Annotated in this window: 42 protein-coding genes, 1 tRNA gene and 1 other RNA gene (2 of these 44 only partly in view); 34 read left to right on the top strand and 10 right to left on the bottom strand. The window is 71.8% G+C overall.

Translation table 11 applies throughout. The annotated features are described in order from the left end of the window. The 5 genes from DEJ06_RS00805 to DEJ06_RS00785 form a co-directional block, all read left to right on the top strand. Positions 1–701 carry the 3' portion of a Gfo/Idh/MocA family protein gene (locus DEJ06_RS00805; protein ID WP_111038093.1) on the top strand. It extends 451 nt beyond the left edge of the window, so the window shows 701 of its 1,152 coding nt (coding positions 452–1,152); its start codon lies off the left edge, out of view; its stop codon occupies positions 699–701. 114 nt (positions 702–815) lie between these two features. Further along, the gene (locus DEJ06_RS00800) at positions 816–2,117 is read left to right on the top strand and encodes a sugar ABC transporter substrate-binding protein (RefSeq protein WP_111038092.1); all 1,302 of its coding nucleotides are present in this window, start codon (positions 816–818) and stop codon (positions 2,115–2,117) included. 216 nt (positions 2,118–2,333) lie between these two features. Continuing rightward, positions 2,334–3,329 (top strand): carbohydrate ABC transporter permease, encoded by a 996-nt coding sequence (locus DEJ06_RS00795; RefSeq protein WP_017888646.1) that lies wholly within the window; start codon positions 2,334–2,336, stop codon positions 3,327–3,329. Further along, on the top strand, positions 3,322–4,161 hold the full coding sequence (locus DEJ06_RS00790; protein WP_017888647.1) for a carbohydrate ABC transporter permease: 840 nt from the start codon (positions 3,322–3,324) through the stop codon (positions 4,159–4,161). The genes DEJ06_RS00795 and DEJ06_RS00790 overlap by 8 nt, the downstream gene beginning before the upstream one ends. Positions 4,162–4,318: 157 nt before the next feature. Then, positions 4,319–5,272, top strand: coding sequence for a biopolymer transporter Tol (locus DEJ06_RS00785; protein ID WP_111038091.1), 954 nt, complete (start codon positions 4,319–4,321; stop codon positions 5,270–5,272). Positions 5,273–5,401: 129 nt separating this feature from the next. Here the strand turns inward: DEJ06_RS00785 and DEJ06_RS00780 are convergent, their stop codons facing one another. Together DEJ06_RS00780 and DEJ06_RS00775 are read right to left on the bottom strand one after the other, a co-directional pair. Continuing rightward, positions 5,402–6,079: an ABC transporter ATP-binding protein gene (locus DEJ06_RS00780; protein ID WP_071406345.1), complete on the bottom strand. Its 678-nt coding sequence runs from the start codon at positions 6,077–6,079 to the stop codon at positions 5,402–5,404. 101 nt (positions 6,080–6,180) lie between these two features. Continuing rightward, complete coding sequence (locus DEJ06_RS00775; RefSeq protein ID WP_111038090.1) at positions 6,181–7,728, bottom strand: ABC transporter permease; 1,548 nt, start codon at positions 7,726–7,728, stop codon at positions 6,181–6,183. Positions 7,729–7,897: 169 nt separating this feature from the next. Here DEJ06_RS00775 and DEJ06_RS00770 point away from each other — a divergent pair, with 169 nt between their 5' ends. From DEJ06_RS00770 to DEJ06_RS00745, 6 genes are read left to right on the top strand one after another with little or no spacing between them, the layout of a single operon-like run. Further along, the gene (locus DEJ06_RS00770; protein WP_258372424.1) at positions 7,898–9,346 is read left to right on the top strand and encodes an oligosaccharide flippase family protein; all 1,449 of its coding nucleotides are present in this window, start codon (positions 7,898–7,900) and stop codon (positions 9,344–9,346) included. Further along, positions 9,330–10,115, top strand: coding sequence for a sugar phosphate nucleotidyltransferase (locus DEJ06_RS18140; RefSeq protein ID WP_181436747.1), 786 nt, complete (start codon positions 9,330–9,332; stop codon positions 10,113–10,115). Before DEJ06_RS00770 ends, DEJ06_RS18140 begins: the two co-directional genes overlap by 17 nt. A 54-nt stretch (positions 10,116–10,169) precedes the next feature. Beyond that, complete coding sequence (locus DEJ06_RS00760) at positions 10,170–10,805, top strand: SIS domain-containing protein (RefSeq protein WP_181436748.1); 636 nt, start codon at positions 10,170–10,172, stop codon at positions 10,803–10,805. Continuing rightward, complete coding sequence (locus DEJ06_RS00755) at positions 10,802–11,776, top strand: hypothetical protein (RefSeq protein ID WP_181436749.1); 975 nt, start codon at positions 10,802–10,804, stop codon at positions 11,774–11,776. The genes DEJ06_RS00760 and DEJ06_RS00755 overlap by 4 nt, the downstream gene beginning before the upstream one ends. After that, a complete protein-coding gene (locus tag DEJ06_RS00750) occupies positions 11,760–12,353 on the top strand; it encodes an HAD-IIIA family hydrolase (RefSeq protein ID WP_181436750.1) in 594 nt (197 codons plus the stop codon). The genes DEJ06_RS00755 and DEJ06_RS00750 overlap by 17 nt, the downstream gene beginning before the upstream one ends. Then, entirely contained in the window at positions 12,350–13,228 is an 879-nt protein-coding gene (locus tag DEJ06_RS00745) for a glycosyltransferase family 2 protein (protein ID WP_111038084.1), read from the top strand. Before DEJ06_RS00750 ends, DEJ06_RS00745 begins: the two co-directional genes overlap by 4 nt. Before the next feature lie 5 nt (positions 13,229–13,233). Here the strand turns inward: DEJ06_RS00745 and DEJ06_RS00740 are convergent, their stop codons facing one another. The 3 genes from DEJ06_RS00740 to DEJ06_RS00730 are packed head-to-tail and all read right to left on the bottom strand — an operon-like array spanning position 13,234 to position 16,327. Next, entirely contained in the window at positions 13,234–13,944 is a 711-nt protein-coding gene (locus DEJ06_RS00740; protein WP_181436751.1) for a glycosyltransferase family 2 protein, read from the bottom strand. Then, positions 13,941–15,296 (bottom strand): PIG-L family deacetylase, encoded by a 1,356-nt coding sequence (locus DEJ06_RS00735; RefSeq protein WP_258372423.1) that lies wholly within the window; start codon positions 15,294–15,296, stop codon positions 13,941–13,943. The genes DEJ06_RS00740 and DEJ06_RS00735 overlap by 4 nt, the downstream gene beginning before the upstream one ends. Beyond that, on the bottom strand, positions 15,293–16,327 hold the full coding sequence (locus tag DEJ06_RS00730; protein WP_111038081.1) for an acyl-CoA/acyl-ACP dehydrogenase: 1,035 nt from the start codon (positions 16,325–16,327) through the stop codon (positions 15,293–15,295). The genes DEJ06_RS00735 and DEJ06_RS00730 overlap by 4 nt, the downstream gene beginning before the upstream one ends. A gap of 103 nt (positions 16,328–16,430) precedes the next feature. On the opposite strand from DEJ06_RS00730, the gene DEJ06_RS00725 reads away from it, so the two are divergent. The 5 genes from DEJ06_RS00725 (at position 16,431) to DEJ06_RS00705 (ending at position 21,097) form a co-directional block, all read left to right on the top strand. Then, positions 16,431–17,171, top strand: coding sequence for a response regulator transcription factor (locus DEJ06_RS00725; RefSeq protein WP_017888661.1), 741 nt, complete (start codon positions 16,431–16,433; stop codon positions 17,169–17,171). After that, positions 17,168–18,688 (top strand): cell wall metabolism sensor histidine kinase WalK, encoded by a 1,521-nt coding sequence (locus tag DEJ06_RS00720; RefSeq protein ID WP_111038079.1) that lies wholly within the window; start codon positions 17,168–17,170, stop codon positions 18,686–18,688. The genes DEJ06_RS00725 and DEJ06_RS00720 overlap by 4 nt, the downstream gene beginning before the upstream one ends. Positions 18,689–18,967: 279 nt before the next feature. Next, positions 18,968–19,483, top strand: a complete 516-nt coding sequence (gene rplJ / locus DEJ06_RS00715) for a 50S ribosomal protein L10 (RefSeq protein ID WP_017888663.1) — start codon at positions 18,968–18,970, stop codon at positions 19,481–19,483. Between the two features lie 51 nt (positions 19,484–19,534). Further along, positions 19,535–19,918, top strand: a complete 384-nt coding sequence (rplL, locus tag DEJ06_RS00710; RefSeq protein WP_027466380.1) for a 50S ribosomal protein L7/L12 — start codon at positions 19,535–19,537, stop codon at positions 19,916–19,918. Positions 19,919–20,179: 261 nt separating this feature from the next. Continuing rightward, the gene (locus tag DEJ06_RS00705; protein WP_111038078.1) at positions 20,180–21,097 is read left to right on the top strand and encodes a hypothetical protein; all 918 of its coding nucleotides are present in this window, start codon (positions 20,180–20,182) and stop codon (positions 21,095–21,097) included. Between the two features lie 186 nt (positions 21,098–21,283). Here the strand turns inward: DEJ06_RS00705 and DEJ06_RS00700 are convergent, their stop codons facing one another. After that, complete coding sequence (locus DEJ06_RS00700) at positions 21,284–22,708, bottom strand: amino acid permease (protein ID WP_111038077.1); 1,425 nt, start codon at positions 22,706–22,708, stop codon at positions 21,284–21,286. Between the two features lie 126 nt (positions 22,709–22,834). On the opposite strand from DEJ06_RS00700, the gene DEJ06_RS00695 reads away from it, so the two are divergent. The 5 genes from DEJ06_RS00695 to DEJ06_RS00675 all read left to right on the top strand — a co-directional run bounded on the left by DEJ06_RS00695 (position 22,835) and on the right by DEJ06_RS00675 (position 29,585). Further along, a complete protein-coding gene (locus DEJ06_RS00695) occupies positions 22,835–24,709 on the top strand; it encodes an ABC transporter ATP-binding protein (RefSeq protein WP_071405027.1) in 1,875 nt (624 codons plus the stop codon). A 173-nt stretch (positions 24,710–24,882) separates the two neighbouring features. After that, positions 24,883–26,247, top strand: coding sequence for a cystathionine beta-synthase (locus DEJ06_RS00690; RefSeq protein WP_111038076.1), 1,365 nt, complete (start codon positions 24,883–24,885; stop codon positions 26,245–26,247). A gap of 13 nt (positions 26,248–26,260) precedes the next feature. Further along, entirely contained in the window at positions 26,261–27,406 is a 1,146-nt protein-coding gene (locus DEJ06_RS00685; protein WP_056070707.1) for a cystathionine gamma-synthase, read from the top strand. Positions 27,407–27,538: 132 nt separating this feature from the next. After that, on the top strand, positions 27,539–28,981 hold the full coding sequence (locus DEJ06_RS00680; protein WP_111029406.1) for an MFS transporter: 1,443 nt from the start codon (positions 27,539–27,541) through the stop codon (positions 28,979–28,981). 1 nt (position 28,982) lies between these two features. Further along, positions 28,983–29,585 (top strand): substrate-binding domain-containing protein, encoded by a 603-nt coding sequence (locus DEJ06_RS00675; RefSeq protein WP_071405024.1) that lies wholly within the window; start codon positions 28,983–28,985, stop codon positions 29,583–29,585. An 11-nt stretch (positions 29,586–29,596) separates the two neighbouring features. Here the strand turns inward: DEJ06_RS00675 and DEJ06_RS00670 are convergent, their stop codons facing one another. Beyond that, complete coding sequence (locus DEJ06_RS00670; protein ID WP_138803833.1) at positions 29,597–30,178, bottom strand: TetR/AcrR family transcriptional regulator; 582 nt, start codon at positions 30,176–30,178, stop codon at positions 29,597–29,599. A gap of 229 nt (positions 30,179–30,407) precedes the next feature. Between DEJ06_RS00670 and DEJ06_RS00665 the strand changes: the two genes are divergently transcribed. Then, positions 30,408–31,664, top strand: coding sequence for a multidrug effflux MFS transporter (locus DEJ06_RS00665; RefSeq protein WP_051596893.1), 1,257 nt, complete (start codon positions 30,408–30,410; stop codon positions 31,662–31,664). 41 nt (positions 31,665–31,705) lie between these two features. Then, the gene (locus tag DEJ06_RS00660; protein ID WP_111038347.1) at positions 31,706–33,739 is read left to right on the top strand and encodes a helicase HerA-like domain-containing protein; all 2,034 of its coding nucleotides are present in this window, start codon (positions 31,706–31,708) and stop codon (positions 33,737–33,739) included. 70 nt (positions 33,740–33,809) lie between these two features. Here DEJ06_RS00660 and DEJ06_RS00655 read toward each other — a convergent pair whose 3' ends face one another. After that, positions 33,810–34,451 (bottom strand): hypothetical protein, encoded by a 642-nt coding sequence (locus tag DEJ06_RS00655; protein ID WP_111038074.1) that lies wholly within the window; start codon positions 34,449–34,451, stop codon positions 33,810–33,812. Between the two features lie 300 nt (positions 34,452–34,751). Beyond that, positions 34,752–34,836, bottom strand: a tRNA-Ser gene (locus tag DEJ06_RS00650). Positions 34,837–34,957: 121 nt separating this feature from the next. Between DEJ06_RS00650 and pta the strand changes: the two genes are divergently transcribed. Both pta and DEJ06_RS00640 read left to right on the top strand, forming a co-directional pair. Beyond that, the gene (pta, locus tag DEJ06_RS00645) at positions 34,958–37,066 is read left to right on the top strand and encodes a phosphate acetyltransferase (RefSeq protein WP_111038073.1); all 2,109 of its coding nucleotides are present in this window, start codon (positions 34,958–34,960) and stop codon (positions 37,064–37,066) included. A 49-nt stretch (positions 37,067–37,115) separates the two neighbouring features. Beyond that, positions 37,116–38,312, top strand: coding sequence for an acetate/propionate family kinase (locus DEJ06_RS00640; protein WP_027466390.1), 1,197 nt, complete (start codon positions 37,116–37,118; stop codon positions 38,310–38,312). 530 nt (positions 38,313–38,842) lie between these two features. Here the strand turns inward: DEJ06_RS00640 and DEJ06_RS00635 are convergent. Next, the gene (locus DEJ06_RS00635; RefSeq protein WP_071405018.1) at positions 38,843–39,517 is read right to left on the bottom strand and encodes an SDR family oxidoreductase; all 675 of its coding nucleotides are present in this window, start codon (positions 39,515–39,517) and stop codon (positions 38,843–38,845) included. Between the two features lie 37 nt (positions 39,518–39,554). Between DEJ06_RS00635 and ffs the strand changes: the two genes are divergently transcribed. The 9 genes from ffs to DEJ06_RS00560 all read left to right on the top strand — a co-directional run. Continuing rightward, positions 39,555–39,651: signal recognition particle sRNA small type (ffs, locus tag DEJ06_RS00630), an RNA gene on the top strand. A gap of 233 nt (positions 39,652–39,884) precedes the next feature. After that, positions 39,885–47,522, top strand: a complete 7,638-nt coding sequence (locus DEJ06_RS18135; protein ID WP_181436752.1) for a choice-of-anchor G family protein — start codon at positions 39,885–39,887, stop codon at positions 47,520–47,522. 164 nt (positions 47,523–47,686) lie between these two features. Further along, positions 47,687–50,464 carry a DNA polymerase III subunit gamma and tau gene (locus DEJ06_RS00590; protein ID WP_111038346.1) on the top strand — a complete coding sequence of 926 codons (2,778 nt, stop codon included), beginning with the start codon at positions 47,687–47,689 and terminating at the stop codon, positions 50,462–50,464. After that, positions 50,464–51,063, top strand: a complete 600-nt coding sequence (recR, locus tag DEJ06_RS00585; RefSeq protein ID WP_111038072.1) for a recombination mediator RecR — start codon at positions 50,464–50,466, stop codon at positions 51,061–51,063. Before DEJ06_RS00590 ends, recR begins: the two co-directional genes overlap by 1 nt. Before the next feature lie 116 nt (positions 51,064–51,179). Continuing rightward, on the top strand, positions 51,180–52,445 hold the full coding sequence (locus tag DEJ06_RS00580) for an aspartate kinase (protein WP_017888681.1): 1,266 nt from the start codon (positions 51,180–51,182) through the stop codon (positions 52,443–52,445). A gap of 43 nt (positions 52,446–52,488) precedes the next feature. Continuing rightward, entirely contained in the window at positions 52,489–53,541 is a 1,053-nt protein-coding gene (locus tag DEJ06_RS00575; protein ID WP_071405015.1) for an aspartate-semialdehyde dehydrogenase, read from the top strand. A gap of 98 nt (positions 53,542–53,639) precedes the next feature. Next, positions 53,640–55,127 (top strand): malate:quinone oxidoreductase, encoded by a 1,488-nt coding sequence (locus DEJ06_RS00570; RefSeq protein ID WP_111038071.1) that lies wholly within the window; start codon positions 53,640–53,642, stop codon positions 55,125–55,127. Between the two features lie 57 nt (positions 55,128–55,184). Further along, positions 55,185–56,339 (top strand): Rv2578c family radical SAM protein, encoded by a 1,155-nt coding sequence (locus DEJ06_RS00565; protein WP_111038070.1) that lies wholly within the window; start codon positions 55,185–55,187, stop codon positions 56,337–56,339. Between the two features lie 170 nt (positions 56,340–56,509). Beyond that, positions 56,510–57,671, top strand: partial view of a sensor histidine kinase gene (locus DEJ06_RS00560; protein WP_071405013.1) — the 5' portion only. It continues 59 nt past the right edge of the window; 1,162 of the gene's 1,221 nt are visible here — the first part of the coding sequence; the start codon lies at positions 56,510–56,512; the stop codon falls past the right edge of the window.

Raw genomic sequence — 57,671 nt, 5'->3', positions numbered from 1 at the left:
TCCGCACCATCCGCGACGGCCGCATCGGGACGCCCCTGAACGGCCTGACGCTCTTCCAGAGCCCCGGACCCGAGTCGTGGCACCCGAGCCCCGAGTTCCTCTTCGCGTACGGTGCCGGTCCGCTGTTCGACATCGGCCCGTACTACATCACCACCCTCGTCCAGACGTTCGGACCGGTGAAGAAGGTCACGGCGACGGCGTCGAAGTCCCGCGCCACGCGCACCATCGGCTCCGGGCCGAAGGCCGGCACCGAGTTCCCGGTGGACGTCCCCACGAACCACTCCGCGCTGATCGAGTTCGAGAACGGCGGGAGTGCGCAGAGTGTGTTCTCGTTCGAGTCCGACCGCGGCCGCACCGGCTTCGTCGAGATCGCGGGGGAGACCGGCACCGTCGTGTTCCCCGACCCGAACAACTTCGACGGCGACACCGAGCTGTACGCCCTCGGTTCCGAGGAGCCCGAGACGATCCCCGCGGTCGGCTCCACCTACTCACGCGGCACCGGCGTGGTCGACCTGGCCCGCTCGCTGCGGGCCGGCGACGAGAACCGCGTCCCCGGTGCGCTCGCCTTCCACGTCCTCGACGTGATGGTCTCCATCGCCGAGGCGGCAGAACGTGGCGAGGCGGTGCTCGTCGAGAGCACCGTGTCGCCCTCCCCGACCCTCCCCGAGGGCTGGGACCCCGCGGAACGCACCCTGGCCTGACCGCCGGGGCGCTGCCCGCAACCCACAGCAGCACCCGACCAGCACCATCCGCAGCACCAGCTCCACCTCTGCACCATCCCCTGCACCATCTCAACGACGAGAAAGTAGAGAGTCATGCGCACTGCCATCCGCGCACTGGCCATCACCGCGGCCGCCGCACTCACCGTGTCCGGCCTCGCAGCCTGCTCCTCCGGATCGTCCGGCGACTCCGGCGACTCCAAGACGCTCACCTACTGGGCGTCCAACCAGGGCACGTCCCTGCAGAACGACAAGGAGGTGCTGACCCCCGTCCTCAAGAAGTTCACCAAGGAGACCGGGATCAAGGTCGACCTCCAGGTCATCGGCTGGAACGACCTGCAGAACAAGATCCAGACCGCCGTCACCTCGGGCCAGGGCCCGGACGTCGTCAACATCGGCAACACCTGGGCGACCTCGCTCCAGGCCACCGGCGCCTTCCAGGAGTTCGGTGACGCCGAGATGAAGGCGATCGGCGGCGAGGACAAGTTCGGCAAGGTCGCCCTGTCCACCGGTGGCGCGCCCGACAAGACGGTCACGAGCGTCCCGCTCTACGGCCTCGCCTACGGCCTGTACTACAACAAGAAGATGCTGTCGGACGCCGGCATCACCCCGCCCACCACGTGGGAGGAGATGGTCTCGGCCGCCGAGAAGCTGACCAAGGGTGACACCTACGGCTTCAGCCTCGCGGGCGGTTCGTACACCGAGAACTCGCACTTCGCGTTCATCAACTCGGCGCAGAACGGTGGCGAGTGGTTCGACAAGGACGGCAAGCCGACCTTCACCTCGAAGGCCAACGTCGACGGCATCAAGCGCTACCTCGACCTCATGCAGGACGCGAAGGTCGCCAACCCGTCGAACGCGCAGTACGACAACGCGACGCAGTCGACCACGGACTTCGCGAAGAAGAAGGCCGCGTTCATCCTCAACCAGAACAACGCGAACGCGACCATCGAATCGCTCGGCATGAAGTCGTCCGAGTACGGCGTCGTGGCGCTGCCCGCCCCGAGCGGTGGCGAGCAGATCGCTTCGTTCCCGGCCGGCATCAACCTGTCGGTGTTCAAGAACACGAAGAACAAGGACGGCGCGCTCAAGTTCGTCAAGTACATGACGAGCATGGACACGCAGACGACGCTGGACAAGCCGTACTCGGCTCTGCCGGTGCTCGCCGAGGCTGCTGACTCCGTCACGGACGAGCAGACGAAGACGTTCCTCGACATCTACAACAACAAGGCGAAGCCGCTCCCGCTGGTGCCCGCCGAGGACCAGTTCGAGTCCACGGTCGGCAAGGCGATGAACGACATGTTCGCCAAGATCGCGACCGGTTCCAAGGTCTCCGAGGCCGACATCAAGTCGGCCCTGCAGACCGCCCAGGACCAGGTGTCCCAGGCCGCCGGTTGATCCACCCTGGAGGCCCGGGTCGCGTCCGACGGACGCGCCCGGGCCTCCGCCCCTGACGTTCCAGGGCCGACCACCCGTCGGCCGTGAGGCACACGCCCCGGAGCCGACCACCCGTCGGCCGTGAGGCACACGCCCCACGCACCCCGCGCCTCCCGGCCGCTGCCACGGCCGCGCGGACCGCACCTGCACGCCCCTCCTGCCGAAAGGCCCCACCAGATGTCCACGACGGTCCTGCCCGACTCGGAGCGCATCGACCTGACGCACACGAAGGCCCCGACGATGTCGGGCCGTCCGCCAGGTCGCAAGCGCAAGACCCACTGGCTGCCCTACGCGCTCGTCGCGCCGGCCATCCTGTTCGAGCTGCTCATCCACATCGTCCCGATGCTCACCGGCATCTGGATCTCGTTCATCCAGCTCACCAAGTACTTCATCGCGAACTGGGGTGCCGCGCCCTTCGCCGGGTTCCGGAACTACCAGGTCGTCGTCGACTTCGACCAGGCGATCGGCCGCGGGGTCCTCAACTCGTTCCTCATCACGTGCGCCTTCACGGTCCTCGTGGTCGGGCTGTCCTGGACCTTCGGCATGGCCGCAGCCGTCGCGCTGCAGAAGCCGTTCGCCGGACGCGGGCTCTTCCGCACCCTGTTCCTCGTGCCCTACGCGCTGCCGATGTACGCCGGCGTCATCACCTGGAAGTTCATGTTCCAGCGGGACTCGGGGGCCCTGAACCACCTGCTCGTCGACCAACTCGGGCTGTTCGGCGGCAACGCCCCGTTCTGGCTCATCGGCAACAACGCGTTCGTGGCCGTCGTCGTCGTGGCGATCTGGAAGACCTGGCCGTTCGCGTTCCTGATGCTCATGGCCGGCCTGCAGTCGGTGCCGAACGACGTGTACGAGGCCGCCTCGGTCGACGGCGCCAAGCCGTTCCGCCAGTGGCGCTCGATCACGCTGCCGATGGTCCGCCCCGTCAACGTGACGCTCGTGCTCGTGATGTTCCTGTGGACGTTCAACGACTTCAACACGCCGTTCGTGCTGTTCGGCTCGACCGCGCAGCCACCCGCCGCGGACCTGCTGAGCTTCCACATCTACAACGCGTCGTTCATCACCTGGAACTTCGGTTCCGGTGCCGCGATGAGCGTCCTGCTCCTGCTCTTCCTGCTCGTCGTCACCGGCATCTACCTCGCCGTGACCAACCGGAGGTCCGTCCGTGCGTGAGACAACTGGCGCCAAGTCCTTCAAGATCATCACCCTGGTCGTCCTGACGCTGTTCACGGTCGTGCCGCTCTACGTGATGATCACCACGGCCATCAAGCCCCTCGGCGACGTGCAGGACAACTTCACGTGGATCCCGTCGCGGATCACCTTCCAGCCGTTCATCGACATGTGGTCGACGGTGCCGCTCGGTCGGTACTTCATCAACTCGCTCGTGGTCTGCACGGTGGCGACGGTGTTCTCGCTGATCATCGCGACGTTCGCCGCCTACGGTGTCTCGCGCTGGAACTTCAAGGGCAAGAGCACCTTCACCACCGCGGTGCTCTCCACGCAGATGTTCCCCGGCGTGCTGTTCCTGCTGCCGCTGTTCCTGATCTTCACGAACCTCGGCAACACCCTGGGCATCCAGCTCGTCGGGTCGTGGCTCGGTCTGATCATCACGTACCTGACGTTCACGCTCCCGTTCTCGATCTGGATGCTGGCCGGGTACTTCGAGACCATCCCGCGCGAACTCGACGAGGCCGCGATGGTCGACGGTTCGGGCCCGATGGGCGCGCTGTTCCGGGTCATCCTGCCGTCGGCCCGTCCGGGTCTGGTGGCGGTCGGGATCTACTCGTTCATGACGGCCTGGGGTGAGGTCCTCTTCGCCTCGGTCATGACGAACGGCCTCGGCTCGACCCTGGCGGTCGGTCTGCAGCAGTACTCGACGCAGACGAACGTGTACTGGAACCAGGTCATGGCGGCGTCGCTCGTCGTGTCGATCCCGGTCGTGGCCGCGTTCCTCGTGGTCCAGCGCCAGTTCGTCGCCGGCCTGACCGCCGGTGCCGTGAAGTAGGCGGAGGCCCCCTTCCGCAGGACCCCTTCCGCAAGACACCGGTGTTCACGCTCGACGCCCCGCATGACGGGGTGCGCAGCGTGGACACCGGTGTTTTGCCGTTCCCCACCCGACGACCCACCGACCCCGACCACCCGACGACCGACAGGATGGAACCATGAGCGACGAGACCCGCGGGCGGCAGCTGCTGCCCGGACAGACCAGCCGCGTGCACGTGTACGACGTCGAGTCCCGCACCTCGCGGCTCGTGTTCGAGTCGGCCACGGTGCTCGTCGAGGCGCCGAACGTCCTGGACGCCGAGACCCTGGTGCTCAACGGCGACGGAGGCCTCTGGCTGCTGCGGCTGCCGTCGGGCGACAGTGGCACCGACACCGTGCTCGACGAGACGGCGCTCGTGCCGGTGCCGATGGACGGCGTCGACGAGATCAACAACGACCACGTGCTCGACCCGTCCGGCAGCTCCATCGTGGTGAGTGCCCGTGACGGCGAGCTGTACCGCGTCCCGCTGCCCGAGGGCGGCCCCGCGACCCGGATCACCGACGTCGCAGCGGCCCTGCCCACCAAGCGCAAGTTCTACCTGCACGGCATCGCCCACGACGGCAGCGCCCTCGCCGCCATCGTGGGGGAACTGTCCGAGGACGGCGTCTGGACGACCGACGTCGCGATGGTCGACCCGGAGACCGGCGAGCCGACGTTCGTCACCCGGGACGAACACCCCGACGACGGCTGCACCATCAGTCCGGCCGGCGGGATCCTGCTCTGGAACACCGAGCGGTTCACCCCCGGCACCGCGCAGCTGGCCGTGCGCTGGCCCGGGCACGACAGCCCCGTCCGCCTGACGAACGACGACCGGGTGAACTGGTTCCCGCACCTGTCCCCGGATGCCGCACACCTGCTCTACCTGTCGTACGAACCTGGCGTGCAGGGCCACCCGGCCGACCACCGCGTCGAGCTCCGGCTGCTGCCGGGGTCGCTCGTCCGCGGCGCTAGGATCGCGGTCCAGCCGGAGACCCTGGTGGCACTCGACGGCGGCCAGGGGACGGTCAACGTGCCCCCGTGGGCCCCGGACTCGACGTGGTTCGCGTACTGCGACTACCCGGTGGCGGGGTAGCGGCAGCGGCGGCGTCTTCACGCGCTGCGCGACAGTCCACGCGCTCCTGGACGCGTGGACTGTCGCTCAGCGCGAAACGCGATCGGACGCCCCGCGCCTGCCCGCACGCCTGCGCCTGCGCCCGCCCCGCTAGACCTCGCGCACCTGCCCCTGCTTGATGTGCAGGCGCCGCTCGGCACGCTTCGCGACCCACGAGTCGTGCGTGACGATGACGACGGTCAGCCCGCGCTCCCGCCACTGCTTCTCGATGAGCGCCATGATCTCGTCGCGGGTCGACTCGTCGAGCGCACCCGTCGGCTCGTCGGCGAGCAGCACGCTCGGGTTCTTCACCAGCGCCCGGGCGATCGCCACGCGCTGCTGCTGGCCGCCGGACAGCTCGGCCGGCAGGTGCTCCATCCGCTCACCCAGACCGACCTCGCGGAGCGCGGCGACCGCACGCTCGCGGACCTCGCTCCGCGACCGGTTCGCGAGCGACCCCGCGAACGCCGTCTCGACGTTCTCGAGCGCCGTCAGCGTCGGGATCAGGTTGAAGCTCTGGAACACGAAGCCGATCTCGGTCGCCCGCAGGTCGGTCAGCGCGCCGTCGCCGAGCTTCGCCACGTCGCGGTCGCCACCGAGGTGGATCGACCCGGCACTCGGCCGGTCGAGCGCTCCGAGCATCTGCAGCAGGGTCGACTTCCCGCCGCCGGTCGGCCCCTGGACGGCCACGAGTTGCCCCTGCGGGATCGTCAGGTGGACGTTCGTCAGGGCGGTGACGGTCCGGTTCTTCTGCTGGTAGGTCTTGCTGACGTTCGTCAGCCGGTACATCGGACTGGAGGCACGGCTCGCCTCCGCCTCGCCGGTCGCGGTGTCGGTGCTGGTCACGGTTGCTCCTGTCGTCGGTTCGGTCGTGTCGGTGCGGCCGGGCATCAGGCCACGCTCCGGAGCGCCTCGGCCGGACGGAGCCGGCTCGCACGCCAGCCGCCGAGCGCGCCGGCGATGAGGCCGCCGAGGATCGCGAGGCCGATCGCCAGCAGGATGATCTCGACGGTCACCGGGGCGTGCAGGACCACGTCGGTCGTCGACGCGGTGCTCGCGCCGCCGCCGAAGCCCCTGGCCGGCGCACCGCCCGTCGTGCCGCTGCCCGCGGCCGCGGTCGCTGCGCCGCCGGGCATGCCACCACCGCCACCGGCACCCCCGCCGGTCGTGCTCGAGGCGCTCGCCGAGATCGTCGGACTGATGACGTTCACGACGAGGATGCCGATCAGGCCGGCCGCGGCGCCGAGCACGCCGCCGATCAGGCCCTGCACCAGGGACTCACCGGCCACCTGTCGGGTGATGCGGCCGTTCGACCAGCCGATCGCCTTGAGGGTCCCGAACTCGCGGGTGCGGCGGGTCACGCCGGAGATCGTGAAGAGGATCGCGATGAGGAACGCCGCGGCGAGCACCACGATCGACAGCCACTTGCCGAGGTTCGAGACCAGGCTCGACGCGGTGCTGAGCGACCCGGACACGCTCGAGGCCAGGTCGGCCTCGGTGGAGACGGTGGCGCTCGTCAGCTTCGCCTGCAGAGCGGACTTGATCGTGCTGACGTCGGACGAGGACTCGGCGGAGACGTAGATCGAGGTGACCTTGCCGTCGAGGTCGGCCAGCGCTTGCGCGGTGTCGAGCGGGATGTAGGTGTTCGAGCCCGTGGTCGAGGCCGAGCCGGTGGAGCTGACGATGCCGATGACGGTGAAGTCGGTGCCGCCGATGTCGACGGTGTCGCCGACCGCCTTGGACTCGCTCTTCGCGTACGACGCATCGAGCACGACGACGTCCTTGCCCGTGTCCTTCGCGGCGAAGGTGCGCCCCTTCGTGAGCTCGGTGCTCGTGAGCGGACCGACCGTCGCGCCGGACACCGGGATGCCGGTCACCGTGAACGAGTCGACGCTGAACGACCCACCGCCGAACCCGCCGCCACCGCCGGTGTCCCCGCTCGGCGGGCCCTGCTGGGTGGTGCTGTCGCTGCTGGAGTCGCTGCTGCTGTCCGTGCTGCTGTCGTCGGTCGACTGCTGCTGGACCTGGCCGGAGAACGTGCTGTTCTCGAGGGTCAGCACACCGGTCGCGGCCTTGACGCCGTCGGTGCTCGTGATCGTGGACAGGTTCGCGGCGTTCAGGGTGCTCGTGCCGCGCGCGACCGCGAGCCGCGACTGCGCCAGGTTGGTCGAACCGCTCTCGTCGTCGCTGTCGCCCTGGCTGCCGAAGTCGAAGCTCGGACGCCCGCCGTTCGTCGACGCCGTCGCGGTCTTGGTGACGGTGATGTCGGTGCCGACGCCGTAGACGGACTGCAGGACGCTCGACTGCGCTGCCTGCACGCCACCCGAGATCGACGACACGATCACCACGAGGGCGATGGCCAGGGCCATCCCGATCGCGATGATGACCGTCTGCTTCTTGCGGTTCGTGAGTTCGCGCCTGAGGTAGGTCAGGAACATGGTTCTCCTCGGTGGTGGCCGGCTGGGGTCACCGGCCGCGCAGAGCACGCGGCGGGGCCGACGGAGGAGAAGCTAGGCAGCGTTGTTGTGGCGAGCACTGTTGCTTCCGATGAACCGTGTAAGCGAATCGATGTCGTTTGCCGACACGTGATATTCTGCATATGTGACGATGGTTCGGAGTGGGGTGTTCAGCATCGCCGGAACCACGTTCCGGGCTTCCGTGCAGATCGTCTCGAACGTGGTCGTGGCCCGCGTGTTGGGGCCGGACGCCTACGGTCTCGCCGCAGCCGTCCTCGCGCTCGGTGTCGTCCTCGAGCTGGTACGGAACAGTGGGTTCGCCGCGGTCGTCCTCCGCTCCGGTGTCCATCCGGCGGACGTCCACGTCGCGCTCCACCGCGCCAGTGCCGCGACGGGGCTCCTGCTGGGGGGTCTCGTCGCCGTCGCTGGACTCCTGGTCCGCGGGGCGTTGCCGTCCTCGCTCTCCGGTGGGCTGCTTTTCGCGGTCGCGGTGGCCTTCCCACTCGCCGGCTTCGTCGCCGTCCCGATCGCTGCGATGGTGCGCGACCACGAGATGGGGCGGGTCGCACTCGTCGAGTCGATCGCCGTGGTGCTCGGTTCCGTCGTGTCGATCGGTCTCGCACTCGCCGGCGCCGGGCCCGTCGCGATGGTGGCGCAGGTGGTGGCCGTGTGGGCCGTCATCACGGTCGGCGTCGTCGTCCTGCGTCGGGTTCCCCGCGGCGCTGCGGCATCGTGGCGATCGGTCCGGACCATGGCCGCGCTCGCGCGGGACGTGTCGTTGGTCCAGGTGGTCTCGCTCGTCGCGCGGGCGGGTGACCGCGTGCTGGTGGCCGTGCTCTTCGGCCCGGCGGCATCCGGCCTGTACGTCCAGGCCATGCAGTTGATGACCCTGCCACTGGACCAGATCGGGGCGGCTGTCCAGCGCATCGCGATCCCGGCGATGGTCGGCGTCGACGCCGTCGTGCTCCGCAACCGGTTCCGACGACTCGTCGGCACGGTGACGCTCCTGGCCTGGCCGGTCCTCGCCGTACTCGGAGTGCTCGCCGACCCGATCGTCCGCCTGCTGTTCGGGGTCGAGTGGCTCGGCTCGGCCGCGCTCTTGCCGTTCCTCGTCGTCGCGGGCGGAGCGCAGGCGCTCGGGTTCGCTGCCGTCTGGTACTTCATCGCCAGCGGCCGTTCCGGGCGACAGGTCCGCTGGGCACTGGTCACCCAGCCGGCCGTCGTCGGTGCCCTCGTGCTCGGCACCGTCTGGGGGCCGACGGGCATGGCCGCGGCGTACGCGATCGCCTGTACCTGTCTCGTGGTGCCGGCCTTCCTGGTGGCGACGCGGGGCTCCGGACTGCGGGTGCGCGACCTCGGCCTCCCCGTCCTCCCCGCAGCTGCGGCCACGAGCGCCGCGGTCCTCGTCTCGGCCGCGGTCCGGGGCAGCGTCGGTGCTGATCCCATCGGCTCCGTGCTCCTGCCCGGCCTCCTCGGAGCGCTGGCGGCGCTGCTCGTCGCCCTCGTGTTCCCCGACGTCCGCTCGGCCCTGCCCCGTCGGCGCCGTCGACCTCCCCGTTCCCGTCCCAGGAAGGCGCTCGCTCGTGGCCCGGTTCCCTGATCCCGTCACCCCGGTCCCACCCGTACGGACGGCCGTCATCCCCGCTGCCGGCCGGGGTACCCGACTCGGTCGCCTGACGCGTGCGATCCCGAAGGAGCTGCTGCCACTCGGCGACCGGCCGACCCTGGACATCGTGGTCGACGAACTGATCGACGCCGGGATCGACCGCATCGTCCTCGTCACGCGGTCGGACAAGACGGGGCTGAACGACTACGTCACGGACGTCCTCCGGCCGGAAGCCCGAGCTCGTGGCATCGAGCTGGAGACCTGTCTCCAGACCGCCCGGCCGGGCAACGGGGGAGCGATCCTGTCGGCTGCGACACGGGTGCACGACGAGTCCTTCCTCGTGCTCTGGGGTGACGAGGTCGTCTTCGGCGAGAACCGCAGCGCCGTCGTCCTCGACCGTCACCGCAGCACCGGACTCCCCGTCATCGCAGTCGTGCGGGCGCCTCGTGCGGCACTCCGGCGCTGCGGCGTCGCCCGCGTGGACCCCGGCGGGAGGGTCGTGGAACTCGTCGAGAAGCCGGTCGACCCACCCGTCGACGGGCTCGCTTCGGTCGGCGGGTACGTGGTCACGCCAGCGGTGCTCGGTGCGCTCCGCGAGGTCGCCCCCGCGGCCGACGGGGAGCTCTACCTCAGTGCTGCGCTCGGGGCGCTCGCACTCGGCGGCGGCGTGCAGGCCGCGGAGATCCACGGCGACTGGCACGAGACCGGGTCGATCGACGGCTACACGGCCGCGTTCGCCGCAGCGGTTGCCATCACACGTTGATATTTTGCATGTGCAATAGGTATGCTGGTCGTCGTCATCGAACGAAGGACAGCCATGCTCACCACCACAGCCCCTGACCTGCGGGCCGCCGCGCAGATCGTCGAGGCGTACTCCGTCCAGATCGACCGGTTCGCCCGTCGGTTCCCCGTCGACGAGATCGCGCGCATCGCGGCCGTGCTCGTCAACGCGCACCGCGGCGGACGCTCGGTCTACGTCTTCGGCAACGGGGCCTGCGCGGCGTTGGCGAGCCACATGGCGGCCGACCTCGCGAAGAGCCTGGCTCCGACCCGGCAGGCCGACCCACTCGCTGCGGTCGCCGAGCGGCTCCGGATCCTCGCACTGACCGACAACGCAGCCATGATGACCGCCGTCGGCAACGACTTCGACTACGACGACGTCTTCCTCGAGCAGCTGCGGGTCCTCATGCGCACCGGGGACGTCGTGTTCGGCCTCAGCGCCTCCGGGGGGTCCACCAACGTGCTGCGCGCGCTCGACTTCGCCCGCGACCGCGGTGCCGTCACACTCGCCTTCACCGGGGCGATGCAGGCACTCCCACCGATCCTCGACGTCGTCGACGTCGCCGCCGTGGTGCCGTCCTGCGACATCGACGTCATCGAGGACTTCCACGTCGCGTACCACCACGCGCTCACCAGGGCCTTCGTCGCCGGCGTCCAGGTCGCTCGCTCGTGATCATCGCTCGTTCACCGCTCCGCGTCTCCTTCTTCGGTGGGGGCAGCGACCTCCCCGCGTACTTCTCCGAGCAGCCCGGGTGTGTGGTCAGCACCACGATCGACCTCGCCGTCGAGACCGTCATCCGGCCCCGTGCACGTGGCGGGATCCGCGTCGCGACCGACGGTGTGCAGACGGTGGACACCCCGGCAGCCATCGAGCACGACTTCGTGCGCGAAGCCCTGCTGCACGACACCCCGGCGGTCCCGGTCGACGTCTCGATCCACTCCGACGTCCGGAGCTCCGGTACCGGCCTCGGGACATCGGGCGCGGTCGTCACCAGCCTGGTCGCGGGGTTGGCGGCACTCCGCGGTGTCGACCTCGAGCCGAGCGCGCTCGCCGCCACGGCCAGTGAGATCGAGATGATCCGGTGCGCGCGTCCGGTGGGGCTGCAGGACCAGACCGCGTCCGCCCACGGGGGACTCCGTCGGTACGACTTCGACACCGACGGTTCGACGATCGCGACGTCGATCGACATGCCGGCCAAGGCCCGACACGAACTCGAGTCGTCGCTCGTGCTGGTCGACACCCTCATCGGGCGGGATGCCGGGAAGCAACTCGGCCGCCAGGCCCGCACGATGTCGCAGCCGGGCGGAACGCGGGACCGCGTGACGCGGATGGTGGAGCTCGCCCGGGTGATGGGCGACGAGCTCGCCACCGGCCGCACGGACTCCTTCGGCCCCGCACTGCACGAGGCATGGATGCTCAAGGCCGAGGTGCTCGGAACGACGGCGAGCCCCGTCATCGACCTGTACGAGCACGGTCGCACGCTCGGGGCCACCGGCGGGAAGCTGCTCGGTGCCGGCGGTGGCGGACACATGCTGTTCGTGGTGCCCCCGTCCGAGCGTGCTGCGTTCGTCCGTGCCCTCGGTCCCGAACGGGTCGTCCCCTTCGCCTTCTCGGAGACCGGGACCCGTGTCCGTCTCGCGTGACCGCCACCGGTCGCTGGAACGGCACTCCGAACGGCCGCTCGACGGCGTCGACGCACTCTTCCTCGACCGGGACGGCGTGCTCGTCGTCGACCACGGGCACGTCGGGTCGCTCGATCGCACCGAGCTCGTCCCCGACGCGATCGAAGCGGCCGCGAGGGCCTGGCGCGACGGTGTCCCGGTGGTCGTCGTGACGAACCAGAGCGGCATCGCCCGAGGCTGGTACGACTGGTCCGGTTTCGACACCGTGAACGGGCACATCCGCCGAGCCATGCAGTCCCACGGCGCGGACGTCGACGTGATCGTCGGGAGTGCTCGACTGCCCGGCGACCCGGACCCCTGGCGGAAGCCCGGACCCGGGATGGTCCTGGCGGCAGCAGCGGCGTTCGGCATCCGGCTCGCCGGATCGTGGATCGTCGGCGACCGGCCGTCCGACCTCGCCTGCGGTCGGGCCGCCGGGCTCGCCGGCGGTGTCCTCGTCGGTGACCTCCACGCCACGGGCGTGCCCCCTGCCGCCGGGATCACCACGGCGGCCACGATGATCGGCGCGACGGCCGGTCGACGGGACCCCGCACGATGAGCGGCGTCGCACCGCAGCCCACGGTCGGCGTCGTCATCCCGGTCGGGCAGCGCACCACCGTCGAGCTCGGCCCGCAGTTCGCGGCACTCGCCCGGCAGACGTGGACCGGACCCGTCGAGATCGTGGTCAGCTGCAACGGTGAACCCCGCCACCTGGTCGACGCGCGCATCGCGGCCGTGACGTGGCCGAGCGGCTGGACGGTCCGTTCCATCGACTCGTCCGCGATCCGAGGCGCTGCCCCGGCACGGAACGCCGGCTGGCGGTCGCTCCGTGCCGACCTCGTGCTGTTCTGCGACGCTGACGACGTCGTCGCTGACTCCTGGATCGAGGGGATGGTCCGGGGGTTGGCTGACGCCGGTGTCTGCACGGGGCCGCTGCTGCACGACGCACTGAACGAGCCGTGGATGTGGGAAGCGCCCGAGCAGGCATGGCCGATCGTGCGGTTCGGACACCTCCCGCACACGTCCGCGGCCAACCTCGGCATGCGGCGCACCGTCCTCGAGGCCACCGGTGGGTTCGACACGTCGCTCGGTGCAGCCGAGGACATCGACCTGGCATGGCGTGCGACGTACCTCGGGTTCCCGACGCACTTCGAGCCGTCCGCGTCGGTGCAGTACCGGCTCCGCCGAGGCACCCGGGAGCTGTTCCGGAACAACCGGCACTACGCGCGCTGGGACCGTGTCCTCGTCGACAAGCACCGAGCGCACGGTGCCGCCTGGCGCCCGCGCGAGGTCCTCCGTCACCTCGTCGCCACCGGGTGGGCGCTCGTCCGGGCTCCGTTCGGCCGGCGGCGACGACGTGCTGCGGCGATCCGCCTCGGGACGGTCGCCGGCTGGGTGGAGCGTTGGGCCGGTCGGCGACCGACCTCCACCTAGGGCGGTCAGCCGACGTCGCCGTACCGCTGGCGCAGGTGCTCCGCGTACCCGCCGGGGGTCCGGCCGGCGAAGCGCCCGCTCGTCACCACCGGCAGGTCGACGGTGGCGTCCACCCGGAAGCCGAGCGCCCGCGCCCGGGCCACCAGCCGCGCGTCCTCGTGCTCGGGCACGGGGTCGAACCCGCCGAGGCTGACGTACGCCGCGGCGAGCACGCCGAGGTTCGCGCCGTGCACGTGGCCGAGGGCGGCACCGGGCGGGTGCGCCCGCGTCCAGCGGTCGAGCACCGCGGGCGCCAGGTCGTCCGGGTCGGGGACGACGGCACCGACGAGCACCTGCGCACCGGAGGTGAAGGCGTCGGACTGCTGGACGAGCCACCGTTCGTGCACGCGCGAATCGGCGTCGGTGTGGGCGAGCCACCGGGCAGACGGATCGCCGTCGTGGGCACGGAGCGCGTGCGTCGCCCCGATCGTGCGTGCCCGACCGACCCCGACACGGTCCGTGGTCAGGACGTCGACGGGGTACCGATCAACCACCGAAGCGGTGCCGTCCGTGCAGCCGTCGAGCACCACCGTGACGGCGGCGTCGAATCCGGGTCGCTCCGCGGCGAGCCGGTCGACGGCCACCAGGAGCGCGTCGAGGCACGCGGCGATCCGGTCCGCCTCGTCGTGCGCGGGGACGACGACGTCGATGCGTGCACGCGGTTCCGGTCCGGTCACCGGATGATCCCCTCGGCCCGGGCCACCGAGGTGGCCGCCGGGCCGGGCAGGACGCTCAGGACGAAGTCCTCCTCCACGTGTCGGAGCAGGGCGGGACGCGGCCACCGTTCGGTCAGCCGTGCGTCCACCGCGTCACCGCTCGACACGGCTTCGTCGTCGGGGTGCCGCCAGTGACAGGCAACGAGCACGCCGTCGTCGTCGAGTGACCCGAGCACACGGTCGATCGTCGCGTCGAGGTCGGCTGGTGACAGGTAGTACCCGACCTCGGACATCACCACCAGGTCCCAGCGCCCGTCCGGCCACTCCGCCGGCAGGGCAGCCTGCACGAACCGCGCGGTCGGGGCGCGGCGGGCAGCACGCTCCAGCGGCGCCGCCGAGATGTCGGTGCCGAGGACGTCGTCCGCGCGGTCGGCCAGGGCGGCTGTCAGGACCCCGGTGGCGCAGCCGAGCTCGAGCGCCGACCGGTAGCGCGGGCGGGGAAGCGCCGCCAGCGTCACGGCACGCTTGCGCTGCTCGTACCAGGACCCGTCGAAGTCCCACCCCTCGGGCTTCCGGTCGTAGTGGGCGTCGAACGACTCGCGCGACCGCGACGCGGCGGACCCCGGCGCGAAGAACCACTCCGTCGCCCGCAGGTGATGGGCGGCGTGCCGGTCGTCGACGATCGCCTCGTCTCCCGGTGCAGGCGACAGGGGCCAGGTCTGCGACGGGTAGGCATCGAGGGCGGCACGCTTCCGGGCGACGAGGTCCTCGGGCAGCGCGAGGGCCCGGACGTCGGCCCACGGGGCGACGGAGTGGTCCGGGTCGTCCCAGTGCCAGGCCCAGACCGGGTACGCGAGCAGGTCGACGTCGGGGGCGCTCGCCGCGGCGGCCTCGGCGACCTCGCCCGCGATGCGGTGGTCACGGTGCCCGTCCCCGCGCCACGGCGCGACGAGCAGCACGGGGCGGGCGGCGTCGGCGAGCACCGTGTCGAGGCTGTCGACGACACGGTTCCGGTGTTCGCGGGTCGCGCCGTCCGGGATCCCCACCGAGGTCGACGTCACGTCGGGGTGCAGGGTGCGCAGGGCCGCCACGAACTCGTCGTCACGGGCGGTGGCGAGCGCTTCCGGGGTCGTCGTGGGGGAGTCCGGGTGGGAGCGCTCGCCGCGGGTGAGGAGCAGCACGTGCACGGGGACGCCGACCGCTGCAGCGGCCGCGATCAGCCCACCGGCGCCGAGGGTCTCGTCGTCGGGGTGGGGCGCGACGACCACCACCGACCCGATGCCGGACAGTTCGATCGCCGGTGCGTCCAGGCCGTCGAGGAACCCCGTCCACGCCGCCGGGTCGGTGCCCGGCTCGCGGTGGTCGAAGCTCACCACGCGACACCGCCCCGCTCGAGCACCATCCGGCCGAGGCGGGCGAGGTCCCGCGCGCCGTGGTCCTGCAGGACGTAGAGCTCGAGGTCGGCGACCCGCGCGGCGACTGCGGGGTCGGCGGTCAGTGGAGCCGGGCCGATCGTCGAGACCACCCGCTCGCGCACGGCGTCGACCGAACGGCGCACCCGCGACCGGACGGTCTGGGCGAGCAACCGCCAGTCGGTGTCGTCGGAGGCCGGGTCGGAGTCGTCGATCCGGGCGGCGGCGTCGGCGAGGGCGTCCTCCGCGTCGGCGAGGTCGGCCACGGTGGCGCCGAGGGCGGCCTGCAGCAGCTCGGACTCCGGGTGCGCCGACGCGGTGTCACGGAGCACCCGGGCGAGCCCGACTGCACCGCCCCACCAGCAGGCCGCGACGCCGATGCCGCCCCAGGCGAAGCCCGGGCGTCGCAGGTACCAGCCGGGCGCCCCGACGGGTCGTGCCCGGACGCCGTCGAAGTCGACCGGACCGCTCGGCACGTCCGGCATGCCTCGTGCGGCCCAGGCCTCGTCGTGCGCGGTGACCCCGGGCTGTCGCAGGTCCACGGCGACGAGGACCCGCTCGTCGCCCAGGTGCGCGGTGACCAGGGCGTGCGAGAGCGTCGAGGCGAGCGAGCACCACGGCTTCGTGCCGCGCAGCAGGACCGTGCCGTCGTGCTGTGGTGCGGCGTCGAGTCGGAGGCCCGGCCCCTCGGCCGCGAAGACGCCCCAGGTCGAGCCGTCCGGGGCGTCGACCCCGGCCTGCGCGAGGATCCCGAGCGCGTCCAGGTGCGGTTCGACGGTGCGGGCGGTGGCGACGTCCGCCGCGGCGACCGCGGCGAGCGTGCCGAAGAACCCGCCGGCCGTGCCGGCGGACAGGGGTGGGGTGGTGGCGGCGACCGCCCGCGCGACCGTCAGGCGGTCCGTCGGTGGCGAGCCGGGCCTCCCGGTCGTCCGTTCGATCCGCGCGGTGTCCAGGTGCCGGGCCGACGGGGGCCAGGCTGCAGATCGCAACATGCTCCCAACGTACGGAGCGGTCGACGTGGACGTGTCCTCGATCCACAGAACGCACTGGGCCGCGCCACAGACGACTCATAGGAACTTCTCGATACTCGAAGACGTGACCATCTCCCAGCCCGCAGCAGCCCCGCGCCTCACGCGTGCCGACGGAACCCCGTTGCGCATCCTGGTCGTCGACGACGAAGCCAGCCTCACCGACCTGTTGTCCATGGCGCTCCGCTACGAGGGCTGGGACGTCAAGAGCGCGAACGGCGGGCAGGACGCCCTGACGACCGCGCGGGAGTTCAAGCCCGACGCGATGGTGCTCGACGTGATGATGCCGGACCTCGACGGGTTGCAGGTGCTGAGCCGGCTGCGGCAGAACAACGACGACACCCCGGTGCTGTTCCTCACCGCGAAGGACTCGGTCGAGGACCGCGTGACCGGGCTCACCGCGGGCGGCGACGACTACGTCACCAAGCCGTTCTCCCTCGAGGAGGTCGTGGCGCGGCTGCGTGGGCTCATCCGCCGCTCGCAGATCTCGATCTCCGAGGCCGGGGACTCCCGCATCGTCGTCGGCGACCTGGTGCTCGACGAGGAGTCGTACGAGGTGCACCGCGCCGGCCGCCCGATCGAACTGACCGCCACCGAGTTCGAGCTGCTCCGCTTCCTGATGCGGAACCCCCGGCGCGTGCTCTCGAAGGCGCAGATCCTGGACCGCGTGTGGTCGTACGACTTCGGCGGCAAGTCGTCGGTCGTCGAGATCTACATCTCCTACCTGCGCAAGAAGATCGACGCCGGTGAGACCCCGATGATCCACACGGTGCGCGGCGTCGGGTACGTCATCAAGCCGACCTCGTGACCCTGCGGCGCCGGCTCGTCCTGAGCATCGTCGCCCTCGTCGTCGCCGTCAGCGCGGTGATCGGCGGGGCGAGCCTCATCGCGCTCTTCTCGATCCAGACCAGCGCGATCGACAAGCAGATCACGAGCGCCACCCACCGGGCGCAGCGGTACCTGCAGCAGAACCAGTCGGGGCAGCCGAGCATCGACCTGTCCCGGCCGTCCGGGCAAGCTGCCGGCACCCTGACGGCGTACTTCGTCGACGGGCAGGTCGTCATCGCGAACGTGCTCGACGACTACGGCCGTCCGAGCGGGATCCCGCAGGCCAGCGCCGAGGCACTGGGGTCCGTCCGCGTGGACGCCGACCCGGAAACGATCGACCTCGGCTCGGACGTCGGGCGGTACCGCCTCGCCGCCGTCAACGTCGGCCCGGCCGTCCTGGTCGTGGGGCTCCCGATGGCCCCCGTCTACGACAGCGTCTGGAAGCTGTTCGCCGGGGTCCTCTCCGTCCTGGCAGCCGCACTGGTCGCCGGTTCGATCGTCGCGGCGTTCGTGGTCCGGCAGTCGCTCCGGCCGCTCGAGCGCGTCGCTGAGACCGCGTCCACCGTCGCGCGCATGCCCCTCGACCGCAGTGACGCCCTCGACGGCGTCCGCGTGCCCGACACCGACCCCCGCACCGAGGTCGGCCGGGTCGGCAGCGCGTTCAACCGCATGCTCGGGCACATCGGCAGTGCGATGCAGGCGCGGGAACGCTCGGAGCAGAAGGTGCGGCAGTTCGTCGCCGACGCCTCGCACGAGCTCCGGACCCCGCTCGCCTCGGTGCGCGGGTACGCCGAACTCACCCGGCGCATGGGCGGCGACCTGCCGAAGGACGTCGTCTACGCCATGAGCCGCATCGAGTCCGAGTCCATCCGCATGACCTCGATGGTGGAGGACCTGCTGCTCCTCGCCCGGCTCGACGAAGGCCGCGAGATCCAGTTCGCCGAGGTCGACCTGACCGGACTGGTGCTCGACGCCGTGAACGACGCCCACGCCGCCTCGCCCGAACACCCCATCGAGGTCGACGTCCCGCCGGAGCCGGTCACCATCACGGGCGACGCCGCACGCCTGCACCAGGTCATCGTCAACCTCGTCACGAACGCCCGGACCCACACGCCCGAGGGCACCCGCATCACGGTGGGCCTCGCCCCGGTCGACGGCGGCGTTGACCTGACCGTGCGCGACACCGGCCAGGGCATCGACCCGGAGTTCCTGCCGAAGCTGTTCGAGCGCTTCGCCCGGGCGGACAGTTCGCGGTCCCGCACGGTCGGGTCGACCGGCCTGGGGCTCGCCATCGTGGACGCGGTCGTGCAGGCGCACGGCGGCCGGGTCGAGGTCACGAGCGAGCCGGGGGACACCGTGTTCACGGTGCACCTGCCCCGCGACCCGGCTGCGGCTGCCACCGGGGCAGGGGCCGTGGCTGTCGCGTCGTCGTCGGCTGACCCTGCCGGGTCCGCGGACTGGTCGGCGACACCCGCTGCGGTGGACCCGACCCACTGACGGTCGGGAGGCGCGGTGCGGGCCCGCCCCGCGCCTCCCGGCCGCTGTTTGGTGACGGCCACGGCGTCTGGTACAGTTCTCGAAGCCAAAGACCGCCGGATGTCGTGCTGCTCGCAACGTTCTTGTGAACATCGTGACCGAAGGTCCTCACTCGTGAGGCATCCCGCGCAGGTGTTCCGAACCACTCCCACCATCTGGTGAGAGCAGCTCCGAGCCTCTGCGCCGGAGCTTTTTTCGTTCGTGGACCTGGGGCTGCCGGCAAGACCCCCAAGGAGAACCATGGCGAACAAGGAAGCTGCGGTCGCCGAGCTCACGGAGTCCTTCCGTAGCTCGAACGCCGTTCTGCTCACCGAGTACCGCGGTCTCACGGTCGCGCAGCTCAAGGAGCTCCGCAACTCGATCCGTGAGCACGCCACGTACGCCGTGGTGAAGAACACGCTGACCAAGATCGCGGCGAACAACGCCGGCATCTCGTCGTTCGACGACGAGCTCGCCGGTCCGTCCGCTCTCGCCTTCGTCCACGGTGACACCGTCGCCGTCGCGAAGTCGCTGCGTGCATTCGCCAAGGCGAACCCCGAGCTCGTGGTGAAGGGCGGTTACTTCGACGGTAACCCGCTCACCGCGACCGAGGTGGACAAGCTCGCCGACCTCGAGTCCCGTGAAGTGCTGCTCGGCAAGCTCGCCGGCGCACTCAAGGCCTCGCTGTTCGGTGCTGCGTACCTGTTCCAGGCACCCCTCTCGCAGGCCGTCCGCACCGTGGACGCCCTTCGCGAGAAGCAGGAGTCCGCGGCCTGATCAGGCTCGCGTTCATCAACCACACGTACTAGCTAGTAGTAGGAGAAAATCATGGCGAAGCTTTCGCAGGACGAGCTCATCGAGGCCTTCAAGGAGCTCACGCTCATCGAGCTCTCGGACTTCGTGAAGAAGTTCGAAGAGGTCTTCGAGGTCACCGCGGCCGCCCCGGTCGCCGCTGCCGCCCCCGCCGGCGCAGCTGCTCCGGCCGAGGCCGCTGAGGAGAAGACCGAGTTCGACGTCATCCTCAAGTCCGCTGGTGACAAGAAGATCCAGGTCATCAAGGAGGTCCGTGGCCTGACGTCGCTCGGCCTCGGTGAGGCCAAGGCGCTCGTCGAGACCGCCGACGCCAAGATCCTCGAGGGTGCGAACAAGGAGACCGCCGACAAGGCGAAGGCGACCCTCGAGGCCGCTGGCGCCACGATCGAGCTCGCGTAGTCTCGACCGTTCCGGTCACGAAGGCCGCTGCCCCTCGGGGCGGCGGCCTTCGTCGTGTGCGGGTGGTCTTGTCGCTTCCGCCAAAGCGACAGATGGGCCCGGAAAGAGCACAGCTTCTTGTCGCTTCGGCGCCTCTGACAGAGCCCACTTCCGGAGAACCGTCGCTTTGGCATCGCCGCACGACCGCCTGGAGGCGCGTGGATTCTCCACAGATCGGCGAACGTCGCCGACATCGGTTGCGCTGGGCGACAGAGTGCTGCCATGCACCCCGCCAACGCCATCGCACTGTTCCGGACGAACAGACTCGACCGCGCGGACGCACGACAGCTGCAGCGCCGCAAGCTGGCCGGTGAACTCGTCCGCGTGCGACATGGCGTCTACGTCGACCGCTCGGCGTGGGACGCGCTCGACGGCCGGAGTCGACACCTCGTCCGCATGCGGGCCGCTCTCCCGCTGCTCTGCGGAGGCGCTGTGTGGTCGCTCGACTCAGCGGCTGCGATCCTCGGGGCACCTCGTCTCGACCCGTGGCCGGAGCGCGTCCATGCGAACGTGCCCGCACTGGAGCACGACCTCCGACGTACCGGGCTGACGATGCACGCCGCGTCCTCGCTCGTGTCGGGGCACCGTTTCCACGGCGTCGAGTACACCGCTCTCGCGCAGACGACGATCGAGCTCGCCCGTCGGGGACCCCTGGCTGCAGCGGTCGTCGGGTTGGACCACGCGCTCCGCAACGGAGTCCGGCACGAAGACCTCGAGCACCTGGCGCTGACTGCCGGTCCGTGGGGCGCGGTCCGCCTCGAGCACGCGTTGGAGATCTGCGATGTCCGCCACGAGTCGGTGGGCGAGTCCTACTTCGCAGCGCGTGCGGCCGAGCTCGGGTGCCCGGACATGGAACCGCAGCACGAGTTCATCGGCGTGGACGGCGCCGTTGACCGGGTCGACTTCTGGTTGCCGAGGCAGGGGATCGTGATCGAGTTCGACGGGCGGCAGAAGTACGAGGACCGCGAGATGCTGCGGGGGAGGAGCGGCGCCGACGCCGTCTGGAGGGAGAAGCAGCGCGAGGACCGGGTCCGTGCTCGCGGTGAGGTCAACGGGTTCGTCCGCGTGTACTGGGAGCACCTCGTTGCGCCGGAGCGCCTCCGAACCCTGTTCCGTCAGCACGGTGTGCCGTGCCGATGACGTCCTGGCATCTTGGTGCTGCCAGAGCGACGCTTCTCGTGGGAACTGAGTCATGCCTCCCGGCAGAACGACAGAGTGCCGCGAACGTTCCGCGGGCATCTGTCGCTTTGGCGGGAGCCAGCGCGTGAGGTCGTCGCGGGGCAGGCAACGGCGGGCCGCGCGGCGCGGGGCGGCGCGGCGGGCGCGTCAGCGCAGGGTGCTGTGGCGGCGGCCGTAGGCGAGGTAGAGCAGGGCGCCGGCGACCATCCAGATGCCGAAGGCGATCCAGGTGGTGGCGCCGAGGAACACCGCGAGCAGCACGCAGCTCAGGGTGCCGAGGATCGGTACGACGGGGAACAGCGGCACCCGGTACGAGCGCTCCAGGTCGGGCTGCGAACGGCGGAGCACGATGACGGACACGTTCACCAGGGCGAAGGCGACGAGGGTGCCGATGCTCGTGGCATCGGCGAGTTCCCCGAGGGGCACGAGCGCGGCGACGATCGTCACGGCGATGCCGATGATGAGCGTGTTCGCGATCGGGGTGCCGGTTCGGCGGGAGACCCGCCCGAAGACCTTCGGCACCAGGCCGTCGCGGGACATCGTGAGCAGGATGCGGGTCTGGCCGTACAGGACGGTGAGCACGACGCTGGCGATGGCGACGACCGCCCCGATCGAGAACACGAGGGCGACGAGCGGCTGCCCCGTGACGTCGACGACGATGCGGACGAGCGACGCTTCGGACGACGAGAACGCGGTCCACGAGCGGGCCCCGACGGCGGCGATCGCGACGAGGATGTACAGCGCGGTGATGAGCGCGATCGAGCCGATGATCGCCCGGGGCAGGTCACGGCGGGGGTTCTTCGCCTCTTCACCGGCGGTCGATGCGGCGTCGAAGCCGATGTACGAGAAGAAGAGCCGTGACGCGGCGGCGGTGACCCCGGCGGCACCCATCGGGGCGAGCGGTTCGAAGTTCTGCACCCGGAACGCCGTGAACGCCACGACGACGAAGAAGACCAGCAGGGCGATCTTCACGATCACCATGACGGTGTTCACCCAGGCGCTCTCGCGGGCGCCGGGCAGCAGCACGGCGGTGGCGAGCAGGACCAGGACCGCCGCGGGCAGGTTGACCACGCCGCCGTCCACCGGGGGAGCGGAGAGCGCGGTGGGCAGGTGCAGGCCGAACACGCGGAGGGTCTCGTCGACGTACTCGCTGGCACCCACGGCGACCGCGGCCACCGAGACGGCGTACTCGAGCACGAGGCACCAGCCGCAGATCCAGGCGATGCCCTCGCCCATCGTGGCGTACGTGTACGAGTAGCTGGACCCCGAGGTCGGGACGGCGCCCGCCATCTCGGCGTACGACAGCGCGGACAGCAGCGCGGCGATCCCCGCGACGACGAACGAGATCCAGACGGCGGGACCGGCGAGCGGGACCGCGGTGCCGAGGACCACCAAGATGCCGGTGCCGAGCGTGGCCCCGACGCTGATCATCGTCAGCTGCCAGACCCCGAGCGACCGACGGAGCGGTTCCCCGTTCACACCGCGGGACGCTTCGGCCTGCAGCTGCTCGATCGGCTTGCGGCGGGCGAGCTGCGCCCCCAGGGACGTGGGACGTGACGGCGCGGACGACATGGGACCTCGGTGGTGCGGGGACGGGGACGGCACATGCTCGCACGCCCCCTGAACGGGGTCAAATACTGCGGTGCTGTGGACAGGGCGGTCGATGTCCGAGCGCGGGGCTACGGTGGCTCCATGAGCATGGGACACGGCGGGCGAGGCGGCGGTCCGCGCGGGGGCGGGCGCATCTCGAGCGGCGACTTCCGCGCGCAGAAGGCCGCCAACGCCGAGGCGCCAAGGATCCCGCACCTGGTCCGGCGCATCGCCGCGCTGTTCGAGCCGCACCGCCGGGCGATCATGCTCACGGTCGTCCTCGTGCTGATCGGTGCGGCCATCTCGGTCGTGCCGCCGCTGCTCACCCAGCAGGCGTTCGACCGCGGGCTGTTCCCGCCGTCGGGTCGCCCGGACGTGCCGGTGCTGATCGAGCTCGTGTCCGCGATGGTCCTGCTCTGGATCGCGAGCGCCGGGGTCGGCGTCTGGCAGACGTACCTGACCGCGACGGTCGGCAACAAGGTCATGGGTGCGATGCGGATGCGCCTGTTCGCGCACCTGCAGCGGATGGAGCTCGCGTTCTTCACCCGCACCAAGACCGGCGTCATCCAGTCGCGCCTGCAGAACGACGTCGGCGGCGTGGCGAGCGTGCTGAACAACACGATCTCGTCGGTGCTCGGCAACACCGTGACCGTGATCGCCGCCGTGGTCGCGATGCTCCTGCTGAGCTGGCAGATGACACTGGTCGCCGTGGTCCTGCTGCCGCTCCTCGTGATCGCGCAGCGCCGCGTCGGCCAGGTCCGGGCCCGCATCGCCGCGCAGACGCAGGAGTCGCTGTCCGACATGACGGCCATCACCCAAGAGGCGTTGAGCGTCTCGGGCATCCTGCTGGCGAAGAGCTTCAACCAGCAGGCCAGCGAGACCCGCCGCTACGGGGACGAGAACCGCAACCAGATCACCCTGCAGGTGCGCCAGCAGATGTCCGGGCAGTGGTTCTTCGCGATCGTGCAGATCTTCCTGTCGATCATCCCGGCGATCATCTACGTCGTCGCCGCGTACCTGATCATCGGGGACGTCCCGATCACGGCCGGCACGATCGTCGCGTTCACGACGGTGCAGTCCCGGCTGCTGTTCCCGACGGTCGGGCTGCTGCGCGTGGTCCTCGACCTGCAGACCTCCGGTGCGCTCTTCGCCCGCATCTTCGAGTACTTCGACCTCAAGCCGGCCATCACGGACTCGCCGACCGCCCGGCCCGTGGACGAGTCGAAGGTCGGCCACGTCGCCTTCGACGACGTCGTCTTCACCTACCCCGACGGCGAAGCCGACAAGCCGACCCTGCGCGGGGTGTCGTTCGAGCTGCGCCCCGGGCAGTTCGCGGCCTTCGTCGGCCCCTCCGGCGCGGGCAAGACGACGGTGTCCTACCTGGTGCCCCGGCTGTACGAGGCGACCGAGGGATCGGTGCGGTTCGCCGGGCAGGACGTCCGCGACCTGGTGCACGAGGACCTGATGCGGCACGTCGGCATCGTCAGCCAGGAGACGTACCTGTTCCACGCCACGATCGGCGAGAACCTGCGGTACGCCAAGCCCGACGCCACCGACGACGAGCTCGAGCGTGCGGCCCGTGCGGCGAACATCCACGACACGATCGCGTCGTTCCCGGACGGTTACGACACCGTCGTGGGGGAGCGCGGCTACCGCCTGTCCGGTGGCGAGAAGCAGCGCATCGCCATCGCGCGGGTCATGCTGAAGGACCCGCCGGTGCTCGTCCTCGACGAGGCCACCAGTGCACTCGACTCCATCTCGGAACACGTCGTGCAGACGGCGCTCGACACTGCGGCGGCCGGTCGGACCACCATCTCGATCGCGCACCGGTTGTCGACGATCCGCGACGCCGACGTCATCTTCGTCCTCGACCACGGGCAGATCGTCGAGCAGGGCACGCACGACGAACTCCTCGCCCTCGACGGCACGTACGCCCAGCTGCACCGGCAGCAGAACACGTCGGCGGACGTCGTCCGCCCCTGACGGTCGTGGTCGCGACCGGGCGCCGGACAGGAGGCCCGTGGCGGCGTCCGCACGGGCCTCCCGTCCGGCGCGCAGCGCGACCAGGGCACGTCGCCCGCCGCGGGATCACGGTGCGTTGTCCGCGCACGACACATCCCAGCGGGACGCGGGGACCGCGTCCTAGACTCGACGCCGTGCGTTACGCGAACTCCGTCGTCGACCTCGTCGGCGACACCCCGCTCGTCAAGCTCAACCGGGTGACCGAGGGGGTGCGGGCGACCATCCTGGTGAAGGTCGAGTACCTGAACCCCGGTGGGTCGTCCAAGGACCGCATCGCCACCCGGATCATCGACGCGGCCGAGGCCTCCGGTGACCTGCGCCCCGGCGGCACCATCGTCGAACCGACCTCCGGCAACACCGGCGTCGGTCTGGCCCTGGTCGCACAGCAGCGGGGCTACCGGTGCGTCTTCGTGCTGCCCGACAAGGTCGGCGAGGACAAGCGCAGCGTGCTGACGGCGTACGGCGCCGAGATCGTCGTGACCCCGACCGCGGTCGCGCCGGAGCACCCCGAGTCCTACTACTCGGTGTCGGACCGGCTCGTGCAGGAGATCCCCGGCGCCTACAAGCCGAACCAGTACGCGAACCCGAACGGTCCTCGGAGCCACTACGAGACCACCGGTCCGGAGATCTGGCGCGACACCGAGGGACAGATCACCCACTTCGTCGCGGGCGTCGGCACCGGCGGCACGATCTCGGGCACCGGACGGTACCTGAAGGAGGCGTCCGACGGCGGTGTCCGCATCGTCGGGGCCGACCCCGAGGGCTCCGTGTACTCCGGCGGCACCGGTCGCCCGTACCTGGTCGAGGGTGTCGGCGAGGACTTCTGGCCGAGCGCGTACGACGCCGGCGTGCCGGACGAGATCATCGCCGTGTCAGACGCCGACTCCTTCGCGATGACCCGGCGCCTGGCGCGCGAAGAGGGATTGCTCGTCGGCGGTTCGAGCGGCATGGCCGTCGTCGCGGCGCTCCGCGCGGCCCGTGACCTGACCGAGGACGACGTCGTCGTCGTGCTGCTGCCGGACGGCGGCCGCGGCTACCTCGGCAAGATCTTCAACGACCGGTGGATGCGCTCCTACGGCTTCGCCGAGACCGACGACGAGCGCACCGTCGGCTCGCTCATCGCCGGCAAGGACGGCCGCCTGCCCGACCTCGTGCACGCGCACCCGGCGGACACCGTGCGCGACGTCGTCGACATCATGACCAAGTACGGCGTCTCGCAGATGCCCGTGCTCAGCGCGGAGCCGCCCGTCGTCATCGGCGAGGTCGTCGGCGCCGTCGAGGAGAAGGCGCTGCTCGAGCAGGTCTTCACCGGCACCGCGAAGATGTCGGACGCGCTCACCGGCTTCGTCGGGGACCCGCTGCCGCTCATCGGCGTCGGCGAGTCGGTCTCCGCGGCGCGTCGTGCGCTCGAGTCGGCCGACGCGCTCCTCGTCGTCGCGGACGGCAAGCCCGTCACCGTGCTGACCCGGCACGACCTCCTCACCTACCTCTCCGAGTAAGGAACCACCGAGCATGACCGAGTTCAGCACCCGGGCCGTCCACGCCGGCCAGGAGCCCGACGAGACCACCGGCGCCGTCATCCCGCCGATCCACCTGACGTCGACGTACGTGCAGGACGGCGTCGGCGGCATGCGCAACGGCTACGAGTACTCGCGCGCCGGCAACCCGACGCGCGACTCGCTGCAGGTGCTCCTCGCCGACCTCGACGGCGGCGTCGCGGCGTCGTCGTTCGCGTCCGGGCTCGCCGCCGAGGACGCCCTGCTCCGTGCCGCGCTGGTCCCCGGTGGCCGCGTCGTGATGGGCAACGACGTGTACGGCGGCACCCACCGCCTGGTGAGCCGGCTGCACGTGCCGTGGGGCGTCGAGCTCGTCGTCGTCGACATGAGCGACCTCGACCAGGTCCGTGCAGCCCTGCAGGGCGCACCGGCCACCACCGTGCTGTGGGTCGAGACGCCGACGAACCCGCTCATGAAGATCGCCGACATCGCCGCGCTCGCGACCCTCGGGCACGAGTCGGGCGCCCTGGTGGTCGTCGACAACACGTTCGCGTCGCCGTACCTGCAGCAGCCGCTGTCGCTCGGTGCCGACGTCGTCGTGTACTCGACCACGAAGTACCTCGGCGGACACTCCGACGTCGTCGGCGGAGCCGTCGTGCTGGCGGACGAGGAGCTCGCGGCGAAGGTGCAGTTCCTGCAGTTCGGCGCGGGTGCGATCTCGTCGCCGTTCGACGCCTACCTGACCACCCGCGGCATCAAGACGCTCGCGGTGCGCATGGAGCGGCACTCGCGGAACGCGCAGGCCGTCGCTGAGGCGCTCGTCGTCGCGCCCGGTGTCGAGCGCGTCTACTACCCGGGCCTGCCCGACCACCCGGGGCACGACGTCGCCGCCCGCCAGATGCGCGGCTTCGGCGGGATGCTCTCGGTCGCGCTGTCCGGCGGCGCCGAGGCGGCGAAGCGGTTCGCGGAGTCGACGGAGCTGTTCGCCCTGGCCGAGTCGCTCGGAGGAGTGGAGTCGCTCATCGGGTACCCGAGCGAGATGACCCACGCGTCCGTGAAGGGCACCGAGCTGGCCGTGCCGGAGAACGTCGTGCGGCTGTCGGTGGGCATCGAGGACGCCGGCGACCTGGTGGCGGACCTGGAGCAGGCGCTGGCGCGCTGACGCGGGCCTGCTGCCGCGGGGCTCGGGGCTCGGGACACGGGACACGGGGCTCGGGACACGGGACGCGGGACGGGGGACGCGGGACGCGGGACGCGCCACCGTGTCGTCGGCGCCCGCCCCTACGATGATCGGGTGAGCACAACGGCGTCGCGGACCAGCCTGCTGAGCGGGCCGTACGCCCTCGCGACGATCGGCATGGTCGCGATCGTCGGCGTCGCGGCGTTCCAGAACCTGGCGATGACGACGATCATGCCGGTGATCAGCCGCGACCTCGACGGAGAGACCCTGTACGCGCTCGCCTTCGCCGCGCCACTCGCCGCCGGGGTGCCCGGCATGGTCCTCGCCGGCAACTGGGCAGACCGCGCTGGCGGACGGATCGTGGCCTGGGTGTCGGCGGTGTTCTTCGCCGTGGGGACCGCCGTGGTGATGCTCGCGCCGACCATGGAGGTGTTCCTGGCCGGGCGGCTCATCGAGGGGTTCGGCGCCGGGGCGATCGACGTGGTGCTGTACGTGCTCGTCGCCCGGATCTTCCCCGCCGAGCTGCACGGACCGGTGTTCGCCGGGTTCGCCGCAGCCTGGGTCGTCCCCGCGCTGATCGGTCCCGCGCTGGCCGGCATCGTCACCGACACCTGGAACTGGCACTGGGTCTTCGCCGGGGCCCTGGTGATCGCGCTGGCCGCGTTCGTCCTGCTCGTGCCGACCCTCGGCCGGTTGCACGCCCCGGCCGCGTCGCTCCGCCCGCCGTGGCAGCGGGTCCGGATCGGGTGGTCGGTCGCGGCGGCCGTGTCGATCCTGCTGCTCAACGTGGCGCCGGACCTGACCCCGTGGGGCATGGTCGCCGCGGTCGTCGTCGGGCTGGTGGGCACCTGGTTCGCCCTGCGACCGCTGCTGCCGACCGGCACGTTCCGGGCCGCGGCCGGGCTGCCGTCGGTCGTGCTGCTGCGCGGGCTCGTCGCCGCGTCGTTCTTCGGGAGCGAGGCGTACGTGCCGTTCCTGCTGCAGGCCGAACACGGGTTGTCGCCGTCGGCCGCCGGGCTCGCCCTGACGGTGGCGGCACTCAGCTGGGCCGCGTCGAGCTGGGCGCACGGCCGTCTGGGGGAGCGGCGGCTCACTGCCCGGCGCACCTTCGGGGTGGGGCTCACGCTGGTGCTCGTCAGCCTGGTGACCGCGCTCGCGGTCGCGACGTTCGACCTGTCGTGGTGGGTGCTGGTCGCCGGCTGGTTCGTCGGCGGTGCGGGCATGGGCGCGATCTACCCGCGCGCCTCGATGCTGACGCTGCGGTTCTCCGGCGAGGGCGACGACGGGTTCGCGAGCTCGGCCCTGACGATCGCTGATGCCGCGGGCAGCGTGATCGGTCTGGCGGTGACCGGCCTGCTCTTCACCGCGACCGGTGGCGCCGACGGCACGGTGTCGTTCCCCCTGGTGTTCGCGGCGATGATCGGGTTCGCCGCACTGGCGATCGCGGCCGTCCGACGGCTCGGCCCCGTGCCCGCGCCTGCGACGACGGTGTCGGCAGGCCCGGGCGGAACAGTCCCGTCGCGGACTCCGTCGTCGCACGGCCCGGCCGCCGGGTAGCGTGGCAGACCGGACCGAAGAGGAGACCACCGTGCTGCGCATCGTCGCCGTGACCGTCGCCCTGGCGGCGGCCCTGACCCTGGCCGGGTGCCAGGGCACGACGTCGGCCGCCCCCACACCCGTGCAGAGCACCGACCTGACGAGCTCCGACGGCGGTTTCGACCAGCAGGCCGTGATCGGTGTCGTCCTGGTGCACGACGACGCGGCCCTCGCCGACCGGCTCCGCACCGACCTGACGGACGCCGGGTTCCGGCCGGACGTCCGGGTCGCTCCGGCATCGGGTGCAGCGGCGTCCCAGCGCACCGCGGTCGCCCAGCTCGTGCGGAAGGGGGCCAAGGCCCTGCTCGTGCACGCCGCCCGACCGTCCGCACTGACCGGAGTGATCCAGACCGCCCACGACGCCGGGGTCGTCGTGGTGTCCCTCGGTGATCCGCTGCCCGCGACCGGCACCGGTGGCGACGGGGTGTCCGCCGACTACCGCGTGCCGTCGGGGGGCGACGACGCCGACACCGCGGCGACGGCGGTCGACGTCGTGGAGTCCCTGCAGCGCGGCGAGAAGCCGGAGACCGACCCGACGGACGGCGACACGACGGACGCCGAGTAGGAGCGGTCCGCTCAGCTCCACCACGCGGGGAACGACAGCGTGATCGTCTCGACCAGCGCCTTCCGCGACCGGCGGGGCCCGGCGAGCCAGGCCTCGATCGCCCCGACGAAGCCCTGCGCCACGAACCCAGCGGCGACGTCGTCGAGCAGGTCGGGCCGGTGGGCGGGGTCGAGCTCGCGGATGTGCAGGGCGCTCGACACCGTGAAGTGCTCGACGAGCAGCCGGTGCAGCGAGGCGTCGTTCGGGTCCGGCAGCGCCTTGCCGTAGATGTCGCGGTGCGTCGTCACGTGCTCGACGACGGCGTTGATGCCGCGCCGGGTGATGGCCGCGAGCTCGTCGGCTCCGGCGCCCCGATCGGCGGCGGCCCGGCGCTCGTCGGCGTCGTCCTGCCGGATGCGGTCGAGTTCCGGCGTCAGGACGTCGGCGAGCAACGACCCGGGGGAGACGGCGTGCGAGTAGAACGTGGCCCGGTTGATGCCGGCGGCACGCGTGACGTCGGCGACGGTGATCTCCGAGACCGGTCGGTCCGCTGCGAGTCGCAGGATCGCCTCGCGCAGCGCTGCAGTGGTGTGCAGGATCCGGGCATCCACCATGACGCCCACCCCCTTCTGATCCGCTTCACCCGGAAGGCCCCCGAGCAACCCGACGCTACCGCATGGTCCGCGCCGGGCCGAGGGGCAGCACCAGCCGCTTCACGCGGGCGGCCCGCACCGGCGGCGCCGAGCACGCACCGGCGACCGTAGGATGGTTCCGCGGACGAATCGATTCGATCGACCCGCGATCACCCCCCCCGCCCCCTCATCGTCGAAGGACTCCTGTCTCGTGACCGCGCCCGCCACCACCGGTTCGCTCCGGGTCGTCCTGCACCCGGGAGACTCGCTCTCCCGCGGGCAGCGGCTCGTCTACGTCTTCGTCCTGGGCGCCCTCACGGCGCTCGGTCCGTTCACGATCGACCTGTACCTGCCGGCGTTCCCGGCGATCAAGGACCAGTTCAGCGTCACCGACGGCGCGGTCCAGCTGACGCTCACCGCGACGACGCTCGGCTTCGCCATCGGGCAGCTCCTGGTCGGCCCGTGGAGCGACAAGGTGGGCCGCCGACTGCCGCTGATCATCGCGACGACGGTGCACATCGCCGCGTCGATCGGCGCCGCGACCGCGCCGGACATCGAGCTGCTCGCGGTGTTCCGCGTGCTGCAGGGCATGGGCGCCGCAGCCGGCGGTGTCGTCGCGATGGCGACGGTGCGTGACCTCTTCGGCGGCAAGCCGCTGGTGCGCATGTTGTCCCGCCTGGCGATGGTGAACGGCCTCGCACCGATCCTCGCGCCGCTCATCGGTTCGCAGATGCTGCAGTTCACCAGCTGGCGCGGCATCTTCGTCTTCCTCGCCTGCTACGGCCTGGCGGTGGTCATCGCGTCGATCCTGCTCATCGTCGAGACCCTGCCCCCGGCCCGTCGGCACGAGGCCGGACACTCCACCATCGGCCAGCGTTACAAGGCGCTGTTCTCCGACCGGATCTTCGTCGGCGTCGCGCTCATCGGCGCCATGGTGTTCAGCGGACTGTTCTCGTACCTCAGCGCGTCACCGTTCCTGTTCCAGCAGGTCTACGGGCTCGACGCGCAGCAGTACGGGCTGCTCTTCGCCGTCAACTCCGTCGGGGTCGTCCTCGGCGTGCAGATCTCGTCGCGGCTCGCCCAGCGGGTCGGTCCGCAGTGGATCCTGGCGTGCTCGACAGCGACCCTGCTGCTGGCGTCGCTCGCGATCATCGTGCTCGACCAGCTCGGGGCCGGTCTGGTCGGCGTGCTCGTCCCGCTGTGGTTCTTCATCGCCGCGTGCGGGTTCTCGTTCCCGCTCGTGCAGGTCATCGGTCTCGCCGCCCACGGGAAAGAGGCGGGGACAGCCGCCTCGGTGCTCGGCGCCCTGAACTTCGGCGTCGCCGGGCTCATCTCGCCGGTGGTTGGCTGGCTCGGCATCACGACGGCCACCCCGATGGCGATGGTGATGGCGTCGACCGCCGCCGTCGCGATCCTGATGCTCTGGTTCGTGGTCCGCCCCCGGACGGTCCCCGCGCTGACGCACTGACGACCCGGGCCGCCGCGGGCTCCGGTCCCTAGGCTGTGCCCATGAGCGACGCGACGGAGCGGGCACGGGCGGCTGCCGAGGCAGCGAGACAGGCCGCCGACGAGGCACGTCGGCTCGCCGACGAAGCGGCGCGGCGAGCCGAGGAGCTCGCCGCCGCACTGGCGGCGGAGGAGCAGGCGGTCCTCACCGCGGACGCGGAACCCGCGGTCGTCGGGTCCCCGCCACCCACCGGCCTGGAGGCGCGGCTCGCGCCCGACGCGGAGCCCGCCCCTGCGGCCGCACCGGCTCCCACCACCCCTGCCGCGGCGGTCGACGCGACCGCCCCGGATCCGGTGGCGACGGCGGCGACCGGCACCGTGCCTCCCGTCCGTGCCGAAGCCGGCCCGCTCGGACCGGACGCGGTCGCGGCCATCCGTGACGGCTACGCCGTCGACGGCGGCGCGATCGAACTCGGTGCCCTGGTCAACGGCGCAGCGGTGCCCGACGTGCAGGTCCGGATCCCGCTCGCGATGCTGAACCGGCACGGACTGGTGGCCGGGGCGACCGGCACCGGCAAGACCCGCACGCTGCAGGTGCTCGCCGAGCAGATCGCGGCGAACGGGGTGCCGGTGTTCGCCGCCGACATCAAGGGAGACCTGTCGGGTCTGGCCGTCGCGGGGCAGGCGAACGACAAGCTGCTCGACCGCACCGCGGGCATCGGCCAGCAGTGGCAGGGGGTTGCGAGCCAGGCCGAGCTGTTCTCACTGGGCGGGCAGGGCACCGGCGTGCCGATCCGTGCCACCGTCTCGGGCTTCGGGCCGCTGCTGCTGTCGAAGGTGCTCGGGCTGAACGACACGCAGGAGTCCTCGCTCGGTCTGGTGTTCCACTACGCCACGCAGCAGGGCCTGGCGCTGGTGGACCTCGACGACCTGCGGAGCGTGCTGACGTTCCTGGTGAGCGAGCAGGGCAAGGGGGAGCTCGCCGAGCTCGGGGGCCTGTCGAAGCAGACCGCCGGGGTGATCCTGCGGGAGCTCGTCACCTTCGCCGACCAGGGTGCCGACCAGTTCTTCGGCGAGCCCGAGATCGACACGCAGGTGTTCCTGCGGACGGCGGCGGACGGGCGGGGGATCGTCAGCCTGCTCGAGGTGCCCGGTGTGCAGGACCGGCCGGAGGTCTTCTCGACGTTCCTGATGTGGTTGCTGGCGGACCTGTTCAACGAGCTGCCGGAGGTCGGCGACCAGGACGAGCCGAAGCTGGTGTTCTTCCTGGACGAGGCGCACCTGCTGTTCACCGGGGCGTCGAAGGACTTCACCGAGCAGATCGTGCGGACCGTGCGGCTCATCCGGTCGAAGGGCGTCGGGGTCTTCTTCGTGACGCAGACCCCGAAGGACGTGCCGAACGACGTGCTGGCGCAGCTCGGGTCGCGCATCCAGCACCAGCTGCGCGCCCACACCCCGGACGACGCGAAGGCGCTCCGGGCGACGGTGTCGACCTACCCGACGAGCGACTACGACCTGGGCGAGGTGCTCACGTCGCTCGCGACCGGCGAGGCGATCGTCACGGTGATGAACGAGCGGGGCTCGCCGACCCCCGTCGCGTGGACCCGGCTGCGCGCACCCCAGGGGTCGATGGACCCGATGCCGGCCGACGAGATGGCCGCACGGGTGCAGGCCTCACCGCTCCTGTCGACCTACGGCACCCGCGTCGACCCGGACTCGGCGCGCGAGGTGCTCGCGCGCCGGATGGAGGCGGCGGCCGCTGCGGCCGACGCGGCCGCGGCCGCCGACGCGGCCGCCGACGCGGCGGCTGCTGCCGCGGCGGACGCGTCGGCGGATGCCCAGCAGGAGTACGAGCGGCAGCAGCGGGAGTTCGAGCGGGCCGAGCGAGCGTCGGAGGCGCGGCGGTCCGGTCGGTCCGGTGGGTCCGGTGGGTCCGGTGGGTCCGGCGGCTCCGGTCGGTCGGGCGGGACGCAGCGGTCCGGGACGCGGCGATCCGCGGGGGACCCGCTGTCGGACCTGCTCGGCTCCGGGCTGGGCGGGACCATCGCGAAGGAAGTGGTGCGCGGGATCTTCTCGACGCTGCGGCGTCGGCGCTGACCGGTGCCGCGTCGACGGGTGCCGTGCTGACGGGTGCCGTGCGGTGGCCGCTGACCGGTCCGCCGGTGGGTCAGCGGGCGTTGAGACCGGCGAACTCGACGGCGAGCAGCCCGCCGACGACCAGCACGACGAGGCCGCCGACGAGCAGGAACGCCGACCGCTGCTCGTACCAGGCGCGGCTCGTCGGGTAGCGCTTCGCGAAGGTGCGGGCGGAGACCGGTCGAGCATCCTCGACGACCTGTACGCCGAGCGCGTCGACGACCCGGTCGAGCCCGTCGTCCCCCCACACGTCGGCACGGAGCCGGAAGAGGTGGGTGCCGGTCCGGTCGAAGGCGACCAGTTCCCGCACGGTCCGGTCCACCGACGAGCCGAAGGTCGTGGCGAGCACCAGGCTGTGCACGCGCTCGCGGGGGATCCGCCGGTGCGCCGTGAGGACCCCGCGGATCGTCAGGCCGTCGTCGTCGATCCCGATGAACGCGGTGTGCAGTCGGACGAACACGATGCCGACGGCCGCGGCCATCGCGACGACGATCCCGGCGAACACGGCCCACGTGCGGAACGGGAACGAGACCCAGACCAGGGCGACGGCGAGCGGTACGGCCGAGAAGGCGATGCTCAGCGCGGTGGAGCGGACGAGGGACCGGCGCGGACGGAGGACCGTGTCGAAGACGGCGGGCCGCACGGGTACTGCGGGCACGGTGGTGTCCCCCATGGCGCGTCTCCTCGTCCCCTCGGGTGTTCCGGGCACGCTGATCAGCACGCCCTCCGAGCGACGCCCCTGCCGCTCGATGCACCGCGGTCGGCTCGTCCCGGAGCCGTTCGCTCGGCCAGCATAGGCGACCGACGGGTACCGGGGACAGCCCGTTCCACCCCTGGTCAGCGTTTCCCGGCCAACCGAGGGGGAACAGGGCACGCGCTCGTCCGCAGGGTGGGGGACCGGGCGGTCGTGGAACGACGAAGGACCCGCACCGATCGGTGCGGGTCCTTCGTGGTGGTTCGGGCTTGCTCGCTGCGGAGAATGGGGGATTCGAACCCCCGAGGGCTTGCACCCAACACGCTTTCCAAGCGTGCGCCATAGGCCACTAGGCGAATTCTCCTGACACCGTCTCGCGACGGCGACACCCAATGGTACAGGTTCTGCGCGGTGCTCACGACCGCGTGTCGTCGGCGCCGGTGCTCCCAGATGTCGTGACATGTCCGGCGACTACCCTGGGCCTCGTGTCGACCCGCATCTACATCACGTCAGCAGAAGGGCACACGGGCAAGAGCACCGTCGCCCTCGGTGTCCTCGAGACCCTCGCCCGGTCCGTCGGCCGCGTCGGCGTGTTCCGGCCCGTCGCCAGATCGGTCGTCGAACCCGACTACGTGCTCGAGCTGCTGCTGCAGCACACGGCCGTCGGCATCTCGTACGACGACGCGGTCGGGGTCACCTACGACGACGTGCACGCCGACCCCGAGGCGGCGCTCGGCACCATCGTCACCCGGTTCGCCCAGGTCGAGCGGCAGTGCGACGCCGTCGTGGTGCTCGGGTCCGACTACACCGACGTGGGCAGCCCCACCGAGCTGTCCTTCAACGCGAAGGTCGCCGCGAACCTCGGCGCTCCGGTGCTCCTCGTGCTGGGTGGCCGCGACGCCGCCGAACGTGCGGCCCGCACCCCCGAGGGCATGGCGCAGGTGGCGGACGTCACGACCAGCGAGCTGCGGGCGGCACACGCGCAGCTGTTCGGCGTCGTGGTGAACCGTGCCGACCCGGACGCCCTCGCCGCCATCGTGACGAGCGTCGAGCAGGCCGTGCACGACGACCACCCGGACGTGCCGGTGTGGGCGATCCCCGAGGACCGCGTGCTCGTCGCCCCGACCGTCCGCGCCCTGCTGCAGGCCACCGGCGCCACGCTGGTCCGCGGTGACGACGCCCTGCTCGACCGCGAGGCCCTCGGCACCGTCGTCGCGGGCATGAGCATGGAGAACGTGCTGCCCCGGTTGATCGAGGGCGGCATCGTCGTCGTCCCCGGTGACCGGAGCGACGTCCTCATCGCCACGCTGCTCGCCAACCAGTCCGAGACGTTCCCGAGCCTGGCCGGCGTCATCCTGAACGGCGGGTTCGAGATCGCCCCGCCGGTGTCGCGGCTGCTCGAGGGCCTGTCGAGCTCGCTGCCGATCGCGCAGAACGACCTCGGCACGTACGACACCGCCCTCCGGATCACCCAGACCCGTGGCCGCCTGGCCGCCGACTCACCCCGGAAGGCCGACCTCGCGCTCGCCCTGTTCGAGCAGCACGTCGACGCCGAGGCCCTGCGCGACCGCCTGCAGCTCGCCCCGTCCGGGGTCGTCACCCCGCTCATGTTCGAGCACGGCCTGCTCGACCGGGCGCGCAGCTACGGCAAGCGCATCGTCCTGCCCGAGGGCGAGGACGACCGCATCCTCCGTGCAGCCTCCACCCTGCTGCAGCGTCAGGTCTGCGAGCTCACGATCCTCGGCGACCCCGCCGCGATCCGCACGCGGGCGACCGAGCTCGGCCTCGACCTCGAGGCCGCGCAGCTCGTCTCGCCGTTCGACCCCGAGCTGCGTGAGCGCTTCGCCGAGGAGTACACCCGGCTCCGCGCCCACAAGGGGATGTCCATCGAGCTCGCCCGTGACACCGTCACCGACGTCTCGTACTTCGGCACGATGATGGTGCAGCTCGGGCTCGCCGACGGCATGGTCTCCGGCGCGAAGCACACCACGGCGCACACCATCCGGCCGTCGTTCGAGATCATCAAGACCCGTCCGGACACCTCGATCGTGTCGAGCGTGTTCCTGATGGCGCTCGCCGACCGCGTGCTCGTCTACGGCGACTGCGCGGTGATCCCGGACCCGACGAGCGAGCAGCTCGCCGACATCGCGATCTCGTCCGCCGAGACCGCGACCCAGTTCGGCATCGACCCCCGCGTCGCGATGCTCAGCTACTCCACCGGCGACAGCGGCTCCGGCGCCGACGTCGACAAGGTGCGCGCCGGCACCGCGTTCGTGCGGGAACGCCGGCCCGACCTGCTCGTCGAGGGCCCGATCCAGTACGACGCCGCAGCCGACCCCACGGTCGCGTCGACCAAGATGCCGGACTCCCCGGTCGCGGGTCGCGCAACGGTGTTCATCTTCCCGGACCTCAACACCGGCAACAACACGTACAAGGCCGTGCAGCGCTCGGCCGGCGCCGTGGCGATCGGCCCGGTCCTGCAGGGCCTGCGCAAGCCGATCAACGACCTGTCGCGCGGCGCCCTGGTGGGCGACATCGTGAACACCGTCGCGATCACCGCGATCCAGGCCGGCACCGCGACCGACGCGGCCTGACCGCCCGACCCGCACCGCGCCTCCAGGCCCGACAGAAAGTGACCACCCCGTGACCGCAGCCCTCGTCGTCAACTCCGGCTCGAGTTCGTTCAAGTACCAGCTCATCGAACTCGAGGACGAGCGCACGCTCGCCTCCGGACTCGTCGAGCGCATCGGCGAATCCGCCGGGGCCTGGAAGCACACCAACGCGCTGACGGGGGAGTCCTCGTCGAACGACGCCGCGTCGGTGCCCGACCACGCAGCGGGGTTCCAGGCGATGATCGACGCGTTCGCGAAGGTCGGCCCGTCGTTCGACGAGCACCCGCCCGCCGTCGTCGGCCACCGCGTCGTGCACGGCGGCACCACCTTCGACCGCGCGACGGTCGTCACGGACCAGGTCGAGCAGCAGATCGAGGACCTCAACAGCCTCGCACCGCTGCACAACCCCGCGAACCTCGAGGGGATCCGCGCCGCGAAGCAGGTCTTCTCGGACGTACCCCACGTCGCCGTGTTCGACACCGCGTTCCACCAGACAATGCCGCCGCACGCGTACACGTACGCGATCCCCGCCGACCTGGCCGCCGAGTACGGGATCCGCCGCTACGGCATGCACGGCACCAGCCACAAGTACGTCTCCGAGCAGGCCGCGGAGTTCCTCGACCGGCCACTCGCCGAGCTCAAGACGATCGTGCTGCACCTGGGCAACGGTGCCTCGGTCGCGGCGATCGACGGCGGGAAGTCCATCGAGACCTCGATGGGGCTCACCCCGCTCGAGGGGCTCGTCATGGGCACCCGCTCCGGCGACCTCGACCCCGCGGTGCTCATCCACCTGCACCGCGAGGCCGGGATGACCTTCGACGAGCTCGACACCATGCTCAACAAGCGGTCCGGCCTGCTCGGCCTGACCGGCAACGGTGACATGCGCGACGTGCAGGACGCCGCCACCAAGGGCGACGAGCAGGCGGAGGCGGCGCTCGCCGTGTACCGCCACCGCATCCGTCGCTACGTGGGCGCCTACACGGCGCAGCTCGGTGGGCTCGACGCGGTCGTGTTCACCGCGGGGGTCGGCGAGAACAACGCGCTGCTGCGGCGACGCGTGCTCGCGGGGCTCGAGCACCTGGGGATCGAGATCGATCCGGACCGCAACGAGCTGGCGTCGCGGGACGCCCGCCGCATCTCCACCGACGGCTCACGGGTCGCGGTGCTTGTGATCCCGACGAACGAGGAGCTCGAGATCGCCCGGCAGTCGGCTGCGGTCGCGCTCTGACGCGTGACGCCGTGGCGCGGCGCGGCGTCGGGGCGTTGCGGCGGCACGGTGCGGTGTTCGTGGGCTGGTGCGGGGTTGCCTGGTGGGTGCGCGCTTGCAGCGCGGCACGGGGCGCGGAAGTCCGCACGGGGTGAGCAGGTGCGCACGGTGCGGACGGGAGGCGCGGGGCGGGCTGGCGCTGTGCCTCCCGTCCGTCCGTGGGTCACGTCCGGTGCACGGTGCAGCATTCGTCGGTGGGTGCGCGCTTGTGGCGCGGCACGGGGCGTGGAAGTGCGCACGGGGTGAGCAGGTGCGCACGGTGCGGACGGGAGGCGCGGGGCGGGCTGGCTCCATGCCTCCCGTCCGTCCGTGGGTCACGTCCGGTGCACGGTGCAGCATTCGTCGGTGGGTGCGCGCTTGTGACGCGGCACGGGGCGTGGAAGGCCGCACGGGGTGCGCAGGTGCGCACGGTGCGCGGCCCGGCACCTTCGGCGAGGAGCCCGCACGGGGTGACGAAGCGCGCACGGTGCGCGCCGCGCGGACCGGTCCGGTCAGGTGAGCGCGTTCAGCGCCGCCGGGATCGGGGTGTCGCCGCTGGTGACCTCGAACTGCACGCCGACCGCGGCGTCGTCGAGCAGGGCGTGCAGGACGACGGTCGCGACGTCCGCCCGGGGGATCGAGCCGCGCGGGACCGTCCGGCCGACGTGCACGGTGCCCTGCGGCGGCGTGTCGAGCAGGCCGCCGGGGCGCACGATCGTCCAGCGGAGGCGTCGGGCCCGCAGGTTCGCGTCCGCCTCGGCCTTCGCCCGCAGGTAGACCTGGAACACCGCGGCGTCGTCCTGCGCTGGCACGACGGCGAGCTCGGGGTCGTAGGTGTCGGCCGCCATCGCGGAGATCATCACGTAGCGCTCGATGCCGGCACGCTCGGCGGCGTCGGCGAGCAGGATCGCACCGTCACGGTCGACGGTGAGCTTCCGTTCGGCGCCGCTGTTCGGCCCGGCACCGGCGGCGAAGACCACGGCATCGACACCGCGCAGGCGGAGCGCGAGGTCGTCGTCGCCGAGCTGCTCCAGGTCGGCGACGATCGCACGCGCCCCCTGTTGCTCGACGTCGGCCACGTGCGCGGGGTTGCGGACGATCGCGACGGCGTCGTGGCCGGCGTCGGTGATCTGGCGGGCGAGGAGCAGGGCGATCTGGCCGTGTCCTCCGGCGATGGCGATCTTCATGTGTTCGAGTCTGCCCGTTGCGTCCGGTAGACTTCTCGGCGGCTCCTCACGTGACGCCATCCAGGCCAACTCCCCCAGGGCGGAAACGCAGCAAGGGTAACCAGGCTCTGGCGGGTGCGTGAGGAGTCTTCTTCGTTCCGGGTCGAGTCGGCTCCCCGGTGTCCGCCCCCCGTTCGGGAGGTCTCGCGTCCTTTTTCGTCGATGCTTGCGGACAGCTTCCTGATCATGTGTAAAGATCTGCCTCAGGAATCCCCAACCAGGGTTCCGACACTCCACCGCCTCACCAGCGGAGGAGCCTCCGCCGCCTCACCAGCGGTGGATTCCGAGGATCAGGTGGCGGGCGCGCCCGCCAGGAAAAGAGACACGCATGCGCAGGCACGCGTCGCTGCCCGGTACCCCCGTACCCTCCGCAGCGGACGAACGGACACGACGGATCACCCGCGCCGACGGCCGAGCTCGAGGACGAGCGACGGACGGTCGGCGGTTCCTCCTGCGCGGCGGCGTCGTCGCCACGGTGACGGCGCTCATCGCCGCCACCGTGGCGATCCAACCCGCTGCGGCCGCCCAGAACGACGTCGCCGAGGCCGAGGGGCTGCTGCTCAGCGGCTCCGGCATCGTCGACGCCGATGCGGTCGCCCAGCTCGGCGGCGCGTACTCCGCGCGGGGTGCGACCTCGGGCGGCGGCACCACGAACCAGCCGCTCAACCTGACGGCGCTCAACGCCATCGGGGTGGACCTCGGCAACGACATCAACTTGCTCGGGCCGAACGGCATCCTGACCCTCGGCGTCGACGGCCAGTACGCCACGACCTCGGCCACGGGCGCGACCGCGTCGTCGGGGCTCCTGACGAACGACGGCGGCATCGGGGTCGGCACGGGGTCGGGCACCGGCGCCGCGACGCTCGACCTCAACCCGCTGTTCTCGCGCGTCGGCGCCGACGCCACGGTGCTGTCGGACGCGCAGCTGGAGATCGGTGCCCTGGCTTCCCGGATCCAGGCGACGCGCGGCACCGCGGTCGAGACGACGACCGACTACCGCATCGCCGGTGCGGAGCTGGACCTGACGAGCCCCGCGGTCGCCGGACTCAGCACCGCGCTCCGGAACGACCTGCGCACCTTCTCGGGAACGGTGAACTCCGCGGTCGGCGCGGACGGCGCCCTCTCCGGCACCACGACCGCCCTGACCGCCGACATCCAGCGGCTGCTCCGTGGCACGAGCCTCGGCCTGGTGAACGTGAACGGCACGAACGTCACCGCGGCCGTGGACCTGAACCTCGACGACACCCTGACCCGGGTCCTGCAGGAACCCCTGACCGACGGCGCCGTGACGATCACACCGGCGACGGGCGCGATCACGGTCGACCTCGACCAGCTGACCACGCTGAACGGCCAGCCGGCGAACACGCCGGTGCTGACCGAGGCGGCGGTGAGCTCGATCAACCGGAGCATCACGACGATCCTCGGCACCCAGCTGCCGACCGCACTGCAGACGGCGGTCGTCAACACGATCAACTCGACCGCGGTCCGGGTGAACGTCACCGCGAACGTCAACTTCGCGGGCATCCCGCTCACCGCACTGGCCCTCCGCGCGGACACCACGCTCGGCGCCCTCGCCGGCACGTCTCCGGCCACCGCCACGGTGACGGCGACCGGTGGCCCCCTGGGGCTGAACGTGCTCGGCACCCTGCTCGCCCCGGCGGTCAACACCGTCGTCATCCCGGCGCTGCAGACCATCGTGCGTCCCCTGGTGACGGGCACGGCCCTGACGAACCTCGGCACGACGCTCACGGCGACGACCTCGGCCGTCTCCACCCTGCTGAGCCCCGTCGTGCTGCTGCTCCGTCAGGTCGTCGACCTCACCGTGAACGCGCAGGACACCACCGGCTTCCGCGACCCCCGCGGGTACGACACCGGATCGCGGAGCGTGCACGCCCTGCGGCTCTCCGTGCTCCCCGGGGCGAACGTCGCCACCGTGGACCTCGCCACCTCGACCGTGCGCGCCACGGCGTTCGCGGCTCCGACCATCACGGCGCCCACGGCCGGACAGCAGTTCACCGTGCCGTCGGCGACCTCGACCCGCAGCGTCGTCGTGAGCGGGGCTGGCGAGCCCGGTGACGCTGTGGCCGTCAGCCTCGGCGGGGACCTGACCGGCACCGCGACCGTCGCTGCCGACGGGACCTGGACGACGACCATCGCGGACGTCCCCACCGGTGCGTACACCGCGACCGCGACCCAGACGGTCGGCGGCACCGCAGCAGGCACCGCGACGCAGGAGTTCTCCGTCGTCGCCCAGCGTGCACTGACGATCACCACCCCCACGGCCGGTCAGACCTTCACCACCACGGGGGAGACCGCCCCGGTCACCCTGACGGGCACCGCGACGGCGAACGCGCGCATCGACGTCGACCTCGGCGGCGGCGTGACCGCGACGGGCACGGCGGACGACGCCGGCGCCTGGAGCATCACCGTTCCCGAGGTCCCGGTCGGCGAGCAGACGGCGAGCGTCACGCAGACCGTCGGCGACACGACCTCGGCACCCGTGACCCGGTCCTTCCGGGTCGTGGCCGCAGCCGGCCTGACCGTCGACACCCCCACGGCGGACCAGGACTTCCCGCTCGCCGGCGACACCCGGTCCGTCCCGTTCTCCGGCAGCGCACAGGCCGGTGCCCGCGTCGACGTCGACCTCGGTGACGGCCTGACCGCCACCACCCGCGCGAACGCCGACGGCACCTGGTCGACGAGCGTCACGGACGTCCCGGCCGGGGAGTACTCGGCCGAGGTCACCCAGACCGTCGGCGGCACCACGAGCGCCGCGGTCACCCGGGACTTCACCGTGACGGCGGCCCCCGCGCTCACCATCGACGAGCCGGCCGACGGCAGCACCATCACCGTCGCCGACGACAGCTCGACCACCCCGGTGACGGTGTCCGGCTCGGCCGCTCCGAACGCCCGGGTCACCGTCGGCATCGGTGGTTCCTTCACCGCCGCGGTCACCGCGGACGAGGACGGCGCCTGGACGACGACCTTCGCCGACGTCCCGGTCGGGGAGCGCACCGTCACGGCGCGTCAGAGCGTCGACGGCACCACGTCCGGCCCGGTGGAGACCACCTTCACCGTCGAGGCGGGCGACCCGCTCGCGATCACCGCGCCCGCGGACGGCGACGTGGTCACGGTCCTCGACGCCGACACCACCACCGACCTCGACCTGGCCGGCACGGCCGAGGCCGGCGCCGAGGTGCGGGTCTCGCTCGGCGACGGACTGACCGCCACCACGACGGCCGACGACGACGGCACCTGGACGCTGACCGTCACCGACGTCCCGGTCGGTCGGTACACGATCTCGGCGACGCAGACCGTCGGCGGGACCACCTCGCCGGCCGTCCGCCAGGTCGTCACGGTGCAGGCGGGCGCTCCGCTCGCCGTCACCGCTCCGGCGCAGGACGCCACCGTCACGGTCGCCACCGACGACTCCGTCGTCGACGTCACCGTGCGGGGCACCGCGCAGCCCGGCGCCCGCATCGAGGTCGTCCTGGACGACGGCGACGCGGTGTCCACCACCGCGAACCCGCAGGGGGCCTGGTCGGTGGTCCTGTCGGACGTCGGCACCGGCGACCACACCGCGACGGTCACGCAGACCGTCGACGGTGCGACCTCGGCACCGGTCGACCGTGACTTCGCGGTCGAGGCCGGCGACGAGCTCGTCATCGTGGCACCGGGTGACGCCCAGCAGGTCCCCGCCGGCACCGGTGGGCAGGCCAACGTGGTCGTCCGCGGCACCGCGGAGCCCGGAGCGACCGTCGCCGTCACGATCGACGAGGGCGACCCCGTCGAGGTCGTCACGGACACGGCCGGCAACTGGGAGCTCCCGACCACGCAGCTCGGCATCGGCGAGCACACCGTCGAGGCCGTGCAGACCGTGAACGGCACCGACGGCCCCGTGGTCACGCGTGACTTCACCGTGGTCCCCGGCAACGCCATCGTCATCGACACCCCGGCGAGCGGCGCACGCTTCGTCGTGGTCGACGCCGATGCCACCGCGACCGTCCGGATCACCGGCACGGCCGAGCCCGGCGCCGCGGTGACCGTCTCGGTCGGCCCCGGCACCCGGTTCACCACCACGGCTGACGACGACGGACGCTGGGCGGTCGCCGCCACCGGTCTCGCCCCGACCGGCGTGTACACGGCGTCCGCGAGCCAGGAGGTCGAGGACGTCGTGACGAGCGCCGTCCCGATCACCTTCGAGGTCGTCACGGCCAACGCGCTGACGATCACCGGTCCGGCCACGGACCCGATCACGGTCGCCGGTCCGGACGTCGAGCGCGACGTCACGGTCACCGGCACCGGCCAGCCCGGCGCCGCGGTCACGGCGACCCTCGCCGGCTCCGAGGACCAGGAGACGACGGTCGGTGCCGACGGCACGTGGTCGGTCACGTTCCCCGACCTCGGCGTCGACGAGCACCAGGTCGCGGTCACCCAGACCCTGGCCGGCGCCGTCTCCGACCCGCGCACCTCCGACCCGGTCGAGCGCACGGTGACGATCGAGGCCGCCGACGCCGTCACGATCACCGCACCGGGGACCGACGCGGTCCTCCTCGTGCCGGACGCCGACGCGACGCGCGACGTCGTGGTCACGGGTTCGGCGGAGCCGGGCGCGCCGGTGACGGTGCGACTCGGCGACGACGAGGCGACCACCACCGCGGACGCGGACGGCGACTGGACGGTCACGTTCGGCGGGGTCGGTGTCGGCACCCCGACGCTCACCGCCAGCCAGACGGTCGGCGGGACCACCGCCTCCAGTCCGGACCAGACCGTCACGGTGCGGGCCGGGACCGCGCTCGCCATCGTGACCCCGGAGGACGGCGACGTCCTGACGGTCGCCGACACGTCCGGCACCGCCGACGTCGAGGTGACCGGTCGGGCGCAGCCCGACGCCGAGGTGACGGTCCGGATCTCGACCGGCGAGACCGAGACGGTGACCGCGGACGAGGACGGCCGGTGGGAGACCACCTTCCAGGACGTCCCGGTCGGTGACCACCGCGTCACCGCGACGCAGGTCGTCGGCGGGCAGACCTCGACGCCGGTGACGGCGGCGGTGTCGGTCCGTGCCGGAGCCCCGCTCGTCGTGTCCACCCCGCGCGGTGCCACCACCGTCACGGTGGCGGACGACGCCACCACCACCGGGGTCGACTTCGCGGGCACCGGTGAGCCGGGCGCGACCGTCACGGTCGACCTCGGCGACGGCGGGACCGCCACGGCGACCGTGGACGAGGACGGCCGCTGGGCGACCACGGTCGAGGACGTGCCGACCGGTTCGTTCACGGCCTCGGTCACGCAGGCCCTGAACGGCACCACGAGCGCGGCGGTCGAACGACCGGTGTCCGTGGTCGCCGCCGCGGACCTCACCATCCGTGAGCCCGGCGACGACCCGATCACGGTGGCCGACGGCGACGCGACGACGACCGTGACGGTCGCCGGTGACGCCCAGCCCGGCGCCACGGTGACGGTCACCGTCGACGACCGCGACCCCGTCGAGGTCACCGCCGGTGACGACGGCTCGTGGAGCGTCGACGTGCCGGACCTCGGTGTCGGCGAGCACACCGTCGAGGTGACGCAGACCGTGGACGGCTCGACCTCGACCACGCCGGTCGAGACGACCTTCGAGATCGAGGCGGGCGCGCCCGTCGTCATCACCGAGCCGACGGCCGACCAGGAGTACACGGTCGCCGACGGGGACGGCACGACGACGGTCGACGTCGCCGGCACCGCCGAGCCGGGCGCGACCATCGTGGTCGACCTGGGCGACGGCCGCACCGAGTCGACCACCGCGGACGACGACGGCGCGTGGAGCGTCTCGGTCCCCGGTGTGCCGGCCGGCACGACGACCGTGAGCGTCACGCAGCGCATCGACGGCACCGAGTCCGCGCCGGTGACGGTGGACGTCCGCGTCCTCGTCGCCGACCCGATCACGATCGCCACCCCGGCGCACGGCACCACGATCCGGGTCGCCCAGCGTGACTCCGTCGCGACCCTCACCGCCGCGGGGGCTGCCGAGCCCGGTGCCGAGGTCCGTGTCACGATCGACGGCGGCGACGCCCGGACCGTGACCGCGACCGACGCCGGTACCTGGAGCGTCGACCTGCCGGACACCACCGTCGGCGAGCACACGATCCGGGCGACCCAGACGGTCGACGGCTCGACGTCCGCGGCGGTGCGCAGCACCTTCACCGTGGCACCCGGTGCCGCGCTGACGGTCACCGCACCGGCCGACGACACCACGTTCACCGTGCCGAGCACCGACCCCACCGCGACCGTCCCGGTCGGCGGCGAGGGCCAGCCCGGCGCGTCGGTCCGCGTCGTCCTCGACGACGCCGACCCGGTCGTGGTCCGTGTCGGCACCGACGGACGGTGGGAGACCACGCTGGCCGACGTGCCGGCGGGGGACCACACGCTCGTCGTCACCCAGGTCGTGAACGGCACGACGTCCGATGCGATCGAGCGCGACGTGACCGTCGTGGTCGCCGCCGCGGACGCGATCGTCGTGACCAGCCCGGCCGACGGCACCGACCACCGGGTGCTCGGCGGTTCGACCGACGTGCGCGTGACCGGAACCTCCGCACCGAACGCCGCCGTCTCGGTCCGCATCGACGACGGCACCGCGGTCACCACGACCGCGGACGACGACGGTACGTGGTCCGTGACGGTGCGGGACGTCGCCGAGGGATCCCACACGGTCGCCGCCAGCCAGACGGTCGACGGTGCCACCACCGACGCTCCGCAGGTCGGCTTCACCGTGACGGCCGCGACGCCGGTCGTCATCTCGAGCCCGACCGACGGCCAGGCGTTCCCGAGCACGGGGTCGACGACGTCGGTCCCGGTGAGCGGCACCGCCGAGCCCGGCGCGACCGTCACGGTCGACGTCGACGGCCGGACCGCCACGACGACCGCCGGCGACGACGGTTCGTGGACGGTCACGATCGGTGGCGTCCCCCTCGGGGACCACACGGTGTCGGTGACACAGACGGTCGGCGGTCGGACCTCCGACCCGGTGACCGCCGACCTCACGGTCGTGGCCGCGCAGGAGACGGGCATCGTCATCACGAGCCCCGACCCCGGGCAGCTGATCCAGGCGGACGGCTTCGGTGACACCGGCTCGTTCACGGTGACCGGTCAGGCCACCCCCGGCGCCGCGGTGACGGTGACCCTGTCCACCGGGCAGGTCCGCACCACCACCGCCGACGACGAGGGGGCGTGGAGCGTCGTGTTCGAGAGCGTCCCCGAGGGGGAGTGGACGATCAGCGCCACGCAGTCGGTGAACGGCACGACCTCGGCAGCGCCGCAGGTGCCGATCGTGGTCGACACCCTGGAGCCGCTCGCGGTCACCTCGCCGACACCGGGTTCGCAGTACATGGCCGACGAGGACGGTGACCACGACCTGATGGTCACGGGCACCGCCGAGCCCGGCGCCACCGTCACCGTGCAGCCGATGGGCCGTGATGCGGTCGCCACGACGGCCGACGAGGACGGCGAGTGGTGGGTCATGGTGGGGCTGCCGGTCGGCGGTCACATGCTGCGCGTCACCCAGTCGGTCGGCGGGTTCACCTCGCAGGCGCAGATGCTCCGCGTCATGGTGATGGACGACGCGGTGGACCCGGAGGAGCCGGGCACGCCCGGCACGCCCGGCACCCCGGGGACGCCTGGGACGCCCGGGGCCCCCGGAACGCCGGGTGCGCCCGGTCTGCCCGGGACGCCGGGGACCGGCGGCGGCTCCGGGACCGGGACCGGGAACGGCTCCGGGAACGGCTCCGGCATCGGCGGTGGCTCCGGGAACGGCTCCGGCGCCGGGATCGGTGGCTCCGGCAACGGCAACGGCACCGGTGCCCTCGCCTGGACCGGCGCGGACGTCGTCCCGATCGCCGGCACCGCGGCGGGCCTGGTGGCCCTCGGGTTCCTGCTGCTGGGGTTCTCCCGCCTCGCCGGCAAGCTCCGTCGCCGCACCCGCGGCTGAGTCCGCACCAGCGTCACACACCGCGCCTCCCGCCCGTCGACCAGACGGACGGGAGGCGCGGTGCCGTCCGGGCGCTCGGCCCACCGCCGACGGGTGGTCCGGCCCGGCAGGACGACCTGTGGACGGGCACGCGGGTTGTCGGTCGTGACGGCTACCCTTGTCGCGTGGTCACCGCCCTGTATCGCCGTTACCGGCCCGAGAACTTCGCCGAGCTGATCGGGCAGTCGCAGGTCACCGACCCGCTCCGCACGGCGCTCCGCACGAACCGCGTCAACCACGCCTACCTGTTCAGCGGGCCCCGTGGCTGCGGCAAGACGACGTCGGCCCGCATCCTGGCGCGCTGCCTGAACTGCGCCGAGGGCCCGACCGACACCCCGTGCGGCGTCTGCCCGAGCTGCGTGGAACTCGCCCGCGACGGCAGCGGTTCGCTCGACGTCATCGAGATCGACGCCGCGAGCCACAACGGTGTCGACGACGCGCGTGACCTGCGCGATCGTGCCGTGTTCGCGCCGGCTCGCGACCGCTACAAGATCTTCATCCTCGACGAAGCGCACATGGTGACGCCGCAGGGCTTCAACGCACTGCTCAAGCTGGTCGAGGAACCGCCGGAGCACGTCAAGTTCATCTTCGCGACGACCGAGCCCGAGAAGGTCATCGGCACCATCCGGTCTCGCACCCACCACTACCCGTTCCGGCTCGTCCCGCCCGCGGTGATGCTCGAGTACATCGAGCAGCTCTGCACGCAGGAGTCCGTGTCGGTGGCCCCCGGCGTCCTGCCCCTGGTGGTGCGTGCCGGCGGTGGATCCGTCCGTGACACCCTGTCGCTGCTCGACCAGCTGATGGCTGGCAGCGAAGACGGTGCGATCGCCTACGAGCGTGCCGTGGCCCTGCTCGGCTACACCGATGCCGCCCTGCTCGACGACGTCGTCGACGCCCTGGCCGTCGCCGACCCGGCGTCCGCGTTCGCCGCGATCGACCGCGTCGTGCAGACCGGACAGGACCCCCGCCGTTTCGTCGAGGACCTGCTCGAGCGCCTGCGCGACCTGATCGTCGTCGCGGCGACGAACGAGAGCGCCGCCGCCGTCCTGCGCGGGGTCTCCCCGGAAGAACTCGACACCATGAGCCGCCAGGCCGGGGTCTTCGGCGCGACCGGGCTCTCCCGCTCCGCCGACATCGCGAACCGGGCCCTCACCGAGATGACCGGCGCGACCTCGCCCCGGTTGCACCTCGAACTCATGACGGCCCGGATGCTCGTGCCCGAGGCCGACGACACCCAGCGCGGAGCCCTCGCCCGGGTGGAACGGCTGGAACGTCGCGTCGGGGTGGGCGACGTCGGTGGACACGACGCCGGTGGACACCAGGCCGGCGCCGGCGAGCAGTCCGCTCCCGCCGTCGCCGCTGCACCGCGTCGTGAGCAGCCGGCAGCCGCGGCTCCCGCAGCGCCTGCTCCCTCCCTCGCCCCGACGCCCGCTCCGGCAGCGGCTCGTGCGACGCCCGAGCGTCCCGTCGAGCAGCCCGCCGCGCCGCAGGCCGACTCCGGAGCCGTGGCCCGTGACGCCGCAGCGTCGTGGGCAGCGGTCGCTCCGAGCACTCCTGGAGCACCCGCGCAGACCTCGGCCGAGCCCGCGAAGTCCGAGCCCTCGAAGCCGGAGCCCTCGAAGCCGGAGCCCTCGAAGCCCGCGGCCGAGCCGGTCAGCCCGTCGTCCACCGGTCAGGGCACGACGATCGGTGACGAGCCCGCCGTCCGGACCGTCGGTGCCGTCGGCTTCCAGCAGATGCGCGACTCCTGGCCGCAGATCGTCGAGCACGTGCAGCACGCCAAGCGTTCGGCGTGGTCGGTGGTCGTCACGGCGCAGGTCACCGCGCTCCGCGACGACGTGCTGACGCTGACGTTCCCGAGCCAGCAGGACGTCGCCTCGTTCAAGGAGATGTCCGACCCGTCGGCCAGCGTCAGCGAACTGCTGCGCGCCGCCATCGTGGACGTCCTCGGGCTCCGGGTGAAGTTCGTCGCCCGCGGGCCCGGACAGCAGCAGCGTCCCCAGCAGCAGCAGCAGCAGCAGCAGTCGGCTCCGGCACAGCAGGCCGCATCGGCCCAGCGTCCGGCGCCCGCTGCCCAGGCGCCCGCCGCCGCGACCCCGGCGCCGGCGCCCGAGCCCGCAGCACCGGAGTCCCCGGCGCCGGCTTCCGCTGGTGAGCCCACGCCGACGGCTGCCCCTGCCGCCGAGCCGAAGGCCGCGTCGGCAGCACCCGAGCCGAAGGCAGCGCCCGCGCCGAAGTCCGCGCCGGAGCCGAAGGCAGTGCCGACCGCGTCCGCCCCGCAGCGCGACCAGGCACCGGCCGAACCGACCCCCGCTCCCTCGGGCGCGCCGGTGACGGACTGGGCGGTCGCGACGATCCCCGCCAGCGACCCCACCGCCGACGCCGTCCCGGAGTCCGTCGAGCCCAGCTGGGCAGCACCCTTCGGCACCGTGCCGGCGTCCGCGCCGGTCGCCCCCGCCGAGACGAGCACGCCCCAGCCGGCCGAGTCGGCACCGTCGGCCGCACCCGCGCGACCGGGCGCTGCCACGGCCGGGCAGCCCGACCAGCCGACCACCCCGGGTCCGCAGGCGGCGTCCGGAGCGGGAGCCGTGCCTCCCGGCGGTCCCGTCGTGCCGGGCGTCCCGGTCGACGACTACCCGCTCGACGACGAACCGTACGACGACGGCGCCCCGTTCCCCGACCCGGGGATCGGACGCGGTGCAGCGCCCGCAGCCGCGGCGCCGGCAGCCCCGACGCAGCAGGCCGCACCGCAGCGCGCGGCCCAGCCCGCCGCCGCTCCCGCACGCACCGCACCGCCCGCGCGCCGCGCCCCGGTCGCCGGCCGGTACGGCGAGGCCGTCGTGCGTGAGATCCTCAACGCCCAGTTCATCGAGGAGACCGCTCTCCACCAGGACGGTGCCTGATGTACGACGGGATCGTCCAGGACCTCATCGACGAGTTCGGTCGCCTGCCCGGCATCGGCCCGAAGTCGGCGCAGCGCATCGCCTTCCACATCCTGCAGACCGAGTCGTTCGACCCGAGCCGGCTGTCCCAGCTGCTCGCCGACGTCAAGGAGCGGGTCCGCTTCTGCGAGATCTGCGGCAACGTCACCGAGAACGTCCAGTGCAGCATCTGCCGCGACCCGCGCCGCTCGCCGGCGACGATCTGCGTGGTGGAAGAGGCGAAGGACGTCGCGGCGATCGAGCGCACACGCGAGTTCCGCGGGCTGTACCACGTGCTCGGCGGGGCGATCAGCCCGATCGACGGCATCGGACCGGACGACCTGCGCATCCAGCAGCTCATGACGCGCCTGGCCGACGGCACCGTGGCCGAGGTCATCATCGCGACCGACCCCAACCTCGAGGGCGAGGCGACGGCGACGTACCTCAGTCGGCTGCTCGTCCCGATGGGCATCCGCACCACGCGGCTCGCGTCGGGCCTGCCGGTCGGCGGCGACCTGGAGTACGCCGACGAGGTCACGCTCGGTCGTGCCTTCGAAGGGCGCCGCGTCGTCGGCGGCTGACCGCCACGCAGGATCCTTGCGTCGGGGCCCGCTCGCACGCAACATCCCCGAAACACCGACTACCATTGTGAGACCGCGTGACCTCGCGGTGTCGCCGTCTCCGGGAGTACCAGCCAGTGGCCTTGATCGTGCAGAAGTTCGGTGGTTCATCCGTCGCGGACGCCGAGAGCATCAAGCGCGTGGCGAAGCGGATCGTCGAGACGAAGAAGGCCGGCAACGACGTGGTCGTGGCGGTGTCGGCGATGGGCGACACCACCGACGAACTCGTCGACCTGGCGCACTCCGTCACGCCGATCCCCGCCGGCCGTGAGCTCGACATGCTCCTGACCGCGGGGGAGCGCATCTCGATGGCGCTGCTCGCGATGGCGATCAAGAGCCTCGGGGTCGAAGCGTCCTCCTACACCGGCAGCCAGGCCGGCATGCTCACCGACGCCCAGCACGGCAAGGCCCGCATCGTCGACGTCACCCCGAAGCGCGTGCGCGAGGCGCTCGACTCCGGTCACGTCGCGATCGTCGCCGGGTTCCAGGGCTTCAACCGCACCACGGGCGAGATCACCACGCTCGGCCGTGGCGGCTCGGACACCACGGCCGTCGCCCTCGCCGCAGCACTCGACGCCGACGTCTGCGAGATCTACACCGACGTCGACGGCATCTTCACCGCCGACCCCCGCGTCGTGCCGAAGGCCCGCAAGGTCGACCGCGTCACCAGCGAAGAGATGCTCGAGCTCGCAGCCTCGGGTGCCAAGGTCCTGTACATCCGCGCCGTCGAGTACGCCCGGCGGCACGGCGTCACCCTGCACGTCCGGTCCTCGTTCAACAACAACGAGGGCACCATCGTCTACAACCCTGCCGAGGGGGAAACCGTGGAAGAACCGATCATCACCGGGATCGCCGGAGACCTCTCCGAGGGCAAGATCACCGTCGTGGGGGTCCCGGACCAGCCGGGCAAGGCCGCCGAGATCTTCACCAACGTGGCACGCGCCGGGGCGAACATCGACATGATCGTCCAGAACGTGTCGGCAGCGTCGACCGGGCGGACGGACATCTCGTTCACCCTGCCGAAGGACCAGGGCCAGACCGTGCTGACGGCGCTCGAGGTCGCGAAGGCCGACATCGGCTACGAGAGCATCCAGTACGACGACCAGATCGGCAAGCTCGCCCTGGTCGGCGCCGGCATGCGCACGAACGCCGGCGTCTCGGCGCAGCTGTTCCGCGCCCTGCACGACGCGTCGATCAACATCGAGATGATCTCGACGTCCGAGATCCGCATCTCGGTCGTGACCCGTGCCGACACCCTGAACGAGGCGATGCGCGTCGTGCACAGCGCATTCGGCCTCGACGCCGACGCCGAGGCCGTCGTCTACGCCGGCACCGGCCGCTGACGCCCGCCGACCCGTCGATCCGCTGAACCACCAGGAGCACCGCATGAGCACCCTCACCGTCGCCGTCGTCGGCGCCACCGGCCAGGTCGGCGCCGTGATGCGTCGCCTGCTCGAAGAGCGCGCGTTCCCGGCCGACCGGGTCCGCTTCTTCGCGAGCGCCCGTTCCGCCGGCACGACGCTGCCGTTCCGGGGCGAGCAGATCGTGGTCGAGGACTCCGAGCTCGCCGACCCGTCCGGCATCGACATCGCGCTGTTCTCCGCCGGGGCCACCGCCTCGCGGGCCCTCGCGCCGAAGTTCGCCGCCGCCGGGGCACTCGTCGTCGACAACTCGAGCGCCTGGCGCATGGACCCCGACGTCCCGCTCGTCGTGAGCGAGGTGAACCCGCACGCCATCGACCAGGCGCCGAAGGGGATCATCGCGAACCCGAACTGCACGACCATGGCGATCATGCCGGTGCTCAAGGTGCTCGACACCGAGTCCGGGCTCCGCCGCCTGGTCGCGACGACCTACCAGGCGGTCTCGGGTTCCGGGCTCGCCGGGGTCGAGGAACTCCTGGGCCAGGCGAAGGCCGCGCTCGAGCAGGACACCGCTGCGCTGACGCACGACGGATCCGCCGTGACGTTCCCCGAGCCCGTCAAGTACGTCCGTCCGATCGCCTTCGACGTCGTGCCGCTCGCCGGCAGCATCGTCGAGGACGGCCTGGGCGAGACCGACGAGGAGAAGAAGCTCCGCAACGAGAGCCGGAAGATCCTCGAGCTGCCCGACCTGCTCGTCGCCGGCACCTGCGTGCGCGTCCCCGTGTTCACCGGGCACTCCATCTCGGTGCACGCCGAGTTCGAGCGTCCGCTGTCGCCCGAGCGTGCGACCGAGATCCTGTCGAGCGCACCCGGAGTCGAGCTCTCCGACGTCCCGACCCCGCTGCAGGCCGCCGGCCAGGACCCGGCGTTCGTCGGCCGCATCCGCGCCGACCAGTCCGCGCCCGAGGGCCGCGGCCTCGTCCTGTTCGTCAGCAACGACAACCTGCGGAAGGGCGCCGCGCTCAACGCGGTGCAGATCGCCGAGACGATCGTCGCGCGCCGCTCCGTCGACGCGTAGCGCGCCCCGGGCGCGACCAGCAGACGGACCGGAGGCCCGTGGCGACACCGCCACGGGCCTCCTGTCCGTCTGTCGGGTGCCGCCGGTAGGATCGACGGGTGGCAGAGCAGCAGGTGGACCCCATCGACGTCGTCCTGATCGGCGGAGGCATCATGAGTGCCACGCTCGGGGCCATCATCCACAAGCTCGAGCCCAGCTGGAAGATCCGCGTGTACGAGCGGCTCGGCACGGTGGCGCAGGAGTCCTCGAACCCGTGGAACAACGCGGGCACCGGGCACTCGGCACTGTGCGAGCTGAACTACACGCCGGAACTGCCGGACGGCCGCGTCGACATCGCGAAGGCCGTCACGGTCAACGAGCAGTTCCAGGTCTCGCGGCAGTTCTGGGCCCACCTGGTCGAGACCGGCGTGCTGCCCGAACCCACGAACTTCATCAACCCCACGCCGCACATCTCCTTCGTGTGGGGCGAGGCCAACGTTGCCTACATGCGTGCCCGCTACGAGGCCATGCGGAACCACCCGCTCTTCGCGGGCATCGAGTTCTCGGACGACCCGGCGCAGATCCGGAAGTGGGCGCCGGCGCTCATCCCCGGCCGCAAGAAGGACCAGCCGATCGCAGCGACCTACTCGGCAGCCGGCTCGGACGTCGACTTCGGGTCGCTCACCCGCCAGCTCTTCGACCAGCTCGAGATCGACGGTGTCGAGTTCGAACCCTCGCACCAGGTCACCAACCTGACCCGCTCGAAGGTGTCCGAGGGCTGGGTGCTCAACGTGCGCAACGAGATCGGCCGGTCGACGCAGCGCATCGCCGCGAAGTTCGTCTTCGTCGGCGCCGGCGGCGGAGCCCTGCACCTGCTGCAGAAGTCCGGCATCCCGGAGATCCGCGGCTACGGCGGCTTCCCGGTGTCGGGCGAGTTCCTGCGCACCGACGACCCCGAGGTGGTGCAGAAGCACTCCGCCAAGGTCTACGGCAAGGCCAGTGTCGGTGCCCCGCCGATGTCGGTGCCGCACCTCGACACCCGCATCGTCGACGGTGGGTCGTCGCTGATGTTCGGGCCGTACGCGGGATTCAGCCCGAAGTTCCTGAAGCAGGGCTCGGTCCTCGACCTGTTCCGCTCGATCCGACCGCACAACCTCCGCCCGATGCTGAGCGTCGCGTTCTCGAACTTCGACCTGGTCCGCTACCTGGTCGGCCAGCTCCTCGCGTCGAAGCACACCAAGTTCGAGGCGCTCCGCGACTTCATGCCGAGCGCCGAGCCCGAGAACTGGCACCGCATCACCGCGGGGCAGCGCGTCCAGGTGATCAAGCCCGACAAGGACAAGGGCGGTGTGCTGCAGTTCGGCACCGAGGTCATCACCGCCGCCGACGGCTCGATCGCCGGCCTGCTCGGGGCGTCGCCGGGTGCCTCGACCGCCGTGCCGATCATGCTCACGATGCTGCGCCGGTGCTTCCCGGACCGGTGGGACGGCTGGCAGGACGACGTCCGTGCGATGGTGCCGACCTACGGGCAGGACCTCGGGGACGACCCGGCTCTGGCCGACGCCACGCTCGAGCGCACGGCGAAGGTGCTCGGCCTCCACCACTGAGACCTGTGGTGGTCCCTTCGGCTTGCGGTCTGTTCGAACGTGTGTTCGAATGACGGCATGCGGTGGAGTGGACAGGCGATCGACGCCGAGCAGAGCGATGCGCTGCCCGGGATGGAATCGAACAGCGGGTTCGTCCGGAGCGTGACGACGCCCGAGTTCGCCGGGGTGACCTTCCACGAGGTCCTGGCGAAGAGCGCCCTGAACCGGGTGCCGAGCGCGGACGGCTCGGGCACGTACGGCTGGACGATCAACCCGTACCGCGGGTGCAGCCACGCCTGCGTGTACTGCTTCGCCCGCCCGACCCACACCTACTTGGAGTTCGACGGCGGCGCCGACTTCGACCAGCAGATCGTGGTGAAGACGAACGTCGCCGACGTGCTGCGTCGTGAACTCGGCAAGCCCTCGTGGGACCGCCACCCGGTGGCGCTCGGCACGAACACCGACCCGTACCAGCGGGCCGAGGGGCGGTACCGGCTGATGCCCGGTGTGATCGAGGCGCTGGCGGAGTCGCGCACCCCCTTCAGCATCCTGACGAAGGGCACGCTGCTGCGCCGAGACCTACCGCTGCTGGCCGAGGCGGCGAAGGTGGTGCCGGTCGACCTCGCGATGTCGATCGCCGTGTACGACGACTCGCTGCAGCAGTCGGTCGAGTCCGGCACCCCGACGACGTCGGCCCGGCTGGCGACCGTGCGGGCCATCCGCGACGCGGGGCTCGACTGCGCCGTGTTCTTGATGCCGGTGCTGCCGTACATCACCGACACCCGGGCGCACCTCGACGACGCCATCGGTCGGGCGACCGCGTCCGGCGCGACGAGCATCACGTACTCGGCGCTGCACCTGCGGCCGGGCGTCAAGCCGTGGTGGTTCGAGTGGCTCGGCCGCGAGCGACCCGACCTGGTGCAGCGGTACCGCGCGATGTACCTCGACAACACCTACGCGCCGAAGGACTACCGACGGTGGCTGTCGGAGCGCATCCGCCCGATCCTGGCGGCGCACGGGGTCGGACTGGGGCGCGTGGACCCAGCGACGGGGTCGATGGGCTTCTCGGAACCGCGGACGCTGCAGCCGGGCGTGCCGCAGGGGCTGGGCACGGGCGGGCCGCAGGCGCTGCCGCAGGAGCAGTCGGTGCCGACGGTGTCACCGCTGAAGCGCGCCGACCCCGGGTTCGACCAGCGGCTGCTCCGGCCGGCTGCGGCGCAGACGCTGTTCTGAGGAGCGTCCGTCCGGGTCGTGTCCGGTCCACGTTCGGGGGACAGCAAGACCCCGGTCCGGGCCGCTATCATCGTGCGGGTCGCCGCACGGCCCCGGATTCGGGGTACACGGCCGCTGCTCCGGTGGTTGGATCGTGGACGGCGCCCTTGCCACCCGGAAGGATCCACCTCGTGCTCGGCATCCCCACGCACCTCGCACCGCGAGTGAACGCGTGGTCGACCGTGCGCGCATTCCACGCCGGCGCCATCGGCTCGCTGTTGGCCGCGGCCATCACGCTCGTGCTCTACGGCCTGTCCGAGCCCGGGGTGCAGGTCGTCGGCACGGCGCTGGCGGTCGTCCCGATGCTCGCCATGATCGGCGTGCACGTGCAGTTCGGCAACCGCGTCTCGGCGATCGCCTTCCTGGCCGTCGGCGGTGTCTGTGCCTGGTGGTTCGCCGTCGGGGTCCAGCAGCAGGTGCCGACCGGGTGGGTGACCTCGTACCTGATGTCCCTCGTCGTGATCCCGCTCATCCTGGTCGGGGGAGCAGGCGCCGTGCCGAGCCGCGTCGTGCTGTGGTCCTTCGTCGGCTTCCTGACCGGACGACTCGCCACCTGGATCGCCATCGTGCAGGCCGACCAGTCGCCCCGTCCGCTCATCCTGGCCTGGGTGACCCTGGGCTTCGTGGTCGCGCTCGTGCTCTTCACGACCCGCAGCACCGGGCGGAGCGAACGGGTGCAGCCCGAGCTCCTGCGCTCGGCGCGCGAAGAACACGTGTCCGCCTACCGCGCCGGGGTCGAGGCCGAGGCGTCCGCGATCCTGCACGACACCGTGCTCAACCACCTCGGCGCGATCGCCCTCGCGCCGGACGGCCCGATGGACCCGCACCTCGCCGAGACGGTCGACGCCGACGTCGCGGTGCTCACCGGCAAGGGGTGGCTCGCGCCGGCCGCCCGCCCGCGTCCCGGGGCCGCGGCCGAGGCGTTCGGCACCATGGTCGACGAGCACCGGACGCTCGGACTCGACGTGACCGTCTCGGGTGACACCTCCGCGCTCGAGCGCCTGGACCAGCGTGCGCTGTCGGCGGTCGTCCGGGCCGTCGGCCAGTGCCTGGCCAACGTGCGGAAGCACGCGGGGACCGACGCCGCAGAGGTCAGCGTGTTCGACGACAGCGCGTCCTGCACCGTCATGGTCGTCGACGACGGTCGTGGGTTCGACGAGGACGCCACCGGAGCCGACCGGATGGGCCTCCGCGGTTCGGTGCGAGAGCGGATCGGCCGGGTCGGCGGTGACGTCCAGATCTGGTCGTCGCCCGGTTCCGGCACGAGCGTGATGATGACCGTGCCGTACGGAC

The sequence above is a fragment of the Curtobacterium sp. MCLR17_051 genome (genome assembly GCF_003234395.1).
GTDB lineage: Bacteria > Actinomycetota > Actinomycetes > Actinomycetales > Microbacteriaceae > Curtobacterium > Curtobacterium flaccumfaciens.
The sequence above is the reverse complement of the archived record's forward strand: the minus strand, read 5'-3'. Positions and strand labels throughout refer to the sequence as shown.

Excerpts from the sequence above, each read along its gene's own strand:
- DEJ06_RS00775 (WP_111038090.1), bottom strand. The coding sequence starts at position 7,728 with ATGTTCCTGACCTACCTCAGGCGCGAACTCACGAACCGCAAGAAGCAG.
- DEJ06_RS18135 (WP_181436752.1), top strand. The coding sequence starts at position 39,885 with ATGCGCAGGCACGCGTCGCTGCCCGGTACCCCCGTACCCTCCGCAGCG.
- DEJ06_RS00635 (WP_071405018.1), bottom strand. The coding sequence starts at position 39,517 with ATGAAGATCGCCATCGCCGGAGGACACGGCCAGATCGCCCTGCTCCTC.
- recR (WP_111038072.1), top strand. The coding sequence starts at position 50,464 with ATGTACGACGGGATCGTCCAGGACCTCATCGACGAGTTCGGTCGCCTG.
- rplJ (WP_017888663.1), top strand. The coding sequence starts at position 18,968 with ATGGCGAACAAGGAAGCTGCGGTCGCCGAGCTCACGGAGTCCTTCCGT.
- DEJ06_RS00575 (WP_071405015.1), top strand. The coding sequence starts at position 52,489 with ATGAGCACCCTCACCGTCGCCGTCGTCGGCGCCACCGGCCAGGTCGGC.
- DEJ06_RS00770 (WP_258372424.1), top strand. The coding sequence starts at position 7,898 with ATGGTTCGGAGTGGGGTGTTCAGCATCGCCGGAACCACGTTCCGGGCT.
- DEJ06_RS00660 (WP_111038347.1), top strand. The coding sequence starts at position 31,706 with ATGAGCGACGCGACGGAGCGGGCACGGGCGGCTGCCGAGGCAGCGAGA.
- DEJ06_RS00745 (WP_111038084.1), top strand. The coding sequence starts at position 12,350 with ATGAGCGGCGTCGCACCGCAGCCCACGGTCGGCGTCGTCATCCCGGTC.
- DEJ06_RS00695 (WP_071405027.1), top strand. The coding sequence starts at position 22,835 with ATGGGACACGGCGGGCGAGGCGGCGGTCCGCGCGGGGGCGGGCGCATC.
- DEJ06_RS00785 (WP_111038091.1), top strand. The coding sequence starts at position 4,319 with ATGAGCGACGAGACCCGCGGGCGGCAGCTGCTGCCCGGACAGACCAGC.
- rplL (WP_027466380.1), top strand. The coding sequence starts at position 19,535 with ATGGCGAAGCTTTCGCAGGACGAGCTCATCGAGGCCTTCAAGGAGCTC.
- DEJ06_RS00760 (WP_181436748.1), top strand. The coding sequence starts at position 10,170 with ATGCTCACCACCACAGCCCCTGACCTGCGGGCCGCCGCGCAGATCGTC.
- DEJ06_RS00685 (WP_056070707.1), top strand. The coding sequence starts at position 26,261 with ATGACCGAGTTCAGCACCCGGGCCGTCCACGCCGGCCAGGAGCCCGAC.
- DEJ06_RS00670 (WP_138803833.1), bottom strand. The coding sequence starts at position 30,178 with ATGGTGGATGCCCGGATCCTGCACACCACTGCAGCGCTGCGCGAGGCG.
- DEJ06_RS00730 (WP_111038081.1), bottom strand. The coding sequence starts at position 16,327 with ATGTTGCGATCTGCAGCCTGGCCCCCGTCGGCCCGGCACCTGGACACC.
- DEJ06_RS00705 (WP_111038078.1), top strand. The coding sequence starts at position 20,180 with ATGCACCCCGCCAACGCCATCGCACTGTTCCGGACGAACAGACTCGAC.
- DEJ06_RS00795 (WP_017888646.1), top strand. The coding sequence starts at position 2,334 with ATGTCCACGACGGTCCTGCCCGACTCGGAGCGCATCGACCTGACGCAC.
- DEJ06_RS00800 (WP_111038092.1), top strand. The coding sequence starts at position 816 with ATGCGCACTGCCATCCGCGCACTGGCCATCACCGCGGCCGCCGCACTC.
- DEJ06_RS00565 (WP_111038070.1), top strand. The coding sequence starts at position 55,185 with ATGCGGTGGAGTGGACAGGCGATCGACGCCGAGCAGAGCGATGCGCTG.
- DEJ06_RS00655 (WP_111038074.1), bottom strand. The coding sequence starts at position 34,451 with ATGGGGGACACCACCGTGCCCGCAGTACCCGTGCGGCCCGCCGTCTTC.
- DEJ06_RS00780 (WP_071406345.1), bottom strand. The coding sequence starts at position 6,079 with ATGTACCGGCTGACGAACGTCAGCAAGACCTACCAGCAGAAGAACCGG.
- DEJ06_RS00700 (WP_111038077.1), bottom strand. The coding sequence starts at position 22,708 with ATGTCGTCCGCGCCGTCACGTCCCACGTCCCTGGGGGCGCAGCTCGCC.